Origin of the sequence: Streptosporangium sp. NPDC050284 (assembly GCF_044459525.1) — a bacterium.
GTDB lineage: Bacteria > Actinomycetota > Actinomycetes > Streptosporangiales > Streptosporangiaceae > Streptosporangium.
On the sequence record NZ_JBITIZ010000004.1, the window covers coordinates 352,972 to 410,168 of the forward strand.

The window sequence follows — 57,197 nt, forward strand, 5'->3', positions numbered from 1 at the left end:
CAGGAAGTTGCCGCCCAGGGCGGTCTGCGGCGCGAAGCCGATCGCGTGCACCACCCCGTCCAGGCCGCCGAGGTGCTCGCCGACCCGCTCCGCCAGGGAGTCGAGGTGCTCGGCGTTGGTGACGTCGAGCTCCAGCACCGGAGGCGGCTCCGGCAGGCGCTTCGCGATCCGCTCGACCAGGCTGAGCCGGCCGAACCCGGTGAGCACGATCTGCGCGCCCTCCTCCTGGGCCAGCTTGGCCACCGAGAAGGCGATGGAGGCGTCGGTGAGCACCCCGGTGACGAGAAGCCGCTTGCCTTCGAGAATTCCCACGTCAGTGCCCCATTCCAAGGCCGCCGTCAACGGGGATGACGGCCCCCGTGATGTAGGCGGCGTCCTCGCCGGCCAGGAACCTGACCACGCGCGCTATCTCCTCCGGGGCGGCGTAGCGGCCCAGGGGGATGTTCTTACGGATCTGCTCCTGGTACGCCTCGTCCAGCTCGGCCGTCATGTCGGTCTCCACGAAGCCGGGAGCGACCACGTTGACGGTGATGTTGCGCGAGCCCAGCTCCCTGGCGGCCGACCGGGCGAAGCCGATCATGCCGGCCTTGGAGGCGGCATAGTTGCTCTGCCCCGCCGAGCCCAGCATGGCGACCACCGAGGAGATCAGCACGATGCGCCCGCGCTTGAGCCGCAGCATGCCGCGGGTGGCGCGCTTGGCGACCCGGTAGGCGCCGGTCAGGTTGGCGTCGATGACGTCGGTGAAGGTCTCCTCCTTCATCATCGGCAGCAGCGTGTCCCTGGTGATGCCCGCGTTGGCGACGAGCACCTCGACCGGGCCGTACTCGGCCTCGACCTTCGCGAAGGCGGCGTCCACATCGGCCGTGCTGGTCACGTCGCAGCGCACGCCGAAGAGGCCCTCGGGAGGCTGTCCGGAGCGGTAGGTCACGGCGACGTCGTCGCCTGCCTGAGCGAGTTCGCGGGCGATCGCGAGGCCGATGCCGCGATTGCCGCCGGTTACGAGAACAGATCGAGCCATGGTCAGACGGTATCGGCTACCCGGGGGTAACCCTCTTGTCCGGGAAGGACAAGATCACAGGGTTAGGATCGTTGACATGCGCCAGATCGACTCCGACTTCCTCGCCCTGCCTCTGCGCCGGCTCGCGGACGCGGCCCTGCAGCGCGCCCGGGACCTGGGCGCCGAGCACGCCGACTTCCGGCTGGAGCGCGTCCGCGGGGAGACCCTGCGCCTCTCCGACGCGGCGCTGGAAGGCTCCATCGACGCCGACACCCTCGGCTACGCCGTACGGGTCGTCAAGGACGGCACCTGGGGCTTCGCCGGAGGCATCGAGCTCAGCCCCGAGGCGGCCGTCAGGGTCGCCGAGCAGGCGGTGGAGGTGGCGGTCGTCTCGGCGGCGGTCAACCGCGAGCCCGTCGAGCTGGCGCCGGAGGCGGTCCACTCCGACGTCACCTGGGTCTCCTCCTACGAGGTCGACCCGTTCGAGGTGCCGATGCGCGACAAGGCGGCGCTGCTCGCCGACTGGTCGGGCGCCCTGCTGCGAGATCCCGGGGTGGACCACGTCCAGGCGTCGCTGACGCAGGTCAAGGAGCAGAAGTTCTACGCCGACACGGCCGGGACCTCCACGACGCAGCAGCGGGTGCGCGTCCATCCCCAGCTGAGGGCGACGCGGGTGCTGGACGGCCGCTTCGACTCGATGCGGACGCTCGCCCCGCCCGTCGGCCGGGGGTACGAATACCTCACCGGCACCGGCTGGGACTTCCCCAAGGAGCTGGCGCGCATCCCCGAGTTGCTGGAGGAGAAGCTTCGGGCGCCCTCCGTCGAGGCGGGGCCCTACGACCTGGTGATCGACCCGTCGAACCTGTGGCTGACGATCCACGAGTCGGTCGGGCACGCCACCGAGCTCGACCGCGCCCTCGGCTACGAGGCGGCGTACGCGGGGACGAGTTTCGCCACCTTCGACCAGCTCGGCACGCTGGTGTACGGCTCTGAGCTGATGAACGTGACCGGTGACCGCACCGTCGAGCACGGCCTGTCCACGATCGGCTACGACGACGAGGGGGTGGCGACCAGGGAGTTCGACATCGTCTCCGGCGGCATCCTGGTCGGCTACCAGCTCGACCGGAGGATGGCGCTGCTGAAGGGGCTGGGCGCTTCCAACGGCTGCGCCTTCGCCGCCTCCCCCGGCCACACCCCGATCCAGCGGATGGCCAACGTGTCGTTGCGGCCGGCGCCCGACGGCCCCACCACCGAGGAGCTGATCTCCGGCGTCGACCGGGGCATCTACGTGGTGGGCGACAAGAGCTGGTCCATCGACATGCAGCGCTACAACTTCCAGTTCACGGGTGAGCGGTTCTATCTGATCGAGAACGGCAGGCTCGCCGGGCAGTTGCGCGACGTCGCCTACCAGGCGACGACGACCGACTTCTGGCGCTCGATGGCGGCGGTCGGCGGGCCGCAGACGTACGTGCTTGGCGGGGCGTTCAACTGCGGCAAGGGGCAGCCGGGCCAGGTCGCCCCGGTCAGCCACGGCTGCCCGTCCGCGCTCTTCCGCGGCGTGCGCGTCCTCAACACCGTCCAGGAGAGTGGCAGTTGAGCACGGGCGAGCGGGCGGAAGACGGTGTCGGCCGTGCGGTCCGGCAGGAGAGGAGCGGAATGACTCCCCAGGAGATGATCGAGAGGGTTCTTGAGCTCTCCACGGCCGACGACAACGTCGTGATCGTGGAGGAGGGGTCGAGTGCCAACCTGCGCTTCGCGGGCAACACCCTCACCACCAACGGTGTGTCCCGTTCCTCGCAGCTGACCGTGATCTCCATCGTGGGCCGCGGTGTGGGCGTGGTGTCGCGGGCGGCGGTCCGCCCCGACGGGCTCGACGAGGTCGTGGCCGCCGCCGACCACGCCGCGGAGGACGCGCGGCCGTCCGAGGACGCCCGGCCGTTGCTGGAGGGCACCCGCTCCGCCGACTGGGAGGCCCCCGCCGAGCCGACCTCGATCGGGGTGTTCGGCGCCTTCGCCCCCGCCCTGGGCGAGGCCTTCGCCACGGCCGAGGCGGGCGGGCGCAGGCTGTACGGATTCGCCGAGCACACCGTCACGACGACCTTCGTGGGCACCTCGACCGGCGCCCGGCTGCGGCACACCCAGCCCACCGGCCGCCTGGAGCTCAACGCCAAGTCCTCCGACATGCGACGCTCGGCGTGGACCGGTGTGTCCACCCGCGATTTCTCCGACGTCGACGTGGCGGCCCTGGACGCCTCACTGGCCCAGCGCCTGGAGTGGGCGAAGAATCGCGTCGAGTTGCCCGCGGGCCGGTACGAGACGCTGCTGCCTCCGACGGCCGTCGCCGACCTGATGACCTACCTGTACTGGACGGCCGGAGCGCGCGACGCGATGGAGGGACGTACGGTCTTCTCCAGGCCCGGTGGCGGCACCCGCGTCGGCGACGTCCTCTCCGCGTCGCCGATGTCGCCGATCCGCCTGTACAGCGACCCGTCGGCGCCGGGCGTCGAGTGCTCGCCGTTCGTGGTGGCGCACGCCTCCGGCCGGGAGAACTCGGTGTTCGACAACGGGCTGCCGCTCGCCGCCACCGACTGGATCTCCGGTGGCAGGCTGGCCAACCTGCTGCAGACCCGGCACTCGGCCGAGCTGACCGGTCTGCCGGTGACCCCGGTCGTCGACAACCTGATCATGCGGGGCCCCGAGGGCGGGCGGTCGCTGGAGGAGATGATCGCCTCCACCGAGCGCGGCCTGCTGCTCACCTGCCTGTGGTACATCCGCGAGGTCGACCCGCAGACGCTGCTGCTGACCGGCCTGACCCGCGACGGCGTCTACCTGGTGGAGAACGGCGAGGTCGTGGGCGAGGTGAACAACTTCCGCTTCAACGAGAGCCCGGTGGACCTGCTCCGGCGCCTCACCGAGATCGGCGCCTCCGAGCAGACCCTGCCGCGCGAGTGGAGCGACTACTTCAACCGCGCGATCATGCCTCCGATCCGGGTGCCCGACTTCAACATGTCGACGGTGAGTCAGGCCAGCTAGGTCCGGCTCCCCTTCCCCACACCGGACGGGCCGTTCAGCGCTGGACGAGCGGGATGGTGTGCACCGTCTCCCAGCGCCGGCCCGCCACCACGCGGGCGGTGGCGTCGGTGAGGTCGTAGACGACCGACCAGCGGGTGTGGGCCTGGGCCACCTTCCGGAGCAGGCCCATCGCGTCGCGCCAATCGCGGGCGGCGGGCAGTCCCTCGGCGAGCGCACGGTAGCGGGGGTCGGCCCGGCGCTGGGCGGTGGAGGTGCCGGTCATGCCGAAGTTGGTGAGCATGCGGTCGTCGATCACGTTGAGCCTGCCCCCGGCGTACTCCACGACGGCCGATCTGCCCGCCGCGTCGGCGATGAGGTAGTGGACCTGCGGCCCGATCGTGAAGTCGACGTCGTAACGGCGCATGATCGCCAGTGCCTCGTCCACGGTCGCCGCCTTGTCGAGCATGATCCTGATGACGCGCACGCTGCCGACGTCGGGGCGGCCGGGAGAAGGAGGAGGTAGCCCGCCCTCGGGCGACGTGGCCATACCGATGGCCAGGCCCTTCTCGTTCACCCCGTCGAAGGGGGCGAGCACCGCGTGGGCCATCCTGCGGCGGGCGGGCGCGGCGGACAGATCCGGCGGGGTGGAGCCTCCGATCAGATGGAACAGGTCGACGACGGAGACCGAGGCGTAGCCGTCGGGCGGGTCGGCGTGCACGATCAGCGCCGGGTTGGGGTCCCAGTCGAAGTTTCTGCCGAACAGCGGCCGGTCGCCGCCGAGGGCGAACAGGGAGCAGGCCCAGCCGTCGGCGCGTCCCGCCAACTCCTCCTCCCCGAGGGGGGCCTCGCGGTCGTACGAGCCGTGGAAGGTCATCTCGTACAGCGGTAGATCGTCGATCCTGCGGAGACTGCCTATCGTCCGCGCGACGTCGGTGGTGCTCTGGCGCAGCGGTGATTCCCCTTCCGCCTCGGCCCTCGGCCCGGCGTCGGTGGCGGCGGGGGTGCCCGGTGAGACGGCCCCGGTGGCGGCGGGCGCGCCGCCCGCCGGGGTGGCGCAGCCGGCCGGGAGGATCAGCCCGGTGGCCAGCGCGGCACGTACCGTTATTCCCGCCGCGCCGCGCGGTCTTCTCGTCCGTGCGGCCCGAGTCTCTTCCATTCAGGCAGTCTGCGTCACCGGGCGGCCGCCGTACAGGCTCAGTCGTCCTCCAGGCGGAATCCGATCTTCATGCCGACCTGGAAGTGGGCGATCTCTCCCTCCTCGATGTGCCCCCTGATCTCGGTCACCTCGAACCAGTCAAGGTGCCGCAGGGTCTGGGAGGCCCGGCGGACCCCATTGCGTACGGCGGCCTCGATGCTCTCCCCCGAAGTGCCGACTATCTCGGTCACCCGGTACGTTCGATCTGTCATCCTCTGCTTCTTCCCGGAAAGCCATGGTTACATGACCGTTCGCACCCAGCCGATATGAGGCCTAGATTGGGAATCGTGAAGGGATGGCGCAGGCGTCCGGTGGTTCATCAGGTGACGGACGCCCAACCCTCGTTGAGCGCCGACATCGGCAAGCGCGAGAAGAGTTACTTCATCAAGATGGGGATCCGGCTGATCTGCCTGGTCCTCGCCTTCACGGTGCCCGCTCCGATGCCCGTCCGGCTGCTGCTCTTCGCCGGGGCGATCTTTTTACCATACATTGCCGTGATCGGGGCCAACGGGCCGCCGCGCGGGGTCCCGCATGCCCCTGACGTGGAAGATTCCGGGCAAAACCAGATTCCACGCCACCGACGCGAGATCGGGTCGTGACTAAGTCTTGACGCACTCCAAGGGTAGTAGGTGTACGCTTTAGCCAAGTGCCCTGGTCCCCCGTCGGGGCACTGTTGCCGGCGTTCCGGGCCCCCGTCGGAACGCCGATGAAGCGACGCCGGGTGGTTTGCCCCCGTAACCACCCGGCGTCGCCCTTTTCCCGGACTTTAACAACAAAGCGCCTTTTCTTTGGCGCTATTTGTCGCCCAGCGTCTCAGTGGTCGCCTGCTCCCAGTTGCGCGCCAGCGCGGTCAGCCTCTCCACGATGTCCGGCGGCGCCGTACCCGCCCCCTGGGCCACCCCGAGCAGATAGGCCGTGAGCGGCGCGGCCGGCCGGGCCACCCCGTGGGCGACCTCCCTGGTCAGGTCCAGCACCTCGTCACGGTCCACCGTCGCGGGATCGATGCCCAGCTCCCGGCAGACCAGCGCGGTCCATTCCTTCATCACGTTCAACTCTCGCTCCTCGTCCGCGGTCGCGTCCGTCCCGTGCCGTCGCCGCTCTCGCGCCCGTCGCCGGAATCCGCGCCTCCGCCGGGGCCCGGCTTCACTGCCCGGGCCCGCTGTAGATCGTCCATGGTGTCGCAATCGAACCACGGCTGCCCGGTGAGGTGAACCGTGACCGGGCGGAGCGGGGCGAGCAGCCCGTGCAACGACCGCCCCTCGTAGCGGTCGAGCGCCCGCGCCAGGCTCCGCGTGTGCCACACCCCGGCGAGCCACTGCTCGCGCCCGCCGTCGTCGACGAGCACGGCTCCCGGCCCGCTCGTCCCCGCCCCCGCGGCGTCCAGCAGCATCTGCACGTGCTCGCCGGTCAGGAACGGGAGATCGGCGGCGAGCAGCACCACCCATGGCGCGTTCACCTCGACCAGGCCGGCCCGCAGCGCCGGCACCGGGCCGCCACCGAGCGGGTCCTCACGCCGGAAGATCGCGTGTGGCAGTCCGGGGCGGGGCGGTCCGACGACGATCAGCCGTCCCGCGCCGGGCACGGCGGCGGCCACCGACTCGACCAGCGGGCGGCCGAAGACGCGCAGGCCCGGCTTGTCCCGGCCGCCGAGCCTTCGCGCGAGACCGCCCGCCAGGATGCAGGCGTCGTGACGGGCGGTCATCGGACACCTCCGGGTCTTCTGGCGGGGACGTCAGCCACCGATGGCGGACATCGGGCGGGACGGCTGCAGGAAGGTCGGATCGTCGATGCCGTGACCGGCCTTCTTGATCCGGACCGCGGATCGCCAGCGCTCGGCGATCTCGTCGTCACCGGCGCCCGCGCGCATCGCGGCCCTCAGATCGGACTCGTCGGTGGCGAACAGGCAGTTGCGGATCTGACCGTCGGCGGTGAGCCGCACACGGTCGCACGCCCCGCAGAACGGACGGGTGACCGAGCCGATCACCCCTACTCTGGCCGGGCCGCCCTCGACGAGGAACAGCTCGGCCGGGGCGCTGCCGCGCTCCGCCGAGTCGGCGTCGGTGAGGTCGACATCGGCCTTGAGCGTGGCGAGGATCTCGTCAGCCGTGATCATGTTCTCCCTGCGCCAGCCGTGCTGGGCGTCCAGCGGCATCTGCTCGATGAACCGGAGCTCGTAGCCCCGCTCCAGGCAGTAGCGCAGCAGCGGCACGGCCTCGTGGTCGTTGATCCCGCGCATCAGCACCGCGTTCACCTTGACCGGTCGCAGCCCGGCGGCGTCGGCCGCCTCCAGCCCTTCGAGGACGTCGGACAGGCGGTCGCGGTGGGCGAGCCTCTTGAAGGTCTCGCGGTCGAGGGTGTCGAGGGAGACGTTGACCCGGTGCAGACCCGCGCCGGCCAAGGAGGCCGCCAGCCGGCTCAGCCCGATCCCGTTGGTGGTGAGCGAGACCTGCGGGGCGGGGTCGAGTGCGGTGGTGCGGGCCACGATGTCGACCAGCTCGCGGCGGAGCAGGGGCTCACCACCGGTGTAGCGGACCTCGGTGATGCCGAGTCGCTCCACCCCGATGGTGACGAGCCGGACGATCTCGTCGGCGGTCAGCAGGTCGGGTTTCTGCAGCCATTCGAGGCCCTCGGGTGGCATGCAGTAGGAGCAGCGCAGGTTGCAGCGGTCGGTGAGGGACACCCGCAGATCGGTCGCCACACGCCCGAAGGAATCCTGCAACACCGGACGCCACCTCCCAGTTGCTCACTTGTCTGGAACAGAGGGCCAGCCTACGGCCGCCCTCCTTCCGCCCTTCAATGGGCCTCGTTGTCCCAACATCATCGTGTGACGGTTGATTCCTGACGTCTAAACGATCATGACCTACAGCGCCCGGTAAAATGAGTGGGATCTCACGAGGAACGTGGGCAGACTGGATCTCGCAACCAAGGAGATCATGATGCCGAACCAGCCCGCACCGAACCTGGTGTCGTGGGCCAGCGAGATCGACGAAGGTACGATCATGCAGGCCGCGCGCGCCGCCCGCCTGCCGATCGTCTCCGGACACGTCGCCCTCATGCCCGACGCGCACGTCGGCATCGGCGCGACGGTCGGATCGGTCATCCCCACCGAAGGAGCGATCATCCCGGCCGCCGTCGGCGTCGACATCGGCTGCGGCATGGTCGCGACCGAGACCACGCTCACCGCCGCCGACCTGCCCGACACCCTCGACGCCCTGATGCCGCTGGTGGAGCGGCGAATTCCCGCCGGTGTCGGCAAGGGACACGACGACCCGTCCATGGACCGCGCGCTCGGCGACCTCGGCCGCCCGCACACCGACCTCACCCCCCAGCAGGAGAAGAAGGTGTCCCTGCAGTTCGGCACCCTCGGGTCCGGCAACCACTTCGTCGAGGTCTGCCTCGACGAACGTGACCGGGTCTGGACGGTGCTGCACTCGGGCTCACGCGGCATCGGCAACCTGCTCGCGACCAAGCACATCGTCGACGCCAAGAAGCTGATGAGGAAGCAGGCGGTCGGCCTGGAGGATCCGGACCTGGCCTACCTGGTGCAGAACACGCCGGAGTTCACCGCCTACATCGAGGACATGCTGTGGTCGCAGCGCTACGCCATGGCCTCGCGTGCCCGGATGGACAAGGTGCTGGGCGACGCCCTGTTCCGGGTCGTCGGCAAGGGCAGGCGGCTTCGGACGATCAACTGCCACCACAACTTCACGCAGCGGGAGACGCACGAGGGCAAGGACCTGTGGATCACCCGTAAGGGAGCCATCAAGGCCGACACCGGCGACGAGGGCGTGATCCCGGGCTCCATGGGGACGCGCTCGTACATCGTGCGCGGACTCGGCAACCCGATGTCCTACAATTCCTGCTCCCACGGAGCCGGCCGCAGGATGTCACGCAGCCGGGCGAAGCGTGAGCTGACGGCCTCCTCCCTGACCGAGGCGATGCGCGGCCGCACCTGGAACGCGGACCGCGCCGCCGCCCTGGTGGACGAGCACCCGCAGGCGTACAAGTCGATCGACCAGGTGATGGCCGACCAGAAGGATCTGGTGGCGGTCCAGCACACTCTGCGCCAGGTGTTCAACTACAAGGGCTGATCCCGCACCTTCGAAGCTCCGTCGCCGACCGCGGGCGGCGGAGCTCCGCGTTCGCCGCCCGCTCGGCCGCGCCCACCTCAAAAAAGCGATCACTTGTCGACCGGCGATGGCGCGCTGACCCGCTAGGAGCCGTTCGAAGCCCGGGTCGTACGGTCGAGATTCCGAGCCGGTCCTGCCGGCGCTCCTTCGAGCGCGACGCGGTAGACCGCGAGCGTCTCGTCGGCCGCTCTGCTCCAGCTCAGGCTCTCCCTGACGAACCTCTCTCCCCGGACGCCGAGCGTGCGGCGCAACTCCGGGTCCGTCATGATCTCGACCACGACGCGGGCGATGTCGCCGGGGTCGGCGCTCCGTACGAAACGGACGGCGGGCCGGTCGGGGTCACCGAGGAAGACTCGGGAGAACCCGTCGCCGAGGATCGTGGGTTTGGCCAGTGCCATCGCCTCGGTGGCCACCAGGCCGAACGGTTCGAAGAGCGAGGGGAAGACACAGGCGTCGGCCATCTCGTAGAACTCCAGGAGTGCCTTGCCGTCGACGAACCCGCCGGACGTCAGGACACGCCCTTCCAGGCCCGTTTCCGCGACGATCCGTGTCACACCCACGTCGTCCCCCTCCCCCACGATCACCAGGCGCAGGCCGGGGACCGCGGGCGCGATCTTCCGCATGGCCTCCAGCAGCGGATAGACGCCCTTCTGCCGTTCGATACGGCCGACGAACAACAGCACCGGGTCCTCGGCGGCGATGCCGAGCCGGGTCCGCAGGGCGGCGGCTCCCGCACGAAGCCCGTCGCGGTCGAAAGCGGGGTCGGCGAGCACCCGTTCGTACGTGCCCCCCAGGTGCACGACATCGATCGGCGCTCGGTTCCACCCCGCGGCGGTCAGTTCCGCGCGCACCTCCGGGGTGGCGACGACGACCCGCCGGGAGATCCGCGCCAGCCACCGCTCGATGGCGGCGAACACGTTCAGCGGGTCGGTGATGGTGCGCTGCGCCGCGACGCCGTACTCGGTGGTGTGCACATGGAAGACGACCGGCAGACGCAGCACGTAGTGGCAGAGCAGTCCGCACAGGAAGTTCGTCGAGTCGTGCACGGCGACCAGATCGGGCCGCTCATCCCGGCCCGCACGGCGCAACCGCAGGAAGTACCGCCAGTTGCTCACCACGACGTTCAGCGCGAGCAGGGCGAACTCGGCGCCCCGGGTGCGGTTGAGCCGCCGGCGGCGGCCGATCGCGCCGAGGAGGCGGCCGAGCGGACGGTAGACGGTGACGCCCTCACCCCGTTCGTGCACGGACTGGTGGCCGTCGTTGAGCGTGAAGACGGCCAGCCGGTGGTCGCGGGCCAGGTACGGCGTGATCAGCTCGACGTAACGGCCGAGCCCGGCGGTGATGTTCGGTGGATACTGGTTGACGATGTAGGCGATCCTCATCGATCGGCCTCCTCTGTGGATGGGGTGACCGCCACCGGGCCGTCCGGCCGGTACACCCGGCCGGCCGCGGTCGCCACGACGGCCACCAGGATGAGATTGCTGAAGGCGAACGCCGCCAGCCCTCCGATCAGCCCCCACCAGGCGATGCACACCGCCTGGCAGGCGAGCGCGGCGGGCGTCCCTGCGGCGAGGCAGGCGATGAACACCTTGGCACCCCGCACCCCGTCCATCGACAGGGCGAGGAAGTAGAGGTTGAAGACGGTGTGCGCGCCGATGCCCACGGCCGCCAGTGCCATCAGCCCGACCGAGTACGGATACTCCTCGCCCATCACGAGAAAGAACACCAGGCTGGCCGCGAAGGAGAGGACCGCCGCGGCTCCCGCGACGGCCGGCGCGAGCCGCGCGATCCTGCGCATCAGAGCGGGCTTGGCCGCCGTGGCCAGCATCGGCAGCAGTACCAGGCCGATCCCGTCGATGAACACCACGCCGAGCAGCCGCTTGGGGAAACCGTTGTACAGGGAGTACACCCCGACGTCGGCCTGCCCTGCCCAGTGGTTGAGGAAGATCACATCGACGCCGAAGAGCACGGCGGTGAATGCGGCGATGACGGTCACGTACGCACCGTGCCGGTAGAGCGACCTCGCGAGGGCCGGCGACCAGGAGCGCGGCGCCACCTCGGACCCGGCCACTGCCACGACGGCGAAGACGAGGTTCGTCACGATGAGCGCGCCCAGGTACACCTCGGCGTCCCCGATCCCGAGCACGAGCAGGCAGTACGCGGAACCGGCCAGGTAGGCCACGGCGACGGCCAGCTTGAGCGCGGCCACGAGCCTGAACCTCTTCAGCCCGCGAAGAAAGCTCTCGGTGAGCTGGTTCACGGTCATCGACAGCGCCAGTGCCAGGCCGAAGGCGAACGTACGGGTGTCGACACCGAGCGCCGCGGTCAGCAGCGGCGCGGCCAGCATCCCGGCGGCGAGCAGGACCGCCCCGAGCACCAGCGTCGAGAAGAGCGCCGTCGTCACCAGGGCCGGCCGGTCCGCCGGTTCGGCGCGCGGCAACTCCTGGAACATGACGTAGTTGAGGCTGGTGAGCATGGCGACGGTGGCGATCAGCGCGATCGACAGGACGACGGTGAAGTGGCCGAACGCGGCGGCGCCGATCCCCCTCGCGATGACCAGCGTGGTGGCCGCAGCGGTGCCGCTGGCCAGGGTGCTCACGATCGTGGGCCCGGCCGCCCAGCGGTGGCCGTCGACGACCCGCGCGAAGCGGGCGCGCAGGTCTTCGGCCGGTCGCAGGCGTGTCACCGGGCCAGCTCGGCGTACGCCGCCAAGGTGAGTTCGGCCGTCCGTGCCCACATGTACCGCTCGCGGACATGGGCGGCGCCGCGCTCACCGAGCCGGGACGCGAACCGCCGGTCGTCCAAGCACCGCAGCAGCGCGTCGGCCAGTTCCTCCGGCGAGTCGTGCCCGCACCGGACCGCTCCGTCCCCCACCACCTCCGGGGAGTAGCCGGGGCCGACGACCACGGGCCGGGCCAGCGCCATCGCCTCGATCGCGACCAGGCCGAACGGCTCGTACGTGGACGGGAACGCGCACACGTCGGCGGCCAGGAAATGGGCGAACACCTCGGCGGAGCCGAGGAAACGGTACCCGGCGACCACGTGGCGGCCGACGCCCGTATCGTCGATCAGCCGTGCCACCTCCGCGTTCTCGTCGGTGCGTGGAGCCTGCGCGCCGATGAGCACGATCCGCACGTCGTCGCGTTTCCCGACGATCGGCGAAGCCGCCCGGACGAGTGTGCGGACGCCCTTGTGCGGCGAGAGCCGACCGGCGAACACCACGAGCCGTCCCTTGCCACCGGGCAGGTAACGGCGCCGAACCGCCATGCGGAGCCGGTCGCGCTCGTCGCCGGTGAGAGCGGCCAGCCGCAACAGCTCGGGGTCTTCGAAGCCGTGCGGGATGACCCGCAGCCGGTCGGGTGGCCATCCGCACGCCACGAGATCGTCGCGCATCCCGACGCTCGGCACCACGATCAGGTGCGCCAGCCGTGCCTGGACGGTCTCCAGCGCGGCGATGCCCGCCGCCACCACGGACCGGCGCTGGGAAGAGCCGGCGTTGAGCTCACGAGTGTGGACGTGGAACACCACCGGGGTGCGCGCGAGGACCCGGCACAGGATCCCGGCGACGCAGCCCATCCAGTCGTGCACGGCGACGACCGACCCCGACGACCTGGCACCGGCCCTGAGGATGCGGACCGTGACACGCACGTTGAACACGAGTATCCCGATCATCCGGGCAACGTGCAGGACGGCCGCCGGTGTCCGGGAGGTGCCTCCTGCCCGGCCACCGCCGAGTGTGCGCACCCGGTGCAGGGTGACGTCGCCGATCCGCTCCGTTCGCGGCGCCCCGTGCCGCGCGGTGGCTCCGAACACCTCGACGGACGTGCCGAGATGCCGCATGGCGGCCATCATCCGCTCGGCGTACCGCCCGAGCCCGCCGACGACATCCGGCGGCACCTCGGCGCAGACGACGTAGACGGGGCGTAGCCGGGCGGTCATCTCGCGCATCGGCCGCCGGCCTCCGTGTCCCGCAGGTATACCCGCCGGGCGAAGTCGAGATCGGCCTGGGTGTTGATGCCGCGCGCCTCGCCGGGGTCGTCCACCGGCACCACGGTCAGCGGCCGGTCGGCGACCTGCGACAGGTAGGGAAGGAACGGCAGGAAGTTGACCTCGCCGGTGACGGCGCCCGGGGCGGCGTCACGCAGATAGCGCGTCCACTCCTCCCGCAGCCCGTCCGTGCCGAGACAGAACACGCCGACGTCGCTGAGCCCGCCGGGGCGGCACTCGTCGCCCTCGCGCGACTGCCGCACTCGTACGAGCGCGGAACCGGCGACCTCGTACTCGACGTACGGATCCGCCATCGGCACCAGTGGAATCGTGAGCCCGCCCTCTCGATGGGCGGCCACGACGCGACGGACGGTCGCCGAGGACAGGTTCGCCTGGTCACCCCAGACCACGAGGATCGCGCCGTACGGCTCCCAGTGCGGGGCGGCGCCGAAGATGGCCCCTCCCATGCCGGTCGGCTCGTCCTGAACGCTCACCGAGACGGCACCGCTCCCGATCTCCTCGGCCGCGAGGTCCCGGAACGGGGCCTCGCCTTCGGGGGAGACGACGACGTGGACGTGCTCGGTCCGGGACCGTAGCCGCCGGTGGAGCAGGTGCCAGACGGTGACGCCGCCGGCGATCTCGACCATGATCTTCGGGATGCCGAATCCGAGCCGGACACCACGCCCGGCCGCCGGGATCACCGCGCAGACGCGCTCGCTCACCGCTACTCCTGGTGGAAGATGGACACGATCTCGTCAAGGTCCGATACGGCGATCGCCCCCGCCGCGGGCTCGGCGGCGTGGACCTGGAGCGTCACCAGCCCGGCGCCGACCGCGGACGCCACCCCGTGCGCGGAGTCCTCCACGGCCACGGCGTCGGCCGGGTCGACGGCCCAGCGACGGCAGGCGTACGCGTAGAACCACGGATCGGGCTTGCTCACCGTGACGTCGTCGCCGGTGAGGACGGCCCGGAAGTAGCCGTCCAGGGAGCAGGCCGCCAGGACCCGCTCGACCGACCCGCGGCTGCCGCTGGTGACCAGGTACGCCGTGCGGCCGTCCTCCGTGAGGCGTCCGAGGAGACGGCGGGCACCGGGCAGCACGGTGACCATTCCCGCCTCGACGTACTCGTGGTAGAGCCGCTGCTTGCGCCGGGTCAGTCGCTCGGCCGCGCCCGTGTCGCCGGGGACGAGCCGTGACGCCACCTCGGCGGTGCTCGCACCGGTGTGGTCGGCGTACCTGAACGAGGCGAGCGCGCCGGGCGCGATCTCCGTGATCGCCTGAAGGAACGCGGCCTCGTGCGCCGGGCAGGAGTCCACGATCGTGCCGTCAAGGTCGCACAACCACGTCCGGCGGCCGGCCACCACGCCGGCCTGCGAGGGGGTCACTCGGCTCCCGCCAGCGCCGCCTCGCCGCAGATGGCCATCAGGGCGTCGACCGTGCTGCGGCCGCCGTGCACCCCCGGACGTCCGAGATCCTCCAGGTCGGCCGTGACCCACCGCGCCCCGGCCCATTCACCGCGGTCGATCACGGCTCGCGGCGCCGGGGGCATGGGCGGCAGGCCGTCTGACGGTGTGCCGGGGGTGGGGCACAGGACATGGGTGACGGTGCCCCGCTCGTTACGGGGGTCACCGAGATAGGACAGGGTGAGGTCGACCAGATCGGGCGCGGTCAGCCCCTGGATGTCGTGGTCGTCCCGGATGTTGACGACGAACACCTTGGCCACGGCCCGGCTCGCCGCGATCGCGTCCGTGACGCCCGGCGTCAGGTAGCTCGGCAGGAGCGACGAGTGCGGGGTGCCCGGCCCGTACACGAGGAGGTCGGTGTCCCTGATCGCGTCCAGCGCTTCCTGGCTCGGCGTGACGTCGGCGCGATGGGGTGCCAGGACCTCCCGCACCCGTGCGGCGGGCAGCCCCTCCAACTCGGCCCGGAACCGGCGGCCGATCGGCTGACGAAGCAGGAACAGGTCGGTGATCGCCTCGCCGTCCTGCGGCGCGACGATGTCGGCCTCGTCGGCCAGGAGGCGGCCGTTTCGCTTGAGCGCGGCGAGGAAGGCGTTCTCACCGCCGGTCACGTTCAGCAGCCGGACCGGGGAGCCGAACGTGTGGGCGCAGGAGCGGACGGCGGCGTTGAAGTCCTCCCCCGCGCGCAGATACGCACCGGCGAACACGAGGTTGCCGAGCGCGCAGTCGCCCAGGTCGATCCCGTACGGTTCCGCGCCGAGCCGGCGCGCGAACAGGCGCAGGTCCCGCGTGATCTCCTCTCGCGCCTCCGGCCGCAGCGCGTCGAACGGCGTGCCGGAGACCGAGCCGGCCGGCGGACGACCCGCGCGCCGCCCGGACGAGGCGATCTCGTCGATGAGGTCCCCGAGACGCTCCGGCGTGATCCCGGCCGGCAGGCGATGTTCGAGGACGGACATCAGCGCGGCCTGATGCGCATCGCCGCGGTCGAGGTGGAGCAGGCAGTTCTTCCGGAAGTCGGACGGCCCGAGCATCCCCGGGAGATAACGCCGCAGCGCGCCGGTGGACAGTCCGTTGTCGTACCCGTTGATCACCAGGGACAGGGTGAGCCCGGGGACGCTCAGCAGCCGGCGCGCGATGCTGGCCCCGCCGCGCCCGCCGCTGAACATGGTGACCGCGCTCAGAGGGTGTGGAGGAGCGCTCATCGGGTCTCCTCCGTCACACGGGCTGCCGCCGGCCGTGGCGGTGCCGCGGACGGGCCTGGTGCGCGCAGGACGCCCCGGCGCAGCAGCCAGTTGCGGTATCCCACGTAGCCCACGAACAGCGCACGGTCCCACGCTCCCTTCCAGAACCGCCAGCCGCGACTGCCGCCACCGCGCTGCCGGTGCTCGATGGGGAGTTCCATCCAGGTATGACCCAGTTCGGCGACTCTCGCCGTGATCTCCGTCGAGCAGTTCATCCCACCGGACTCCAGCGGCAGGGCGCGAAACAGCGGGCCGCTGACCACCTTGAAGATCGAATTGAAGTCACGGTAGCGGGTGCGGAGCAGGGCGTTGCTGACCGCGCCGCTGGCCGCCGACCCCCACCGGTAGGGCAGGCCGTCGGCCTTCCTGATCCGGGCACCGGAGAAGGCGAGCGCCTCACCGGCCTGGATGCGCGGGATGAACGCGTCGAGATTGGCGATCGGGAACTGGCCGTCCGAGTCGAGCAGCACGACCCAGTCCAGCCGGGTGTGGGCGATCGCGGCGGCGATCGCGGCGCCCGCGCCCCGATTGCGGTCGAACGAGACGACGACGAGCTCGGGGCAGTCGGCTCGCAGTGCCGCGAGGATGGCTCCGGTCGCGTCGCTGCTCCCGTCGTCGCATACGACGATCTCCCACGCGCCGACCGCCGGGTGCCGCTCAAGGTAGTCGCGCCACTCCGTCACCGCCGCTGCGATGTTGTCCGCCTCGTTGTACGCGGGTGCCGCCACCGAGATGTCGACGCTGCGGGCCCCGACATGCGTGTTCGGCAAATCTCACCTCCCGGAAGGGCTTCAGATACGGGCATGACGGCCATGACGAGATGGATCCGCCGGAGCCGGTTACCGGACCGGCGCGAGTTCCCCGGCCCCCAGCAGGCGGGCGATCCAGCGATCCAGGGGAAGCAGCTGGATCCCGATGGCGATCGGAACGTGCGCGAGGGCGAACAGGATGGTCGCGCCGTACGAGATCGGACCGCCGGTGAACAGGTTGATGTGGGGGGCGTCGATGACCTCGGGGATCGCCACCGGGTTGACGACGAACCACATGAGGTCGAGAAACCCCGAGAACAGGATGACGACGCCGGTCGCCATGATTTTCAGGCAGCGGCCCGGACTACCGCCCCCGATCCGGTAGGCGGCGGCGACCGTGAGGACGATCGCCGGATAGAGCAGCAGATAGAGGTGCGTATAGAAACTGTCACCCTGCGCGCGTGCGACGTCGCCATAGTAGAACCAGCTGATCCGCGGGATCATGTAGCCGGTGAAGAAGACGAACGGGATGTAGACCAGCCACTGCAGGCGCGGCGACACCCACGGGAAGAACGCGATGGCCACACACAGGCAGGCGAACGCGAGCAGCTTGGCCACGAGCTCCCATGCCGTCTGGATCTCCCGCGCGTGCGGGGTCGCCAGCCAGACGAACGCGGCACCGGCCGCCCCGGCGACCAGAGACAGCCACCATATGTGCCGGGCCCATCGACGCCGCCCGCCAAGGACGACGTCGGAGACGGGCTCGGGTCGACTCGTGGTGACGTTCCCGTCCAGGAGCGACCGGGATGACGGGCTTTCGTCACGTGCCGTCATGAAGAATCGGCACCTTTCTTCCAGACGAAGGGCGATCCGGGATGGTTCACGTGCTCCGGGCACAGGCCGCGGGAGCGCTCCCACACAGTATGGCAGCACCTTCTCCAATGGCGCTAAATATACGAAAATGTGATCTTTTTGCCCGCCGCCCTCGAAAACAGGTTTGGAGACGCACACGAATGCCCAGGTGAACCCTTATACAAAATTCAACTTCCGAACATACTTCTAGACGGAGGCGCCGTCATACGCCCCCTCCCAAATAGCGGTTCCGCAACTCGACTTTCGGACAATTCGTCGCGCGCCCCGTAAGGGGGTTCGTCTCTCCGCCCCAGGCGCCATTCCGTCGTCACTCTGAGCGATCAGGCATGGGCTTCACCTCACGAGTCGCCCGCCGCCTTCCACCGGCCGCCCCCTGGAAATGCGGAGGACGTCATAGGCGGTAGTCCTCAGCAGGTCGTCGACGAGGCCGCGGACATGGTCGAGTTCGGCCCCGAGCACGGCCCGCTGGTACTCCGACTCCACCAGGAAGACCCGGGGCAGGAACCTCCCCCCTCGGTCAGATCGGCCTCCAGCTCCGACAGCCGCGCCCGCAGAAAGGCCAGGCGCTCCTCGAGCGCGGCACGGACCTCGTCGGGCGGCAGCACGAGCATGAAGGCGAGCGCGGCGGGAAACTCGCGGGCCCGCTCGGAGAGCATCGTCCGCCCCTGGACATCCGGCGTGCCGCTCTTGTGACGGGCGTACCACTGGTCGACGAAGAAGCAGTCGGACCCGTAAGACTTGACATCGCCCACATCGCCCACATCGCCCTCACCGCGCCCCACGACGACCTAGGCGTGCCCGGCGCCCCCGGTGGCGTCACGGAAGTCGACCAGCTCCACCTTACTTTCACCACACTTGCTCAACGGCAACGAGGTGACCACTCGCGGCCAGAACAATGGCATCGGCAAAAATACCGGTGTATTACGTCCCGTCGCGGTCACGTGTTCCCTGCGGGTCCGGGGGGACCGAAAGGACTGCGGGTCAGGCTCCGGTGAACCATCTGGGTGAGCGTCACGATGTCGAAGACCGGCATGCCGAGCTGCGCCTGGATCTCGTGCGCGTAAGGCACCACGTCGGTGCATTCGATGACGAGCGCCCCCATGTCCGGGTTCTCCTTCGCCAGCCGTTCGGTCTGGCCCAGCACCTCGCGGCCCAAACGGTCGACGTCGAGTTCGGCGCGCCGCCCTTCGAGCATCACCTCGCGAAACTCCGGCTGGTCCTCCAGGCCCACGACGCAGACCGGGATGTGCTCGGCACCGACCGCCTCCAGGTGACGCCGGGTGAGAGAGGGCTTCTTCGCGACCAGCAGCCCGACCTTCCGGTCCGAACGGATCATGCGGTGGACCATGGGCAGCTGGATCAGGCTTGAGGCGTAGAGCGGCACGTTGACCGCGTCGGCCAGCTTCCTCTGGAAGATGGCGAGGAAGCCGCAGGCGCCGGTGATGGCCGCCGCGCCCCGCGCTTCGAGTTCCTGTGCGGCGTGAATGAACGGGTCGAGCAGACCGGGGTCGGCCTGGGTCACCACGCGTTCCGCCGTCGCGCCGTCCACGACCCGGTAGATGACGGGAAAGTCGAAGGTGGTCCGGTTGCGAATGTGTCCTGGGATCTTGGTGAAGTCGGTGTCGCAGCAAAGGACGCCGACCGTGACGTCGCGCGTCGTGTCCATCTTGGCTGCCATGAGGGTTCTCTCCCGTCGGAGGGGGGGTGGTCAACGCCATGAGTACGGGTGTGGGCCCGGGGGGCTTCGCTGTGACAGCAGCCGCGCCGGGGCCGGCTTCTGTCATGTCGTGAGTACGGGTGTGGGCGTGGTCCCCGTGTCAGGGCCGGCGCCGGATACGGCCTCCGTAGCGATCGGGGCGCAGGGGCGCGAGATCCGTCTCGGGCCGTTCTCCGGTGACGATCTGGGCGATCAGCCTGCCGCTGACCGGCGCGAGACCCATGCCGATGTGGCCGTGGCCGCACGCGACGGAGAGGTTGCGGTAGGGGGTGACACGTCCCAGATAGGGAAGGCCGTCGGGGCTGCAGGGGCGGAAGCCGCTCCAGGTTTCGAGGATCTCGGTGCTCTCCAGTCTCGGAAGGTAGGTGTGGACGGTTCGCAGGACGCCGTCCACGCGGCGGCGGGAGATCGTGGCGTCCAGACCCGCCAGTTCCAGGGTTCCGCCGAAGCGGAGGCGGTCGCCGAGGGGTACGAGCGCGACCTTCCCCTCCCCCAGAAGAACCGGCAGCCGAGGCGCGTTGGCCGGTGCCTTGACCGTGACGGAGTACCCCTTGGCGGGCTGGAGCCTGAGCCCGAGGTTCAGGTCGCGGGCGCATTCCGCCGACCACGTCCCGGCGGCGACGACCGTCTCGCGAGGGCCGAGATCCCCTCGCGTGGTCCTGACCCGCCGGATCCCGCGGCCCGCGACCTCGAAGCCGACGACCTCGGTCCGCTCGTGGATCTCGACGCCCATGCCTTCGAGCATCCGGGCGAAAGCGGTGACGAACTCGGGAACCCGCAGGTAGGCCCCCTCCTCGTTGTACAGGGCCCCGCGGATGTCGAACTCGGCGTCCGGTTCGAGCGCGCCCAGCTCCCCTGGTTCGAGGACGCGCAACGGCACGCCGCTCGCGACCGTAGCGGGCACCGACAGGCACGCCTTCTCGAACCCCTGCGGTGTCCTGTACGCGAGGAGCATGCCCTGGGCGGTGAAGGTGGAGGCGAGGTCGCCCGACGCGCACAGCTCGCGCAGGATGCCGAGGCTTCGCTTCTTCATGTCGACCAGCACGCGGAAACCGGCTTTCGCGTCCCGTTCGTTGCAGGCGCGGCGAAAGTGCCAGAGCCAGGACAGCAGCTCGGGGTCGAGCCGCGGTCTGATGGAGAAAGGGCTTTCCGGATCGAGGAGCCAGCGCAACCCCTGGGCCATCACGCCGGGCTCGGCGAGAGGAAGGGCACCCTGCGTGCCGACGAAGCCGGTGTTGCCGTACGAGCAGGACTGGGGACCGCCGACCGGCCCGCGTTCCACGACGGTCACGCCGTGACCCGCGCGACGTAGATAGTAGGCGCAGAACAGGCCGACGACGCCGCCGCCGATGACGAGGACGTCGGGATCGCTCCGGATGGGCGCCGGGCTCGGCGAGTGTGGCGGCGGTGCTGTCGGCATCTGTCGTCCTCTACGGGGTCACGGGCCCGGGCTCGCGGCGTTCGTGGGATCACGCTCCCGGGGTCGCACTCACGGGAGTCGCGGTCACAGGGTCACGATGAAGAAGTTGGTCATGAGGTTGATCACGACCCGCTCGTAGATCTCGGCCATGAGCGCGATGCCGGGCTCGGCGAAGGTACCCGGGGGCGGCTCGGCGAAGCGGATCACCGAACGACCGGCGTCGAACAGCTGGGCGCCGTGCCCGAAGTCCCCGACGATGGCGGTTCCCGGGTCGACAAGGCGCGTACGCACGATGAAAACGCCGTTCTGCTCCAGGTCGTCCATCAGACGGCCCTGTCCCATGAACCGGTAGTAGTCGACGGGGTTGATGATGAGGCCGTCGGCCGTACCTCCCATCTGCTCCGCCTCGTTGCAGGCCGCGAGGATCGTCGAGGTGAACGGCCCCTTCGACGTCATGCGTATGACGTCCGGGATGTTCAGCAACCCGCCCTTTCCGCGAATGATGGTGTGGTTCTCGGCCGTACCGAGGCGAACGATCAACCGGTAGTTGATGAAGGACTCGAAGGTCTCGGGGTCCTCCCACAGGCCGGGCGGTACCTGCACCCACGCGGTGGTGGGATACAGCTCCGGGATCGGCGACTTGTGGAAGCGGTTCGCCGCCTCGCGCCTCAGGTCGGCCTCGTCGACCACGGGGTCCTCCGGCCGGGGCGGGCTCTCCTGCCAGTAGTACCGCCGGGGGTCCCTGGAGAGGTCGACGACCTTGAGCATGTTGCGTGCCGGATAGCGCGGCTTGCGCCGCGAGCTCGTCAGCGAGTCGGTGATCGTCACGTCGTACTCGACGGAGGCCTCGAGTCCTTTGTCCATACAGGCCTCGACGAACATCCGGCCCGGCGACATCTGCTTCTTCCGCTCGGCGACGACCTCGGCCATCGTCCGTTTCATGCCTTCGGTACGCTGCATGGCTTCCTCGCTCGTGGTGGTTCCGCGCTCATCGTGGTCTGGGACTGATGGTGGGTCGGTGTCCGTGGCGGTTCGGCGCTACGACGTGGTGGTGCCGGGCTTTCTGGCGACGAACATCCCCCAGCCGAACTCACCGTCGTCGATGGCGACCTGGATCTCCGCGCAGGACTCGGCGAAGGCCAGCATCCAGTCGCGGGCCGCGGCGTCCTGCGTCGCCCCGGCGCGCTCCGTGGCCGTCCTGCCCAGTACGCGGTAGGTCTGCCTGATGTGACTCTCCAGGTTGCGCGCGAGCAGGATCTCGAACCCGGCCTCCTGCAGAACGGTCTGGTAGCCGACGAACGAGTAGCCGCTGTTCCATCTCACCCGGTCATAGACGTGCTTGCGGGCGCGCTCACCGATCTCCTCCTTGGGCTGGAGAAAGTCGGAGAAGGCGAAGATGCCCCCGGGTCTGAGAACACGGTGGATCTCGCGGTGACTGCCGGGCTTGTCAGGTACGAGGCAGAGCGCGTCCTGGCTGACGACGTGGCTGAAGGTGTCGGCCTCGTAGGGCATCTGTATGACCGAGCCCTCGCGGAACGCGATGTCGAGCCCGGCCTCGGCGGCGAGGGCCTCCCGCGCGAACTTCACGCGCTCCACGCTCAGGTCGAGCCCTTCTCCCCGGCAGCCGAACCGTCTGGCGAGATGAATGAGGAAGTTGCCGCAGCCGCAACCGACGTCGAGGACGAAGGACGAGCCGCCGATCATGGCGTCCGCGGCCAGGATGTCGGAGGTCCGCTCGGCGGCGGCACGGTAGTCGTCGTCGGTGTCGTCCGAGAAGTAACCGGTGTGCAGGACACCGTCGCCGTCCCAGAAACTCAGATAGGTGCTGAGTGTCTGGTCGAAGAAGTCACGGACGTCCGTCTCGGTGTAGGGGTGGCTGGTCTTCGACATCACGGATGCCTTCCTTGTCTTACGGAACCCTGTCTTGGGAAACCTGTCTCGAGTCCTGTCATCCGGACCTCCCGCCGGGACCCCCCGGCCGCCACGCGCCCCTCATGTGAAGGTGTCCCTGCTCGCCAAGGTGAGGTGGGCCGGCTCCGGTCCCACCACGCTGGCGCCACCGTCGATCAGGTGGAGCCCGCCGGTGACGAACGAGGCCCGCTCCCCGGCGAGGAAAGCCGCCACGGCGGCGAACTCGGCCGGATCGGCGAGGCGGCCCAGGGCGTTGTGCCCGCCCATGACGCGCAGCTGGGCTTCGACGTCGCCGTCCGCGGCCAGTTTCGCCGCCGCCCGTTCCACCGGCGGTGTACGGGTCGCGCCGGGCGCCAGCACGTTGACGGTGATACCGTCGCGGCCGAGCTCCGAGGCGAGCGACTGGGCGAACCGCACGATGGCTGCGCGGGTCACCCCGGACAGCGCCAGCTGCGCGATGGGGACGCTCGCCGTCTCCGAGGCCACGAAGAGCAGCCGGCCCCACCGGGCGGCCTTCAGATGCGGCAGCGCCGCGAGAGCGAGGGCGACCGCGGGGAAGAGCACCTTGTCGACGGCCGCCTGATAGTCGGCCGGGGCGAACCGTGAGGCCGTGCCGATCGGCGGACTGCCACCGCTGACGAGGACGATGTGGAGCGCGCCGAAACCGGCGGCGACCTCGTCGACCCAGCGGCGCGCCGCGTCCCCGTCGGTGACGTCGACACTCGTGGCGTGCACGCGCCCGCGTGCCACCGCCTTCACACTCCGTTCCGCCTCCGCGAGCCGGTCGCGGTCGCGTGCGCCGATCGCGACGTGCGCGCCCTCCCTCGCCAGTTCCATGGCGGTCGCCAGGCCGAGGCCACTGGAGCCACCGGCGACGAGCGCGACCCTGTTCTCAAGCCCCAGGTCCAACCGTCCTCCTCCCTCGCCGTTCTTGCCGTTCTCGCCGGTGCCCGGGACATCCGTCCTACGGGTCCCCCGGTGCACGCGGTCCGCCGCCGTCCAGGTCCTAACGCTCACCGGCCGCCCGTGGCGGACCGGCACCGCGCCGCCACGGGCGGCCGGTGAGCGGTGTGCCGCCGTAGCCGTAGCGCCGAAAGAGCGGCCATGACAGCGTCGTCGCGGTCAGCCGGGCGGGCATGGAGAGGCCGGTTCTCCAGGAGTCGTCCCGGTTCCGGATGACGGTGGTGCCGGTGTTGAAGCGGTCCGGGTTGCCGGTCACCGTGTGGTTGGTGTGGAGCTCGATCGTCTGGCCCCGCATCGGGTTGGTCTCGGGGTCGGCACCGCAGAACCGCAGCAGCGCGTCGATCGTCCCGGCCGGGTCGGCGATGAACTCCTCGTAGCGCAGGAACATCGACCGCTCCGGGTGGCGCCGGAGGATCGCCTGTGAGGCCACGTTGAAGCCGTACCAGTAGGCCGTGCTCTTCCTGGACGACATGACGTAGCAGTACTGTTTCTCGCGGCTCCACGACTGGGCGACCGCCCGGGGGTCGCGGACGAGATGGACGTAGTAGGGCGTCACCCCTTCGAGATGCGACAGCAGGGCCGCCTCGCCAGGGATCTTGGTGGTGTCCACGAGCACGCGTGCGCCGGTCAGCGCGGCCACGGCGTGGTAGGTCCGCGTCATCAGGGCGGCGTGCTCGCGGATCTCGGTGGAGCGCAGCCCGCGGCCGAGCACGCGCCAGGTGTGCCGCGTCCGCACGCAGGCCAGCTGGCGGCGAATGACGATCTCTGCGTGGGCCTTCGCCGAGACCCCGGGCGGCCGGTCGAGAGGGAGGATTCTCGACCAGATGTCACACTCGGTCAGTGGCCTGCCACAGCCGCACGAGCTGTTCGCGCCCATGCCCGCGGCGTTCTTCCACAAAAAGTGCATCTCCCCGACGTGGAAGAACTCCGGGACCTCGTTGAGGACGTTGCCGATGATGGTGCTGCCGTTACGGCACCAGCCGGTGACGCAGAGGACCCTGAGCGACGGCGCGCCCGGTGGATCTGATGTGTTGATGGCGTACTCCTGACTCGACGGGCTCAACTCACGGCCGCCGGCCGCGCGTCGGGCCGGCGGACACACAGCGACACGGCCACGGCCGTCGCCGCACAGGCGGCACCGACGACGAACACCGCGGGGTAGCCGAACCCGGCCGCGACCGCTCCGGCCAGCGGCCCCCAGACGGCCAGGCCCAGGTCCCAGAAGGAGGTGTAGGCACCGATCGCGGCTCCCTGCCTCGACGGGTCGGTACGGTTCATCACCATCAGGGCGAGCGACGGGTGCAGCAGGGAGAACCCGACCCCCATGATCACGCTGCCGAGCACGGCGACGGGCAGGTTCGGGGCCAGGGCGATGATCAGCAGGCCGAGGGCCTCACCGGCGCCGGACCAGGTCGCGACCGTGCGCGGCCCGAGCCGGTCCGGCAGGTGACCGATGAACAGGCGAGTGCCGGCGTAGACGGCGCTGAAGGTACTGAGCACGACGACGCCCGACGACACGCCCCGAGCCTGCAGGTGGAGGACGACGAAGGCGGCGATCCCGGCGTATCCCGCGGCGGCGAGCGCGAGTGCGAGTCCCGGCAGCAGCACGGGCCGCGGCAGCAGGGTGCTCCCCCAGTTCCGTCCCGCACCGTCCTGCCCCGCCCGGGGTCGCTCGGTCCCTGACGGCGCGGGGACCGAGCTGATCAGCAGGAGACCGGTGAGCGCGGCGGCGACGCTGAAACCCCACACCGCGCCGTACCCGAAGTTCAGCAGCGCCGCGCCGAGAAAGGTCCCGGCCGAGATCCCGCCCCACATGCTGATGCCGTAGAGCCCGATCAACTGCCCGCGGCGGTGGTGCGGCGCGAGCGACACGACCCAGACGGCACCCGCGGTGAAAAGAGACGCCTCACCGACACCGAGCAGCAGCCGGACGGCGACAAGACCGTCCAGGCCGAGCGGCAGGAAGTAGAGCAGGCCTCCGACGGCGATGACCAGTGCGCCGGCCAGCATGACAAGACGGTGGCCGTAGCGGTCCGCGAGGTGGCCGGATATGGGCCGTACGAGCAGGGCCGTGAGCGCCGTCGCCATGACGACCAGCCCGACGGCGAGGTCACCGGCGCCGAAACTCTCCCTGACGAAGCCGGGCAGTACCGGGATCACGGCGGTGAGACCCAGGTAGCCGCAGAAAAGCCCTCCGAAGACCCCGACGAGAGCGAGGCGCGGGATCGTGCTCCTTTCCGCGGGGGCCTCCATCGCTACTGTCCCACGGGTGCGGGGTCGGCCAGCCCGGCGGCCGGTTTCGCCGAAGGACCTGAGCCCTGACCAGCGGGTGCGTACCCGCGATCGTCGCTCAGGACGGCCCGCGCCGGTTGCGCGTGGCGGCGGTCCGGCGCGACGGCGGCGGCGACCTTGCGGACCGCCCTGATCAGCTGATCGCAGTCCTCCGCCGAGAGACTGGAGGACAGGGGGACGTCGACCGCCTCTTCCAGGTATCTCGTGGTGTTCGGCAGTAGCGCCTTGATCTCCTCGGCGTCCTTGTCACCGAACATGAACCGCCAGTTCCAGAAGACCCGCACGTTGGTGTCCTCGTCGGAACCGAGGTTGCGCGCGTCGACGCCCTCGCGGCAAAGGGCGTTCGCGAACCATTTCGCGTCCACGCCGGGAACGCGGAAGATGAACGCCTCACCGAGGTATGCGCCGGGTTCCACAGGCTGCCGGATCGCGATCCGGGAGAGGCCGGATAGGGCCGAGGCCACGTAGGTGTAGTTGCGGTGGAAACATTCCAGGCGCAGCGGCAGCCGGGCCATCTCCGCGCGCAGCAGGGCCGCCCGGATCTCGTCCATGCGGAAGCTGAGCAGCGGCAGGTCGAGATCGGTGCCGATCGGCGGCTCGCCGTCGGGAAAGTGCCGCCGGAAGCGTCCCTCGTAGGCGCCGGAGAGCACGACCGCGCGGGCGAAGAGCACGCTGTCGTCCGTGGCCAGGAAGCCGCCCTCACCACAGTTGAGCGACTTGTCTGACTGGGTACTGAAAGCACCCGCGAGCCCGAAGGTGCCGAGCTTGCGGCCCTTCAGTTCGGCGCCGAGGGCCGGTACGGCGTCCTCGAACACCGGCACGCCCATCTCCGCGGCGAAGCGTGTCAAAGCCTCCATGTCGGCGGCGAAACCGCGCATGTGGACGACCAGGATGCCTTTGATGTCGGGTGTCCAGCGGCGGCGGAGGTCCTCGATGTCCATATGGAGGTCCTCGTCCACCTCCACCAGGAGGGGGGTACAACCGGCGAGCACGATGGCGCTGGGGGTGGCGACGAAGGTGAAGCCCGGGCAGGCGATCAGGGAACCCCGTGGTATCCCCGCGGCCATGATGGCGAGCGCGATCGCGGTGGTACCGCTCGACACGGCCAGCGCGTGCTTGGTTCCGAAGTAACGGCACAGTTCCTCCTCGAACCGGCCGCACTCGGTGTCGCGCTGGGATCGGTAGTCGTAGCGGAAGTAGAGATGGCTGCGGATGGCTCGGATCGCCGCCTCCTCGTCCTCGGGGTGGACGAAGACGGCCCCCTTGTCGTAGGTGGGCCAGGGTACGCGCCGGACAGGAGCGCCACCGTGTATGGCGAGCCGCGCGTCCTCGGCCTCCTCGCTCTCCGGCAGCGGCCGGACCGGCGCGGGCCCCTCCTTCTTTCTGTTCACCGTCGAGCTCCTTGTTGCTGGCTGGCTGGTTTTCTCGTCGATGGCTTCCGGGCGTGCGTGATCACCACCACCGGCGCGGTCATGGTCACGCGGGGCCGGCGGTGTCGAAGGTGGCGGCGGTGAACTTGCCCGTCGCACTCCCCGCCGCGATCACGGGGCAGGGAGCGGACAGGAAAGAACGCTGACGATCATTCGAGAAACCCCGGAGATCAATTCTTCCGGGGATTACTCAGGCTCGTGGAACAAAATTATCGATCATGGCGGGGACTATGGAAATCTTTAGAATGTTCCCTAAATGCGCCAAGGGTGTCAATGGCCAGAAATGGTATGGCTGAGAAAACGAGCACCCGATCCTCCGTACGCGCCCACGGTCACCCGCAGTCTTCCGGGCACCGGATAATCACCGTCTCCACGGCTCCGGCGGTGCGCGTCGCGATCCGGTGGAGGCCGTGACTCGCGTGCGGCGAGGACGGTCATCGCTTCACGTCCCCCAACAGGAGCCACCCTGACCTGGAAACTCTTTATATGTCGCCCATCTCAGCCGTCGAAGCTCCCGCCATCGGAGGGGTCCGGCGGGATCCGGGGGCGGGACATCGATGACCCGCATCCCAAAAACCCTAAAAACCTATAAATAAAGTCGAAAATCCGGATTCAAAGCATAGCCGGCCAGAACGGCTTGATCTTACCCGACCTCACCCCGTATTTGACATATCAATTTCGGTCGTCGCTTTATTTGTGTTTGCGGAAATACCTCTCAGGTACCACCGAAAGCGCCTTCCCGTTTCCCTTGCGACCGGATCCACATTCACAGCTCATCCGAAATTCCTTCGCGCGACGAGGGCACTCCCGGCGAATTCTCATCCACCGGTTCCGGCACTACATGCGGTAGTCCCAGTCGAGCAGGCCCGCGCGCAGGTCGTCGACGAGGCCGCGGACACAGTCGAGTTCGGCCCCGAGCACGGCCCGCTGGTACTCCGACTCCACCAGGAAGACCCGGGGCAGGAACCTCCCCCCCTCGGTCAGATCGGCCTCCAGCTCCGACAGCCGCGCCCGCAGAAAGGACAGGCGCTCCTCGAGCGCGGCACGGACCTCGTCGGGCGGCAGCACGAGCATGAAGGCGAGCGCGGCGGGAAACTCGGGAAACTCGCGGGCCCGCTCGGAGAGCATCGTCCGCATCCACCGCCGCAGCGTGTCACGGCCCGCGTCGGTGGGCTCGTAGACGGTCCGCTCCGGGCGGTTCTCCTCGCGTGAGGTCTCGCGGACCGCGATGAGCCCGTCGCGCAGCAGCCGGTCGATGGTCTGGTACACGCTGTTGCGCTGCGCGACGTTGACCACGTCGTCCTTGTGCCGCTCCCTGATCAGACGCTGCATCTGGTACGCGTGCATCGGCGCCTCGACGACCAGGGAGAGCAACGCCATGGCCAGGGGAGATCGCCTCGTAGACATGGCGAACATCGTAGGGCTCGCCATCCAATAGTTATTCTATGTATAGTCATTTTATGACTAAGAAAGCACTGATCATCGGCGGGGGCATCGCGGGTCCGGTGACGGCGATGGCCCTGCGGCGTGCCGGGGTGGACTGCGAGGTCTTTGAGGCCTACGACCGCGGATCGGAAGGCGTGGGCGTCTTCCTCACGCTCGCGGTCAACGGGATCGAGGCCCTGCGCCTCCTCGACCTGCACGACCTCGTCCGCGACCTGGGCATGGACTCCTCGCGGATGCTGATGCTCAACGGCCGAGGCAGGCCGCTCGCCTCCACCCGGCAGCCCAGCCGGACGCTGAGGCGCGCCGACCTCTACCTCGCGCTGCGCGACGAGGCCGTACGGCGCGGCGTGCGGATCCACTACGGCAAGCGCCTCACCGACGCCTCGATCACCGCGGACGGGGTGCGGGCGGTCTTCGCCGACGGCGACACGGCCGAGGGCGATCTGCTCGTCGGCGCCGACGGGCTCCGCTCGCGCACACGCACCGTCATCGACCCCGGCGCGCCACGCGCCCGGCACGTCGGACTGCTGAACACGGGCGGCTTCGCCGACGGCGTCGAGGTGCCGGGCGAGCCGGGAACGAACCACTTCATCTTCGGCAGGCGTGCCTTCTTCGGCTACCTTCTCCACCCGGACGGGCAGGTGTGGTGGTTCGCCAACCCTCCGAGCCCCGTCGAGCCCACCCCCGAGGATCTCGCGGCGCTCACCCCCGAGCGCTGGCGCGCCACGCTGACGGAGTTGTTCAAAGACGACACCGGGCCGATGCTCGACATCATCGGCGCGACGGACGACATTCCGGCCGGCTGGAACACCTACGATCTCCCGACCGTGCCGAAGTGGTTCAACGAGCGCATGGTGATCCTGGGCGATGCCGCGCACGCGGCCTCACCCTCGTCGGGCCAGGGGGCGTCCATGGCGATCGAGGACGCGGTGGTGCTGGCCAAGTGCCTGCGTGACATCCCTGCCACCCCTGAGGCGTTCGCCGCCTTCGAGAGACTGCGGCGGGCCAGGGTGGAACGGATCGTGGCGCACGGCAAACGCAACGGAAGCGGTAAGGCACCGGGAGCCGTCGGCGCCTTTCTCCGCGACCTCACGCTCCCCGCCATCATGCGGCAGGTGGACAGGAGGAACGCGCTGGCCTGGATACACGACTACCGGATCTCCTGGGACGGTCCGGTGTCCGCGCCGCCGGCGGCGGCTCGCTGAACCGCGAGGGGGACGATCACACCGGCCGGATCCCTTCGGGAACGGACCAGGATGCGAGCCTGCCGGGAGCCGACGAGCCGGGTACGGGCCGGGTGCGGACCGGTCAGAGTGCGGTGATGGCGGTGCCGCGCGCGAGCAGCAGGACGACGTCGACCGCGGCGACGGCGATCGCCGCGGCGAAGGGAACACGTGAAGAGCCCCGGCCCAGTGCCAGCCCTCCGGCGGTGAAGGCCCCCGCCACGGCCAGGGCGGCCCAGCCGCCCACGCCCGGAGTGCCCGGGGGCCCCAGCACGAGCAGGGCCGTCGCGGCCAGCAGGGGCACCGGGATCAGGACGCGGACGCGAGCGACGCCGAGCCTCTGCGGCCAGCCCCTCACCCCGGCGGCGAGGTCCGCGGAGATGTCGGGAAGCACGTTGGCCAGGTGCGCCCCGCAGCCGAGCAGCGCTGCGGCCGTCACCGCCCACCAGGCGGGCCACGGATGTCCCGGCAGGCCCAGGGTCACGAACCCCGGCAGCGAGCCGAACCCCACCGCGTACGGCAACCAGGACAGCGCGGTCGCCTTGAGCCCGAGGTCGTAGGCCCACGCCGCGGCGACGCCGACCAGGTGGACGGCACCGGCGGCGGGTCCCGAGGCGAGGGAGAGCGGCACGCAGAGCGCCAGCGCCGCGATGGCGGCGACCCACACGGTACGGACGCTCACCGCGCCGGAGGCGACGGGCTTGCCGGTGCGGTGAGCGGCGGCGTCCCGCGCCGCGTCCACCGCGTCGTTGCACCAGCCGATCGAGAGTTGCCCCGTCAACACGGCCGCGGCCACCAGGACGCACCCGGCCGCGTCGCGCCCGCTCGCGACGGCCAGCGCGGTCACCAGGACGGTGACCGCGACGGTCGGCCCCGGGTGACAGGCCAGCGACAATCCCTGTACGGCCCGGAGCAACGGCCGGGTACCCAGGCGCGATGGACCGCTCGTCGTCACCCGTCGATCGTAGGCGGGAACCTCACGGAGCCGGAACGCGACTCCCTGCCGTACCTGGCCGCTTTGAAAAACGGGCACAGAGGACTTCGTAACGCATGCAGTACACGACAGGTGGGCAAGAGGGAGATGTCCGCTGTTCGCGAGCCGGGGGTTGATAGATGACGCGAATCGTCGCTGTCCGCGGCGCACTCCCGCCGAACCGCCACTCCCAGGCAGAGATCACCGACGCGTTCGCGCGAGCGTGCCTTCCCGAGGGGGCCAGCCGACGGCTGCTCGACAGGCTGCACGCCTCCGCGCGGGTGGAGTCACGGCACCTGACGCTGCCGCTCGAACGGTACGCCAAGCTGGACGGCTTCGGTGCGGCCAACGACGCCTTCGTCGAGACGGCCGTGGAACTGGGCGCCGAGGCGGTGGGCGGGGCGCTGGAGGACGCGGGGGCCGCCCCCGAGGACGTGGACATGATTCTCTTCACCTCGGTGACCGGTGTCGCGGCGCCCTCGGTGGACGCCCGGCTGGCCGGACGGCTCGGGCTGCGCCCGGACGTCAAGCGGATACCGGTCTTCGGCCTGGGCTGTGTCGCGGGGGCCGCGGGTGTCGCCCGCCTCCACGACTACCTGCGCGGCTGGCCGGACCACCTGGCGGTGCTGCTCTCGGTCGAGCTGTGCTCCCTCACCCTGCAGCGCGGTGACGACTCCATCGCCAACATGGTCGCGAGCGCCCTGTTCGGCGACGGGGCGACGGCCGTGGTGGCCTGCGGAGACGGGTGGCGGCCACGGCGTGCCGGGCCGTCCGCGACCTCCCGCGCCGCCGGGGCGGGCGGCGCGTCCGCGACGACGCGGCCCGCCGGGCCCGCCGGGTCATCTCCGCCGAACAGCGCACCCGCCCCGCACCACAGGCTCCCCCTGTCCAGCCCTTCCGTCCCGTCGGCGTCCTCGGGATCCGCGAGGTCCTCCCCCGTGACGCACCGGCTGCTCCCCGAACCCGCCGCTTCGTACGGAGTTCCCGAGGCGTCGGTCGCGACGGCGGGACCGACGGTGGTGGCCTCGCGCAGCCACCTGTATCCCGGATCCGAGCACGTGATGGGCTGGCACGTCGGCGACACCGGCTTTCGGGTGGTGCTCGACGCGAGCGTCCCCGAGGTGGTGCGCACCTATCTGGCGGACGACGTGCACGGCTTCCTGCGCGATCACGGCCTGAGGGTCGAGGACGTGACGGCGTGGGTCTGCCACCCGGGCGGCCCGAAGGTCCTGGAGGCGGTGGCGGAGACACTGCGGCTTCCCGAGGACGCGCTGGACCTCACCTGGCGCTCGCTCGCCGCGATCGGGAACCTGTCCTCGTCCTCCGTCCTGCACGTCCTGCGGGATACGCTCACCCTGCGGCCACCGCCGCCGGGTACGCCGGGGCTCCTCCTCGCGATGGGGCCCGGCTTCTGCTCAGAACTCGTACTGCTGCGCTGGTAGGAGCCCGATGTCCTGGCATCTGTCGTCCTGGTATCTACTGCTCGTGCTGCTCGTCGGCCTGGAGCGCGTCGCCGAACTGGTCGTCGCCCGCCGCAACGCGCGCTGGAGCATGGCGCGCGGCGGGGTGATGTCCGGGCAGGGACACTACCCGTGGATGGTCGCCCTGCACACCGGCCTGCTCGCCGGATGCCTGTTGGAGGCGGGCCTCGCCGACCGGCCCTTCGTGCCCGCGCTCGGCTGGCCGATGATCGTCCTGGTGGTCGCGGCGCAGGGCCTGCGCTGGTGGTGCATCACCTCCCTGGGCCCGCAGTGGAACACCCAGGTCATCGTCGTGCCCGGCCTGGCGCTCGTGGAGCGCGGCCCCTACCGGCTGCGGTGGCTGCGCCATCCCAACTACGTCGCGGTCGCCGTCGAGGGGGCCGCGCTGCCACTGGTGCACACCGCGTGGGTCACCGCGCTGGTGTTCACCGTGCTCAACGCCGCGCTGATGGTGGTGCGGATCCGCTGCGAGAACGACGCCCTGGCCTCACTCGCCGCGGCGCCACCCGCCACGACGTCGTCGACCACCGTGGCGTCCACTGTTCCGTCCACCGTGTCGTCCACCGTGGCGGGAACCCGGCCGTCGAAGGACGCGCCGGCCACCGACGCTCCGCCGGGCACCGGCGGGACACCGACGTGATCGACGTCCTGATCGCGGGCGGAGGTCCGGCTGGTCTCGCCACCGCCATCCACGCCGCCATGGCGGGAATGGAGGCGGTCGTCGTCGAACCCCGCGCCGTCCCGGTGGACAAGGCGTGCGGTGAGGGGCTGATGCCCAGCGGGACCGCCGCCCTGGGGGCGCTGGGAGTGCGGGTCGAGGGCAGGCCGCTGCGCGGCATCCGCTACCTGGACCGGCGGCACGAGGTGGAGGCGGCGTTCCGCGACGGGTCCGGCCTGGGCGTGCGGCGGACCGCGTTGCACGCCGCTCTGGCCCTGCGGGCGCGGGAACTGGGCGTGGAGGTCGTGCCCGGCAAGGTGGACGGCGTACGACAGGACGGCGACGGGGTCGAGGCCGCGGGGCTGCGTGCCCGATGGCTGGTGGCCGCGGACGGCCTGCACTCCCCGTTGCGCGCCCTGCTCGGGCTGGAGCTACCGGGACGCGGACCGCGCAGGTACGGGCTGCGGCGGCACTACCCGGTCGTGCCGTGGACGGACTTCGTCGAGGTCCACTGGGCGGCGGACGGCGAGGCGTACGTGACGCCGGTGGGCGAGAACCTGGTGGGCGTCGCCGTGCTGAGCTCGCGGCGGCGCGGCTATCCGGAGCACCTGGCGGACTTTCCCGCACTTCTGGAACGACTGCAGGGACCGGCCGCGACCCCGGTGCGCGGGGCCGGGCCGCTGCGCCAGCGGGTGCGCGCCCGGGTGGCCGGGCGGGTGCTGCTCGTCGGCGACGCGGCCGGCTACGTCGACGCGCTCACCGGGGAAGGGGTGTCGCTCGCGCTGACGTCCGCGCGGTTGCTGGTGGACTGCCTGCGGGCCGGCACCCCCGGATCGTACGAGGCCGCCTGGTTGCGGCTGTCCCGGCGCCACCGGTTGCTCACCGGGGCGCTGGTGGGCACCCGCAGGTACCGGACTGCGGGGCGGCTCATCGTCCCGGCCGCCCGGCGGATGCCCTCCCTGTTCGGCGCGGCGGTGCACGCCCTGGCCTGACCCTCACCGGCGCGGCGCGTACGGGAAACACACCTAGCGCGAGACCTGGTGGACGATGCCCAGCCTCGGGGCGTAGTGGTTCGTGCCCTGGAAGCGGATCCGCCACTCACCACCCGTGCGATCGCCCACGGCCCTGGTGAAATGTCCCCGGGAGTCGGTCGTGGCACCGGCCACCTTCGTCCAGCGGGCCTTCTCCCCCGGCCGGTGCAGGATCTCCACGGGCTGGCCGGGGAAGGGCGCGTAGTCGAGGTCCCCCTGGGGATCGACCCTGTTCAGCACGCCCGTCACCCGTACGCCCGAGCCCTCTCTGACGGCCTCGACCCCGCCGAACCTGGTCAGGCGCTTCAGCAGGAAGCCCGTGTGCCCGGTCACCTCGGCGCCGTCCGCGCCTTTGGCGGTCACCGAGACCGTCCAGGGTCCCGCCGGGTACCAGCGGTTCAGGCTCCTCTCCGGGGCGAACCGCCAGGTCTCCCAGCCCGTCCCCGGGCGGGAGCCGCCCCCTCCGCTCGTCGTCCCGGCCGCGCCGGGGGCGAGTCGGGCGGAGGAGGCCGGGCCGGGCACCGGACCGGGCGCGAGGGCCGGGCCCCGGCCTGGCCCCGGCCGTGCGGGCGTCCCCGAGCGGGACGCGGTGACGGGGAAGGAGGTGTTCGCCGAGGCGGGAGGCGCACCGGGCTCGACCTTGATCCTCACCCCCTCGGGGCCGGTGACCCCCCGGGCCACCACCTCTATCACCATGCGTACGGAGTCGGCGGGCCCGACCACGGGGGTCGCGGGGCGCAGGGTCACCGAGCGGATCGTCAGGTCCTCGACGGCCGCGGCCGGGGCTCCTACCGGTACCGGCAGGGTCGCTGCTCCGGCCGCCAGGGAGGCGAGAAGAACTCTCATCGTCATGATCAGGACGCTAGGAGGCCACCGGTAACAAGCAGGTAGAGGACACACGCCCCGTTGGGCAAAGCGAGGACCGACCGCCGCGACCGCTTTCCGGCAGGGACCCGCGCCCGGGGAGGGAGGGGCCCGGCGCCCGGCGACGGCGGGCGCCGGGCGGCTCGTGGACGGCCCGCGATCAGCTCTCGTACATGCCGTCGATGATCTCCGCGTACCTGGAGTGGATGACGCGGCGCTTGAGCTTCAGGCTCGGGGTGAGTTCCGCGCTCTCGGCCGTCCACTCCACCGGCAGCAGGCGCCAGCGCTTGACCTGCTGGACGCGGGCCAGCTTCTCGTTGGCGGCGGCGATCGCGCCCTCGACGGCCTTGAGGACGTCGGGGTGCTCTGCGAGGTCTGCCAGGGTGGTGAACGAGATGCCGTTGGCCTGCGCCCAGCCGGGGGCCACCTCGCCGTCGAGGGTGAGGATCGCCACCGGGTACGGCCTGCTGTCGCCGTAGGCGAGGGCCTGGCCGATGAGCGGGTGCTCCTTGAGGTGGTTCTCGATGTTGGCCGGGGAGATGTTCTCACCTCCGGAGGTGATGATGAGCTCCTTCTTGCGGTCGACGATGCTGACGAAGCCGTCCTCGTCGATGGAGCCCACGTCTCCGGTGTGCAGCCAGCCGTCCTCGTCGAGGAGTTCGGCGGTGGCCTCGGGGCGCCCGAGGTAGCCGCGGGTGTTGGCCGGGCTGCGGGTGATGATCTCGCCGTCCTCGGCGATCCGGACCTCGACGCCGGGGCCGGCCTGTCCGACCGTGCCGAGTTTGAAGCGGTCGGGGGCGTTCGCGGTGAACGCGCCGGTCGTCTCGGTCATGCCGTACACGTCGAGGATCCGCAGGCCGAGGCCGGCGAAGAAGCGCTGGACCTCCAGCGGCATGGGCGCGGCCGCGGTGGCGAGCCAGCCCGCGTTGTCGAAACCGATCATCGATCGGATGATCGAGAGCAGGGCGGCGTCGGCCTGCTCGTAGGCGGCCAGGACCTCGGGCGAGGGGGTGCGCCCGTACTGGTTGGCCTCGACGTAGGCGAGCCCGGCGGCCATCGCCCTGCGCACGCCCTCCTGCTGCTCCTCCGGCTGGGTCGCCAGCAGTGCCTGCAGGCGGGCCATCATCTTCTCCCACACGCGTGGCACGCCGAAGAACAGCACCGGCTTGACCTGGCCGAGGGTGGCGCCGAGCTGGGTGAGGTCGGTGCAGAAGTGGGTGTGGGAGAACTTGAAGAGCGGCAGGTAGAGGCTGAGCACCCGCTCGGCGATGTGCGCGTAGGTGAGGTAGGAGATCTGGGTGCCGTTGTTGGGCAGGTCGGCCATCCGGGTGGTGGCCACGACCTCGAAGAACACGTTGGAGTGGGTGAGCGGCACGCCCTTGGGGTTGCCGGTGGTGCCGGAGGTGTACAGGACGGTGAGAACGTCGTCGGCGGTCACCGCCCGCCAGCGGGCGTCGACGGCGCCGGGATCGGCGGCGAGCGTCTCGCGGCCGAGGGCCAGGAAGTCGTCCCAGGAGAGGAAGCGGTCGCCGGCCGGGGCGCCCTCCAGCACGATGACCTTGCGCAGCCCGGGGAGTTCGTCCAGGACCGGCTCCCACCTGGCCAGCTCGGCCGGTCCGCCGAGCACCGCGATCCTCGCCCCGACGTCACCGGCCACGAAGGCCACCTGTTCCGGGGCGAAGGTCGAGTAGACCGAGCAGGACACCCCACCGGCGTGCACCGCGCCCAGGTCCGCCAGCACGTGCTCGCTGCGGTTGACCATCATGAGCGCGACCGCCTCGCCGGGCTCCAGTCCGAGGGCGGCGAAACCGGCCGCGATCTCCAGAATCTGCTGCCTGGCCTGGGAGTACGTCAGGGTCGACCAGCCCCCCTCCACCGGGTCGGAGTACGCCGGCGCGTCGGGGTTGCTCTCGGCCGCCTCCTTCAACTGATCGCAGACCGTGCGGTTCGCGATCTCCCGCTCGATCGCCGCACGCTCCTCAAGGACACCGGCCATGACGTGCCTCCTGAAAGTGTTCACTTGCACGAGTGGCATGCATCGCACCACACGCCGTTCCCCTCGGACAACCCCCTGAAAGAAAGAAGAAACGCCCCGTCGCGCAGCCGTCTTTCCCACGCGGACGGGACGCGTACGTAGAGTTAGCCTCTGATCACGCGATGACGTTCGGGGGGACGCATGCCATCGGGGAGACGAGCTCGCGAGAAGACCTTCTTCGGGCACCCGCGCGGCCTCGCCACGCTGTTCGGCACCGAGATGTGGGAGCGCTTCAGCTGGTACGGCCTGCGGGCCATCCTCGCCACCTTCATGGCCACCTCCCCCGCCACGGGTGGCCTCGGGCTGACCCAGCAGACCGCCCAGGCGATCATCGGCATCTACGGCGCCCTCATCTACCTCGTCGCCCTGCCCGGGGGGTGGATCGCCGACCGGATACTCGGCGCCCGCAGGGCGGTGCTGTGGGGCGGCGTCGTCATCATGTTCGGCCACATCAGCATGGCCGTCCCCGTCAGCGGCGGCGTCTTCGTCGCGCTCGGCCTGCTCCTCATCATCGCCGGGACGGGGCTGCTGAAGCCCAACATCTCCACGATGGTCGGCAAGCTCTACCCCCCGAACGACGACGCGCGCAGGGACGCGGGCTTCTCCATCTTCTACCTGGGCATCAACATCGGCGCCTTCGTCGCCCCCATCGTCGTCGGCTGGCTCGCCGCGGGTGACCGCTGGCATCTGGGCTTCGGCGCGGCGGCGGTCGGGATGGCCCTGGGCCTGACCCAGTACGTGCTGGGCGCGCGCCACCTCATGGGCGTGGGCGAGCGGCCCGGCCACCGGTTGACCTCGCGCGAGCGCGGGCACTTCACCCTCGCCCTCGTCGTGGCCGCCCTCGTGGCAGGGGGCGCCCTGGCCGCGTGGGTGGCCTCGGGCACTTTCAGCCTCGACGCCTTCTCCCTGGTGATGACGCTGCTCATCGTGGCCGTGCCTGTCCTCTACTTCGGCTACATCCTGCTGGGCAGCCACAACCTGACCGACGACGAGCGTTCCCGGATGAAGGCCTACGTCTGGCTCTTCGCCGCCGCCGCCGTCTTCTGGATGATCTACGATCTGGCCCCGTCCGTGCTGCTGTTCTTCGCCCAGAACAACACGGACCTGTCGCTCTTCGGCCTGTCGATCACCCCGGCGACCACTCAGGCGTTCAACCCGTTGTTCATCATGATCTTCGTACCGGTCTTCGCGGCGCTCTGGGTCCGGCTGGGAGACCGGGTGACCGCTCCCCACAAGTTCTCCGTGGGACTTTTCATCAACGGCCTGAGCTTCATGATCATGGCTCTCGCCGCCATGCTGGCCCAGACGGGGAGGATCTCGGTGTGGTGGCTGGTGCTGGTCTACCTCGTCCAGGTCTTCGGGGAGCTGGCGCTGAGCCCGGTCGGGCTCTCGGTCACCACCAAGCTCGCCCCCGAGGCGTTCAAGAGCCAGATGCTCGGGCTGTGGTTCCTCTCCTTCTCGGTGGGTGACGCGGTGGGCGGGCAGACGGGACGGCTGAGGAACCACATGTCGGAGCCCGCGTACTTCCTCACCCTCGCCACGATCTCCATCGTGGCGTCGCTGGCGCTGCTCGCGTTCGCCGGCAGGCTGCATGCGATGATGCGCGAGCACCGGACGCCGAGCACGGCTCCGCCACGCTGACGGTCCCTTCGATCCAACGGAAAGCCCATATGTCCGGTCATGGGATGATTTATCTGTGAATATGGTGCTTGATCTCGTCGGGATCTTCGTCTTCGCCCTCTCGGGCGCCCTCGTCGGCGTACGCAGGCGGCTCGACGCGGTGGGCATGGCCGTGCTGGCCGAGATCACCGCGCTGGGCGGCGGGATCCTGCGCGACCTGATCCTGAACGTACGGCCCGCGGCCTTCTCCAGTGTCGGCTACGTGGTCGTTCCCCTGGTGGCCACGGTGATCGTGTTCTTCTGGCATCCGCACGTCGAGCGGGTGATGCCCGCGGTGAACGTCTTCGACGCCGCGGGACTCGGCCTGTTCTGCGCGGTCGGCACCGAGAAGGCGATGTACTTCGGCCTCACCCCGCTGCACGCCGTCCTGCTCGGGGTCACCACCGCGATCGGTGGCGGCATCCTGCGCGACATCCTCGCCGGGCAGATCCCCACCCTGCTGTACGACCGCCAGTTGTACGCGGTGCCCGCCATGCTCGGCTCGGCCCTGATGGCGTTGCTCTACACCCTCGCCCTGCACGGCTGGCCGGCCACGCTGTCCGCCGCGATCCTCGCCTTCGGGTTGCGGATCGCGGCCATGCGGCTGAAACTGCGGGCCCCGCTGGCCAGGGGCGTCACCTCGGACTGAGCCGCGCGCCCCGCCCCTGCCAGAGGACCCCGTCGGCTCACAGAGCCGTTCACGGGGCCGTTCACGGGGCCGTTCACAGGGCCGGCGTGAGGGGCTCGGCGGGCCGGGTGCCGTACGCGCCCCTGATCCTGGCCTCGGCGATGCGCCGCACCGCCTCGACGAGGACCTGGGGCGGATGGGTGAAGGGGAGGCGGAGTCTCCCCTCCAGGGTGCCGTCCACGCCGAACCACTGGCCAGGGGCGAGACGAACCCCCTGGCAGGCGGCCGCGTCGGCGAGCGCGGTGGCCGTGGGGCCGGAGAGCCGCACCCAGATGTAGCCGCCGCCTCCTGGCATCGTGAAGCTCCAGTCGGGCATGCGCGCCGCCAGCTCGGCCGCCAGGACGTCCCTGGAGGCGCCCAGGAGACGGGCCCGCTCGGTCCTGGCCTCCTCGATGTCCTCGAACAGCCTGGCCACCACCAGCTGCTCGAAGAGAGGGGTCGCGATGTCCACGGAGGCGCGGAGCATCGCCAGATGACGGACCGTGGCGGCGGTGGTGCGGATCCAGCCGATCCGCAACCCGCCCCACCACAGCTTGGACGCCGAGCCGATGGTGATCACTCTGCCGTCGGTGTCGAAAGCGGCCAGCGGCGTGACCCCGGGCCCCTCGTCGATCGCGAGCTCGCTCCAGCTCTCGTCGATCACCAGGGTGGTGCCGTACCGCCTCGCCGCGGCGGCCAGGGCCGCCCGCGCGGTGTCGTCCATCAGATGCCCGGTCGGGTTCTGGAAGTCGGGGATGACGTACACGAGGCGGGCGGCCGACTGGCGCATCGCGCAGGTCAGCAGGTCCAGGTCACGCCAACCCTCGTCGGGGACGCCGACCGGGACGATCCTGGCGCCGCGCATCCTCGCCAGGCTGATGACGTGCGGGTAGGTGGGCGACTCCAGCAGCACCGGGTCTCCCGGGGAGAGCAGCATCGCGGTCACCAGGTGGATGGCCTGCTGGGCGCCGGCGGTGACCAGGATCTGCTCGGGCCGGGTGGCCACCCCGCGCGCGGTGTAGCGGGCCGCGATCGCCTGGCGCAGCGGAGCGATCCCGACCGGGTCGTAGCCCATGCCGAGCGTGTAGCGGGGATACTGGCCGCCTGCGGCGGCGATCGCGTCGGGCAGCGACGAGATCGCGCTCGGGGCCGCGGCGTGCAGCGGCAGCAGCCCGTCGTCCACGGCGGCGATCCACGGGTTGTCGGCGCCCAGCGAACCCGCGTCGGGCAGCGCGGTCCAGCTCCCCGCCCCCTGCCTGCTCTCCAGGTATCCCTGCTCGCGGAGCAGGTCGTAGGCCGAGGTCACGGTGGTGCGGCTGACGCCCAGGGCCTCGGCGAGGTGCCGCTCGGCGGGCATGCGCACCCGCACGGGCAGTCGCCCGTCGAGGACCAGCGACCGCACGGTCCTGGCCAGGACCCGGTAGTACGGCCTGGCGGCGGGGTCGATCGCGAGGAGGCGGGCGAGCTGGGTACCGCTGAGATACCGGTCCATGGCGGCCATCATAAAACCACTTCTCGAAATTGGCCCTTTCGATCCGGCCGCGTGGACTGGACGATTAACGCCATCATGAGCGAACTCTCCCTGTCCACCCTCGCCTCCCTTCCCAACCGGCTCACCCGCCTGTACACGGGCCTCGCCCTCTACGGTGTCGGTGTCGGCCTGCAGATCGAGTCGCGGCTGGGCGGCAGCCCCTGGGACGTCTTCCATCAGGGGCTCTCCATTCACATGGGCCTCTCGATCGGCACCTGGATCATCATCGTGGGCGCCCTGGTCATGCTGCTGTGGATCCCGCTGCGGCAGAGACCGGGAGTGGGCACCCTCAGCAACGTCGTCTTCCTCGGGCTGTTCGCCGACGCGGCCATGTGGCTGCTACCGGCCCCGGACGCGCTCGCCGTGCGCTGGATCTACCTTCTGCTCGCCGTCGTGGCCACCGGTGCGGCGACCGGCCTCTACATCGGCGCCGGGCTCGGCCCCGGGCCACGCGACGGCCTGATGACCGGACTGAACCGCCTGGGTCTGTCCATCCGCCTGGCGCGCACCGTCATCGAGGTCACCGTGCTGGTGGCGGGCTGGTTGCTCGGCGGGACCGTGGGGGTGGGAACGCTGGTCTTCGCCCTCGCCATCGGGCCGCTGACCCAGTTCTTCATGCCCAGGACGCGGCCGGGCGCCCGGTTTTTCCGGAGGCCGCCATGGACCGTGCGGAGGCATTAGCGTCAAGGCATGTGGATTGAGGACTACGCTCTCGTCGGCGACATGCAGTCGGCGGCCCTGGTCGGCCGGAACGGCTCCATCGACTGGCTTTGCCTGCCGCGCTTCGACTCGCCCTCCTGCTTCGGGGCGCTGCTCGGCGACAGGGAGAACGGCCAGTGGTGGATCGGTCCCGCGCACGCCGAGCGGCCGCGCGCCACCCGGCGCCGCTACCGGGGCGAGTCCCTCATCCTGGAAAGCGAGTGGGACACCCCGGACGGCACGGTCAGGGTGACCGACTTCATGCCCACCCGGCACACCAACCCCGACCTGGTGAGGATCGTGGAGGGCGTGTCCGGGACGGTACGGATGGCCACCGAGATCCGCGTCCGCTTCGACTACGGCCGCATCGTGCCCTGGGTGCGCCGCAGCGACGGCCTCCTGCAGGCCATCGGCGGGCCCGACTCCGTGTGGCTGCACTCCCCCGTCCCGCTGGAGGGCGGCGACTACGCCCACCGGGCGAAGTTCGAGGTCTCCGAGGGCGACAGCATGGCGTTCGTCTTCACCTGGCACCCCTCGCACGAACCCAGGCCCGTCGAGATCGACCCGTACGAGCAGCTGGCCGAGACCGATTCGCTGTGGGCCGAGTGGGTCGAGGGATGCACCTACCAGGGGCCGTGGCGCGAGGCCGTGGTCCGCTCGCTCATCACGCTCAAGGCGCTCACGTACGCCCCCACCGGCGGCATCGTCGCCGCCCCGACCACCTCGCTGCCCGAGGACCTCGGCGGCGTCCGCAACTGGGACTACCGCTACTGCTGGCTGCGCGACGCCACCATGACCCTGGACGCCCTGATCGGCGCCGGATACCTGGAGGAGGCGGGCGCATGGCGGTCCTGGTTGCTGCGGGCCATAGCGGGCCGCGCCCAGGACCTGCAGATCATGTACGGCGTCGCGGGGGAGCGCAGGCTGACGGAGCAGGAGCTCGACTGGCTGCCCGGCTACGAGAACTCCCGGCCGGTCAGGATCGGCAACGGCGCGGTCGACCAGCTCCAGCTGGACGTCTACGGCGAGGTGATGAACTCCCTGCACCTGTCCCGCGTCTCGGGCCTTGAGGCGGACCATCGGGCGTGGACCCTCCAGTACGAGCTGATCTCCTACGTCGAGAAGCACTGGGAGGACGCGGACGAGGGGCTGTGGGAGGTCCGCGGCCCGCGCAGGCACTTCGTCCACTCCAAGGTCATGTGCTGGGTCGCCGTCGACAGGGCGATCAGGCAGGTGGAGTCCTTCGGCAAGTCCGCCCCGCTGGCGCGCTGGAAGGAGCTGCGCGACCGCATCCACGCCGAGATCTGCGACAAGGGCTTCGACCCGGGGCGTCGCACCTTCACCCAGTCGTACGGCTCGCAGGAGCTGGACGCGTCCCTGCTGCTCATCCCGATCGTCGGCTTCCTGCCCCCGGAGGACCCCCGCGTGGTCGGGACGGTGGAGGCGATCCAGCGCGAGCTGATGGTCGACGGCTTCGTGCTGCGCTACCCGGTCTCCCCCGACAACGACGTGGACGGCCTGCCCGGCGGTGAGGGCGCGTTCCTGGCGTGCAGCTTCTGGCTGGCCGAGGCCCTCGCGATGATCGGCCGCAAGGACGAGGCCGTCGAGTTGTTCGAGCGCCTGCTGGCCCTGCGCAACGACGTCGGCCTGCTCGCCGAGGAGTACGACCCCCGATACGGCCGGATGGTCGGCAACTTCCCGCAGGCGTTCAGCCACGTTCCACTGATCCACGCCGCCCGCGCGCTCAGCTGAGCCGACGACACCCAGACTCTTTCATCCCACTTCATCCCTCTTAGTCCGAATAAGTCATGACAGGCAGCCGACTTTTCGGAAATTTGCTAAGAAATCTGGGATCTGGCTGCAACAATCCGGTGCGATCGTGACTCTCACCCGATGTAACACCACCGGAAAGGAACGAACCAATGAGCGATTTCGACGTGACCACCACTGATCTGGTCGACTACGACGGCGACGGGAGCACCGACGCCCAGCTGATCGACGTCGACGGTGACGGTCTCGCCGACGAGGAGCGCTACGACATCGACGGTGACGGCGTCACCGATGTCGTCTACCTCGACCACGACGGCGACGGCTACATCGACGAGACCCGCGTCGACCTGAACGGCGACGGAGTCGCCGACTACACCGAGACCGTGGGGCCCTTCCCGACCGTCTGACCGAAAGAGAACGGCACGAGCCCGTGTGATCTCACCGCGAGGGGACCCGGATCCGGGTCACACGGGCGGGCCGACGAGGAAGGCTTGCGATGAGGACGCGACCCGCGGTCCTTCCCCCGTTCCCGGTTCGGGCGACGCCCGCCGAGAGCGGGAACACGCCGGGCGGCCGGGACGGTGAGGTGTGAACACCGGACCCGCGGACCTGCTGCGCCGCCTGTGCGACACCACCTCGGCCAGGCTTTCCGGCGCCGAGCTGCGCGAGCGGGTGGGGCAGGTGCGCGCCGGCCTCGACGCCCCGCTGCGGGTCGCGGTGGCGGGCGCGGTGAGCAGCGGCAAGTCGACGCTGGTGAACGCCCTGCTCGGACTGCCCGTCGCCCCGGTGGACGCGGGCGAGTGCACCTTCGTGGTGACCCAGTACGAGTACGGCGAGGACGACGGCCACATCACGATCGAGCTCACCGACGGCGGGGTGGCCCACTCCCGGCTGCTGCCGGGGCATCGGCTCCCCTCCGAGTTCGGCGTCGACGTGGCCGGGATCCGACGCCTGCGGGTCACCCTGAATCTGCCGTCGCTGCGCACGATCACCATCGTCGACACCCCCGGCATGAACACGGTGACGGCCGCCAACGAGCGGGCGGCCAGAAGCATGCTGTTCGGCTCGGGAGACGAGGACGACCGCGCGCAGGCGATGATCTACGTGCTGCGTTACGTCCAGAAGTTCGACGACACCACCCTCGCCGAGTTCCGCGGGCTCACCGACGCCTGCGGCATGAGCTGCGTCAACACCCTCGCCGTGCTCGGCCAGATCGACCGGCGCGGCGACGAGGGCGACCCGTGGCCGACCGCGAGGCGGCTGGCCGCCAAGGGGTACGCGGACCTGCGCACCTCCGTCTTCGACGTGGTCCCGGTGATCGGCCTGCTCGCCGAGACCGCGCGGGCCCACCCGCTGGACACCGAGGAGGCCGAGGCCCTCACGGCGCTGGCCGGGCTCGACGAGGACGACCTGGAGGACTACCTCCTGGACCTGGACGACTTCCGCTCGGCGCCCGAGCTGCCCGTACCGGCCGAGGTGCGGCACCGGCTGGTGGAACGGCTGCACCGCTACGGCATCACCAGCGCGGTGGACGCGGTGCGCGCGACCGGCACCGCCGACCCCGAGGCGCTCTCCGCCCACCTGCTGGAGCGCTCGGGTTACTCCTCCGCCGGCCGGGCCGCGACCGGCTCGGTGGCCGCGGGCATCACCCACTTCGCCCGCCGCGCCGACCAGCTGAAGGCACTCGACGCGCTCACCCGGCTTCGCGCGATCGCCCGCACACCCGCGATGGGGGCCGACCGCGCCACCTTGGACGCGCTGGCGGCCCAGCTCGACGAGAACCGGCCGATCGCGACCTCCCTGGGCGGCCTGCGGATCTTCACCGCCGCCGAGGCGCTCGGCCGCGGCACGCTCGTGCTGGACGAGGAGATGACCGCCGAGCTCCTGCGTCTCGCCCGCCACGACGACCCCGCGGAGCAGCTGGGCCTGCCCGCGGGAGCCCCGGCCGCGGAGATCGCCGCCGCGGCCACGGCGGCGGCGATGCGCTGGCGCACCCTCGCCATGATGAGCGAGGGCAGGACCGGCGGGCACCGGGCCAGGGACGTGCTGACCGTCCTGGAGGACCTCGTCTCGGCGGCGCTGGACGAGGTGGCTCTGGAGGAGGCGGCTCCAAAGGAGGCGTCGAGCGGGTCCGCGCGGGACGGGCGGGCGTCCTCCGCGGGTGCCGGGGGCGGCGAACCGCTCCCGGTGGTCCGCGTGGACCCCGCCGCGATCGAGGCGCTGCGGGCCTCCCCCATGGTCCCCGCCGACGACCGGCGGGCACTGGAACTCCTTCTTTCCGGATCCGAGCTGGCCACCCAGCTCGGGGCGCCGCCCGGGGCACCGCGCGCCGAGGTCGCGGGGTACGCCGCCGCCCTCAGTGCCCGGTTCCGTACCCTCACCCACCGGCCGCTCTCCCTGCGGCAGCGACGGGCGGCCGAGACGCTGTGCGAGGCGTACGAGACCATCTGGTCACACTACGGCGACGGTTCCTGAGTACGGCTCCGGCCCATCCCCCGCGACCCCCGACCATCCTCGACAGGAGAGACCGACCATGACGACCCCCGACCCGGCAGGCCCCGTGGCCAGGCTGCTGCGCTACGCCAACGAGGTCCACGCGCTGGCCGGGCAGTGCGGCAGGAAGGACCTCGCGGAGGTGCTGGCCGCGTGCGCGGGCCGATGGAAGGACGAGTGCACCGACATCGTGGTCGCCGGGGCACAGAAGCGCGGCAAGAGCCGGCTGCTCAACACGCTGGTGTCCCACCCCGACCTGCTGCCCGTCGACGCCGATGTCGCCACCAACTGCTTCCTGTCGCTGCGGCGCGGCCCCCGGCTCGCCGCCGTCGTGCACCGCGGCACCGACGCGGGGCCGGTCCAGATGCCGATCACCATCGAGTCGATCCCCGACTACGCCTCGATGCGCGGCGACGCGGGCAAGCGCCGCGACGTCGTCAGCGTCGACATCACCCTCGACAACCCGCTGCTCGACGGCCTGCGGCTGCTCGACACCCCCGGCGTGGACAGCCTGACGGTGGGCCACCGGCAGGTGACGGTGGCCATGCTGCAACGGGCCGACGCGCTGTTGTTCACGCTCAGCGCGCAGGACCAGCCGGTGCTCAGGCACGAGCTGGAGTTCCTCGCCGAGGCCGCCGAACGGGTTCAGGCCATCGCGTTCGTCCTGACGAAGGTGGAGGACTCGGCCAACTGGCGCGCTCTGCAGGAGGAGAACAAGGCGCGCCTCGCGACCTTCGTCACCGAGGCGATCGCGGCGAACCCCCGCAGGGCGGCGACGCTCGCCCCACTCCTGGAGGCGCCGTGGATCCCGGTGAGCGCCAAGCTCGCCGAGGCCGCGGAGGCCAAGCGGCGTGAGGGACGCACCGAGCGCGCCGACACGCTGCGGGCGCGCAGTGGCATGGACGTGCTGGAGCGGTACCTGCGCGGCTTCGCCGAGGGCAGGGACTCCGCGCGGGGCGCCACGGTGGTCGCCGCCGCGCTGTCGGTGCTGGCCTCGCTCGCGACCGGCGCGAAGGACGACGTCGCCGCGGGCTCCGACGACGAGGGCGACGTCACGGCCCGGCTCGCCGAGGTGGACGCCGGCCTGGCGGAGCTCGCCGAGCTGGCGGGGCGCCGCAGAGCGGGCGCGGTGGCCAACACCTTCCTCGGGCGCGAGGTGGCGGGCATCGTGGCGGCGCGGGTGTCCGAGATCCGCCAGCCGTACGAGAACACGATCGCCACGCTGAAAAAGCAGGCCCAGATCGACCAGTACATGGCGGAACTACCGGAAAGCGTGCAGCGCTCGCTGGAGGCGGCGTGGTCGCAGATCGTCTACGACGTGGAGAAGCTGTCCAGGACCACGCTGGACGCCTTCGCCCGCGATCTCGGCCTCGACCCGGTCGATTTGGCCACCGACGGGCGCGCGATGCCCAGCCTGTCGCAGGTCCAGGTCAGGGGCGACCTCGCCGCGGACGACCCCGGCAGCGTGGATCTGGTCCGTGACGTGCTGCCCTCGGCCTCGATCGGGTTGTCCCTGGGCGGATTCGCCACGGCCCTGCTCGGCCCGGTGGGCTTCATCCTCGTCGCCCCGGCCATCGGGGCGGCCATCTTCATGGGGCGGCGCTCGATGGAGAAGGTGCAGCGCAGCCAGGCGGCGATCAGGGGAGCGCTGCGCGACCAGTTCTCGGTGGTCGCCAGGGAGATGACGCTCGACCTGGAGCGGATGGTGGCGACCTGGCGGGTGGGCGTCGAGCAGACCGCGGACGAGAGCCTGGCACGGCGCCGCAGGGAGCTGGAGACCAGGCGGGCCGAGCTGAAGTCCGCCTCCGCCCGCTCGGCCGCCGAGCGTCTCAAGGCTCGCAAGTCGGGCGAGGATCGCATCGCCGCGATCGGCACCCTCACCAAGCGCGGCGAAGAGCTCCGCAGGGAACTGGCCACCGCGGTGGCCGCCCTGGGCGCGGAACGGCCGGTGCCCGCCGCGACCTGACCGGTCATCTCCCGGTCGCGCGATCGCGGCCGGGGCCTGTCCCGCCGTCCGGCGGCCGCCGGAACGACGACGCCGCAGCGGTCTTCGTCCCGTCCGGCAGAGGGCCGCGAACGATCAGAGCGGCAGGTGCACCAGGGTGGCGGGCTGGTCGCGGGTGGCGCCGGTCGCGTCGGCGGGGCGGTGCAGGCAGAGCAGGCCGGTGGGAACCCGGGCGACCGGCTCGAGCACCCCCGGCGTGCGGTGCACCTCCCGCGCCCCCGCCGGGGTGATGTGCAGCAGCCTGCTGCGCCCCGCGTCCAGCATGGTCATCCACATCGAGTCGCCGTCGGCGACGAACCTGGGGCGCTCCCAGCGATGCCGCGAGGTGAGGTGACCGGCCAGGGTCGCCGACTGCTTGCCCATCAGGAACTCCAGCGTCTGGGAGCGTTGGTCGAAGATCCCGACCGACCAGCCCCTCGCGGGGCTCACCTGGTCGGTGCCGACCGCGTAGATCTGATCGCCCGCGGGGAACCAGCGCAGCGCGCCGCCCCGGGGCCGCGGCATGATCAGCCTGGTCCTGCCGTCGGCGGTGTCGGCCTCCAGCCCCGCCGAGCCGGAGGTGAACCACCTGCCTCGATGCAGGACCACTTGATGCAGCCAGCTCCGCCCCGGCTCGCGCACCGTCGGGCGTACGACGCCGCCGGGGTCGACCAGGCACAACACCTGCCACGGCCTGAAGTCCTGGTGCCGGTTCTGGAACATCGGCTTGTTGCTGCTGAACTGCCCGAGCACCACGGTGCAGCCCGGCGCGCCCACCGAGGGCGACGGCTCGCTGCCGCTGGGAGCCTCCTGGTCGAGCAGCCGGCGCAGCCTGTTGTCCTCGTTGAGGAACCACTGGGCGTACGGGCCCAGCTCGCGCGGCTGGGGGGCCTGGAACGCGAAGGTCCCGCCCAGGTCGAGCTCGATCACGGCCAGGCTCCCGGTCTCCCCCCAGGGCAGGCCCATCGTGGCGTCGACCGGGACGGGCTGCCGGGAGTGGAAGAAGACCCACGCCGTACGGCCGTGAACGATCACGGTCGGGTCGTCCCACATCTGTGCCGGGTGGGTGGCGCGAACGGCCAGGTCGGGGGTGAGGGTACGGACCAGCACCTGCGCGGGCCCCACCTGTTCCACGGCCACGACGCCCTCACCGGACGCGGCCCACTCCACGAGCCTGCCGAAGCGGAACTCCCTGTCGTGACGACCCCCGGCACCGTCGAGCCTGCGCAGCAGGTGGCCGCTGTCGAATGCCTGGTGGACGAAGACCCTGCCCGCCTCCGCCCTCGCATCGAGCACGGCGTCCATGACCTTCTCGATCCCCTGGACGGTGGGCCCGCCCAGCGTGCCCCCCGCACCCGCACCCGCGGCCGAGCCGGTGACGGCCCGGTGGCCGCCGGTGGCGCTGCCCTCGGGGCCGGCGAGCACCCGATGGTCCCCGGTGGCACCGCTCGCCGGGCCGGTGAAGGCCCGCTGCGCCGCGGCCGGGACGGCGACCGACGCCTCGGAAGGCCGGTGGCCACCCGCCCCGAGGGCAGCGCCACCCGCGAGGACCGGGGAATCCGCCACCGGGCCGGGGAAGGACCGCTGCCCCGTACCGGAGAGCCGCCCGGCGCCGGGAGGAACCGGATGACCGCCGGTGACGGGAGCGGAGCCCTTGCCCGGCTCACGGTGTTCGACCTTGAGCTTCCAGGCCAGCTGCGCGGCGCCGTACGCGACCACGATCTTCGGGTCGTCGTAGGTCCTGACCCGCTCGCCGAAGCGCTCACGCACGGCCTGCTGGACCAGCGGCATCCTGCTGGGCCCGCCGGTCATGAACACCGCGGCCAACTCGTCCATCTCGACCCCCGCGCCGCGGATCGTCTCGTCGAGGATGTCCACCGTCCTGCGGATGTCCTCGCCGATGAGATCCTCCAGGTCGGCCCTGGTGATGTGCACGTCCTCGTTGATGCCCACCACGTAGTGGGAGGAGGTGTCGAACTTCGACAGCGTCTCCTTCGCCTCCCTCGCCATCTTGAGCAGGTCGGCGGCGTAGCTGACGTAGCGACGCTCGGGGTTGGTCGTCACCTGCTGCCACCAGTCGGCGTCGATCCGCTCGATCTGGGCGCCGAGGAACGCGAAGACCTGCTCGTCGAAACCCTCGCCGCCGATCTCGTCGCTGCCTCCCGGCTCGCCGACGACCGCGAAGTCACCGCCGTCCACGGTCAGGACGGCCGCGTCGAACGTGCCGCCGCCCAGGTCGTAGACGGCGAGCCGTGACCCGCCGACCGCCCGCCCCGCGGACGCGAAGTATCGGGCCGAGGCCACGGGCTCGTCGATGAGCGCGATCCGCACCCCGCTCACGACCTTCCTCGCCGCCGCCAGCAGCACCGCCTTGCGGTCGACGCCCCAGGCCACCGGGTGGGTGAGCGCGATGCAGTCGGGGTCGGCGCCGTCGAACCGCCGACGCCCCTCACTGACGAACGGTTCGAGCAGCGCCGCGAGGGCGTCGGCCACGTCCACCGGGACGCCTCCGAGCAACATCCGCTTCCGGCCGACATAGCGCTTCGGGTTGCGCTCGACACGCTCGGGATTGGTCGCGATGCCCCGCTGGGCGACCCTGCCCGCCACGAGCGTCCCCCGCTCGTCCAGCATGACCGCGGAGGGAATGCGCCGCTCTCCCTCGACCTCCAGGACGTCGAAGCGCCCTTCCGCCGCCATCACCCCGGCGGAGAAACTCGTCCCCAGATCGACACCGAGGCACCACTGCGCCATGTCCACTCCTTTTGAACTTCTCCCCGGCCGGATCGACCGGAGACTCTCCCCTCACGTCGCGGTCAAGCGGCGCGAGGGGGTTCACGCCTCGCAGACCGGACGCCCCCGGGGTCTCCACGTCCTGACACCGGCGTTCCGACGGCGTTCGTAGATCCGGGTCCCATCATTCCGCATCCGGCGACAACGGTCGGAGCACGAAAGGAAACGTTCGGGGACCGGAAAGGCGGGGCGGTCGCGTCCCCATCCTCTCGCGACCGCGCCGGTTCCGTCTCCTGCACGGTTCGCCGCGGCGCGAGGGGACCTCGGGACGCGAAGGGCCGGGCGCGGGTGACCGTCTTCGCGGGAATCAGCCGCCGATGCCGCCGTCGGGGCGGACGGCCAGGGCGGCGATGACGCGGGCGAAGTCCGGCGGGGGCGCGACCACCAGCCGGGTCTGCCCGCCCTGACTGACCAGGTCGGCTCTGATCAGGGAGAGGCGGCCACCGTGCCACCAGTAGACCTGGGGGCTGAGCGCCCCGGCGCGCATGTCGAACTCCCGCTGGGCGAACAGCCGGAGCCGCTCGATCGCGCGGACCACGCCGATGCCCTCGACCGGGTGGACCACGAGCGTCGCCGGGTCGGGCAGGGCGACGAGGACCCCGTCGGAGGGAACCGGCAGGTAGTCGCCCAGCCTGCGCAGGTGGGCGGCGGCGCCCTCGGTGGGACCGGTGAGCCTGCGCACGGCCACCCCGCCGAGATCACCCTCGGTGACCGAGAGCCGCTCGTCCCCGCGCGCGTTGTCCAGGGCCAGGTCGAGGGCCTGGGCCGCGGTGATCGGCCAGCAGCCGACCTCCTCGGGGCGGACCGGGCGCCCGGCGTCGCCGTCACCGACGGTGAGCACCTCGACCAGGTCGGCGGTGAGGTGACGCCCGACCACGCGGGCCGGATCGAGGTCGTCGTCGAGCTGGATGCGGGTGCGCAGCAGCGGGCGTACCTGCTCCAGGTCGCAGGCGTCGAACGGCTCGTCCACCGTGGCCAGGGTGTGGGACAGGTACGCGGAGACGATCACGGGCCAGTCCTCGCGGGAGCGTCTGAGAGCCTCGGCGCGCAGCCCGGCCAGGCGCACCACGACCCGGCGCGGGCCGGTGAGCGTGAGGGTCCCGCCGCCGGGATCGAAGGAGCAGGTGTAGCCGAGATTGTCCGCGACCAGGGCGAGCAGGGAGTCGAGATCGACCTCTTCGACCGGACGCCTCGGCGTCTCGGTCCGCCGGTCACGGTGCCGCCGGAACAATCTCACGCGTGCGCCCCCTCTGCCGGTTTCCTCCTAGGTTCGCACCTAGAGTGCCTTGCCGACGCCCCCTGTTGAGTAGGCCAGAGAGCACGATTTTGCATCAATAGCACCAAGTGTCCCGAGCAATACAGAAAACTGTGGCTCTCCATGCCCGATCGGGAGCCCTGCGATAACGGGCACCCCGAGCGGTGCGAGCAGCTCCTCCAGCACCGGGTAGGGATCGCCACAGCCGACCCAGGACCCCAGGACGAACCCGGCGGCCCCGTCGAGTGCCCCGGTCTGCAGCAGCTGGACGAGCATCCTGTCGATCCGGTACGGCGCCTCGGCGACGTCCTCCAGCAGGACGATCCGGCCCCGCGCCGACAGCGCGTACGGAGTCCCGCAGAGCGCGGCCAGCAGGCTGAGGTTGCCGCCGGTGACCGGCGCCGTGACGTCGCCGGGAACGATCACCCGGTCGCCGGTGATCGTCGGCGGGGCTCCGGCGAGCGCTGCCGTGAAGTTCTCGAAGGTGCGCGGCTCGGGCCCCTCGGGGTCGCTGATCGTGGAGCAGGCCGGCATCGGCCCGAACCAGGAGGCGACGCCCAGTTCCACGGCGAACGCGCTGTGCAGGGCGGTGATGTCGCTGGAGCCGACGAGCGCCTTGGGACCGGCTGCCCGCATGGCGTCCCAGTCGAGGTGGCCGAGAAGACGGGTCGCGCCGTAACCACCGCGGGCGCAGAACACCGCGCTCACCGCGGGATCGCACCAGGCGTCCAGCAGATCGGAGGCGCGGGCGGCGTCGGAACCCGCCAGGTAGCGGTCCCTGTCGAGAGTGTGGGCGCCGACGACGACCTTCAGCCCGAGCCCCTCCAGGACGCGAACGCCGCGCGCCAGCCGCTCGAAATCGGGAGGTCCGGACGGGGCCACCACCGCCACCGTGTCGCCGGGACGCGGCAGAGGCGGGACCGGTATCCCGGCAGCCGGTTCGTTCACTCCGCAAACGGTGCCACACTGGGCTTTCATATGCGACCTCCGCCCCACATCCTGGTGGTCAACGGCATCAAGGTCCGCAGGCCGGTATTCGTGCTCGCCGCCCCGCACTCCGGCGCGGATCTGCTGGCCCGCGCCCTGAAACGCTCCCCCGGGTTCCACGTCACCATGGGGCGGGCGGCGGTGGCGCACGTCGTCTACGCCTTCGCCCGGCGGCCCTCGATCGCGGGACGGGGCATGGGCGCGACCCGCGTGCTCCGCGACGCCCTGGCCGAGTCCTGGCAGATCGTCCCCGGCGCCTGCGGGGAGTGCCCGCCCACCTGCCGGGAGGCGGGCGGCGTGACCGGGGCGGGCCCCTGCGCGGCCCCGGGTTCCGTGGTCCGCTTCGGAGACGCGAGCCCCGACCTGCTCTACAGCGCCTCGGTGCTGCTGCAGGCCTTCCCCGACGCCCGCTTCGTCCAGCTCATCAGGGACGGCCGCGACGTGGCCGCCGACATGCTGGCCGACCCCGAGTCCCTGAGGTGGTTCAAGCCGGCCCTGCTCAGCGACGAGACGGAGTTTCCCAACCCCTTCCTCGGCGTCAACTCCGGCGAGCACCGCGAGCGCTGGAAGGCGATGCCCACGGCGGGCAAGTGCGCGCTGCGCTGGCGCAGCGCGGTACGGCTGTCGGCCTCGCTCCACCAGGAGCTGCCCCGAGAGCAGCTGCTCACCCTGCGCTACGAGGATTTGGTCTCCTCCCCCGCCGAATCCCTCGACGGGCTCTGCCACTTCCTGGAGACGCGGGTCCCGAAGATCGCCCTGCTGGGCAGGAGCGTGCCGAAGGTCGGTATCTGGCGCACCCGCCTGCGCGGCCAGGACGCCGAACTGGTGTCCAAGGTCGCCCGTGAGGAGCTCACCCGCCTGGGCTACGCGTCGTCCTGACGCCGACCCTGATCGAGGACGCCTTCGGCTCGCCGGCCGGGTGGGCCGGAGGCGTCGTGCGAACTCCGACGGCGCCCTCTCCTGCCGCCGACCGGGCACGACCGCACCCTGCCGTCGCTGCCGTCGCTGCCGTCGCCGTCGTCCGGCCGGTCAGCACGTCCCTGGGGGCGCGTGTCACCAGTTCGGGATCTCGAATGTCGCGCCGGGCCGGATGTCCCCCGGCCGGCGCCCGGCGACCGCGACGGCCGTGGAACAGGTGCCGGACGTTGGAGCACCCTCGCAGGCCCCCCCGCCGGTCCGCAGCGTGTCCAGGATCGTCTCCCAGGTGCCGTCCACCGACCACCGGCGGTACCGGTTGTAGACGGTCTTCCAGTTGCCGTAGGCCTCCGGCAGCTTGCGCCAGGGACAGCCGGTCCTGCTACGGAAGAACACCCCGTCGATGATCGTGCGGTGATCGGCCCACCGGTTTCCCCGCCGGGCGTGAGCGGGCAGCAACGGCGTCAGCCGTGCCCACTCGTCGTCGGTCAGGTCATCGCGTTTCAACCGGTCGTCCACGTTCTTATGATCTAACACCATCTGTACCGGAAGATCCACTCGGCGGCGCGCCGCCGGACATCAGGAGGCCTGGCTGAACTGGGTCCGGTAGAGCTCGGCGTAGACCGCTCCCCTGGCCAGAAGCTCCTCGTGGCGGCCCCGCTCGACCACCTGGCCGTCCTGGACCACCAGGATCTGGTCGGCCTCACGGATCGTGGACAGGCGGTGGGCGATGACCAGCGAGGTGCGTCCGGCCAGCGCGATCTTCAGCGCCTGCTGGACCGCGGCCTCGGACTCGGAGTCGAGGTGCGCGGTGGCCTCGTCGAGGACGACCACGCTGGGCGCCTTGAGCAGCAGCCTCGCCAGGGCCAGCCGCTGCTTCTCACCGCCGGACAGCCGATGGCCACGGTCGCCGACCACGGTCTCCAGGCCGTCGGGGAGGTCAAGGACCAGGTCGGATATCTGGGCGGCGCGCAGGGCGTCCCAGATCTCCTTGTCGGTCGCCTCCGGCCTGGCGTAGCGGAGGTTGGCCCCGATGGTGTCGTGGAACAGGTGGGCGTCCTGCGTGACGACCCCCACGGTGTCGTGCAGGGAGGCCAGGGTGGCGTCGCGCACGTCCAGGCCGTTGACGCGGACCGCGCCCTCGCCGACGTCGTAGAGGCGCGAGACCAGACCCGTGATGGTGGTCTTTCCCGCGCCCGAGGGACCGACCAGGGCGACCATCTCGCCGGGGTGGGCGGTGAAGGTGACTCCGCGCAGCACCTCCTGACCCGGCCCGGTGTCGGGGCGGGCCACCGCCTCCAGCGAGGCGAGCGACACCTCCGAGGCCGACGGGTATCCGAACCGGACGCCGTCGAACTCCACGGAGGCCGGGCCGCCGGGAACGGGCCGGGCGTCGGGACTCTCGGCGATCATCGGCTTCAGGTCGAGGACCTCGAAGACCCGGTCGAAGCTCACCAGCGCGGTCATCACGTCCACGTGCACGTTCGACAGGCTCGTCAGGGGGCCGTACAGGCGCATCAGGAGGGCGGCGAGCGCCACCAGGGTGCCGATCTCGAAGACGTCGGAGACGGCCAGCACGCCTCCCACGCCGTAGACCAGGGCGGTGGCCAGCGCCGCGACCAGGCCGAGCGCGACGCGGAAGACCGTCCCGTACATGCCGACGGTGACGCCGACGTCACGCACCCGCCCCGCCCTGCCCGCGAAGGCGGCGGCCTCGTCGGCCGGGCGGCCGTACAGCTTGGCGACCATGGCCCCGGCGACGTTGAACCGCTCGGTCATCATGGTGCTCATCTCCGCGTCGAGCTCCATCTGCTCGCGGGTGAGCCCGGACATCTTCCTGCCGACCCACTTCGCGGGGAAGATGAAGATCGGTAGCAGCACGAGGGCGACGACGGTGATCTGCCATGAGAGCACCAGCATCGCGCCGAGGACCAGCACCAGCATGACCACGTTGGACACGACCGACGACAGGGTGCTGGTCAGCGCGCGCTGGGCGCCGATGACATCGGTGTTGAGCCGGGAGACGAGGGCACCGGTCTGGGTGCGGGTGAAGAAGGCCACGGGCATGCGCTGGACGTGGTCGAAGACCTCGGTGCGCAGGTTGTAGATGAGGCCCTCGCCGATTCGTGCGGAGAACCAGCGCTGGGCCAGGGTGAGCGCGCCGTCGGCGACCGCCAGGCCCGCGATGACCAGTGCGAGGGCGATCACCACCCCCTCGCGCTTGGGGATGATGCCGTCGTCGATGATCGCCTTCATCAGCAGCGGGTTGGCGATCACGATCACCGAGCCGACCACCACCAGCGCGAGGAAGGCGGAGATGTGCCGCGAGAAGGGTCGCGCGTAGCGGGCGATGCGTCTGACCGTGCCCGGCGCCAGACGCTGCTTGGTCACCGACCTGTCACGCCGGAACGAGAACATCGCCTGGGGACCGAGTCCCCCACCCATCATCGCCATACGGCCTCCTCTGCCGATGCGAGCACCGGGAGAAGCGCGATCATTCCCCTGTCAGCTCGGGGCGAACACCGTCGTCCTGTGGCGGGCGCTCCGACGTGGGACGGGCGCGGCGAGCCGAAGACGGGCACCACAGGTTCGGGACAGGCGCCGCGGGCCCCAGGACGAGCACCGTCGGCCCGAGGCGGGCACCCTCGGCCCGAGAGGGGCACCGCCGGTCTGGCGGGGAACCCTCGTGGGACGGACGCCGCGGTCAGCGCCCCGCGGACGGGACGGCCTACCCGAAGAGCGCCTTGACCCGCTTGGCCTGCTCGCGCGCCTCGGCCGCGCTCTGCTCGGCCAGCGTGCGCCCCGAAGCACCCTGAAGCAGCCGCTTGGTCGCCGTCGCGGCGTCGCGGTCGGTCGCCAGCAGCGCGTCGGTCAGGTCGCGCACGGCCTGTGTCAGGTCGCCGGGCGCGACGACCAGCTCCGCCAGGCCGATCCTGGCCGCCTCCCGCGCCCCCACGACGCGGGCGGTCAGACAGATCTCGATGGCCCTGGACAGGCCCACCAGGTCGACCAGCGGCTTGGTGCCGGTCAGGTCGGGAACCAGCCCGAGGGCGGGCTCCTTCATGCACAGTTTGGCGTCGTCCGCCAGGACCCGCAGGTCACAGGCGAGCGCGAGCTGGAATCCCGCACCGATCGCGTGGCCGTGAACGGCCGCCACGGAGACGATGTCGGGACGCCTCAGCCAGAGGAAACCCCGTTGGGCCAACGCCACCCGCTCGGCGAAGGAAGCCTCGTCGAGTGTCGCGGAGGACGCGAACGACCCCTGCCCGGGAACTCCCTCCGGTGTGAACATCCTCAGATCGATCCCCGCGGAGAAGGACGGCCCCTCACCTCTGATCACGACGACCCTCACCTGCTGCG

51 protein-coding genes (2 of these 51 only partly in view) are annotated in these 57,197 nt (G+C 70.8%); 16 read left to right on the forward strand and 35 right to left on the reverse strand.

The annotated features are described in order from the left end of the window. Both fabI and ACIBH4_RS12580 read right to left on the reverse strand, forming a co-directional pair. On the reverse strand, positions 1-312 hold the 5' end (the start) of the coding sequence (gene fabI / locus ACIBH4_RS12575) for an enoyl-ACP reductase FabI (protein WP_362514242.1). It extends 453 nt beyond the left edge of the window; only the first 312 of its 765 coding nucleotides appear in the window; its start codon is at positions 310-312; its stop codon lies beyond the left edge, outside the window. Between the two features lies 1 nt (position 313). Beyond that, positions 314-1,018 (reverse strand): beta-ketoacyl-ACP reductase, encoded by a 705-nt coding sequence (locus ACIBH4_RS12580; protein ID WP_362514239.1) that lies wholly within the window; start codon positions 1,016-1,018, stop codon positions 314-316. A gap of 76 nt (positions 1,019-1,094) precedes the next feature. Here ACIBH4_RS12580 and ACIBH4_RS12585 point away from each other — a divergent pair, with 76 nt between their 5' ends. After that, the gene (locus ACIBH4_RS12585) at positions 1,095-2,594 is read left to right on the forward strand and encodes a TldD/PmbA family protein (protein ID WP_362514236.1); all 1,500 of its coding nucleotides are present in this window, start codon (positions 1,095-1,097) and stop codon (positions 2,592-2,594) included. Between the two features lie 59 nt (positions 2,595-2,653). Continuing rightward, positions 2,654-4,030: a metallopeptidase TldD-related protein gene (locus tag ACIBH4_RS12590; RefSeq protein ID WP_362514233.1), complete on the forward strand. Its 1,377-nt coding sequence runs from the start codon at positions 2,654-2,656 to the stop codon at positions 4,028-4,030. A 34-nt stretch (positions 4,031-4,064) separates the two neighbouring features. Here the strand turns inward: ACIBH4_RS12590 and ACIBH4_RS12595 are convergent, their stop codons facing one another. Together ACIBH4_RS12595 and ACIBH4_RS12600 are read right to left on the reverse strand one after the other, a co-directional pair. Next, a complete protein-coding gene (locus ACIBH4_RS12595; protein WP_362765084.1) occupies positions 4,065-5,165 on the reverse strand; it encodes a linear amide C-N hydrolase in 1,101 nt (366 codons plus the stop codon). A gap of 38 nt (positions 5,166-5,203) precedes the next feature. Next, positions 5,204-5,416: a dodecin gene (locus tag ACIBH4_RS12600; RefSeq protein WP_362514225.1), complete on the reverse strand. Its 213-nt coding sequence runs from the start codon at positions 5,414-5,416 to the stop codon at positions 5,204-5,206. A gap of 75 nt (positions 5,417-5,491) precedes the next feature. On the opposite strand from ACIBH4_RS12600, the gene ACIBH4_RS12605 reads away from it, so the two are divergent. Continuing rightward, entirely contained in the window at positions 5,492-5,803 is a 312-nt protein-coding gene (locus ACIBH4_RS12605) for a DUF3099 domain-containing protein (protein WP_362514220.1), read from the forward strand. A gap of 195 nt (positions 5,804-5,998) precedes the next feature. Here ACIBH4_RS12605 and ACIBH4_RS12610 read toward each other — a convergent pair whose 3' ends face one another. Genes ACIBH4_RS12610 through moaA form a run of 3 tightly spaced genes read right to left on the reverse strand, consistent with a single transcriptional unit; the run spans position 5,999 to position 7,926 of the window. Then, complete coding sequence (locus ACIBH4_RS12610; RefSeq protein WP_362514389.1) at positions 5,999-6,247, reverse strand: DUF6457 domain-containing protein; 249 nt, start codon at positions 6,245-6,247, stop codon at positions 5,999-6,001. A 5-nt stretch (positions 6,248-6,252) separates the two neighbouring features. Then, positions 6,253-6,906: a molybdenum cofactor guanylyltransferase gene (locus tag ACIBH4_RS12615; RefSeq protein WP_362514218.1), complete on the reverse strand. Its 654-nt coding sequence runs from the start codon at positions 6,904-6,906 to the stop codon at positions 6,253-6,255. A gap of 30 nt (positions 6,907-6,936) precedes the next feature. Next, positions 6,937-7,926 (reverse strand): GTP 3',8-cyclase MoaA, encoded by a 990-nt coding sequence (gene moaA, locus ACIBH4_RS12620; protein ID WP_362514215.1) that lies wholly within the window; start codon positions 7,924-7,926, stop codon positions 6,937-6,939. 214 nt (positions 7,927-8,140) lie between these two features. Here moaA and ACIBH4_RS12625 point away from each other — a divergent pair, with 214 nt between their 5' ends. Further along, positions 8,141-9,295, forward strand: a complete 1,155-nt coding sequence (locus ACIBH4_RS12625) for an RtcB family protein (RefSeq protein ID WP_362514212.1) — start codon at positions 8,141-8,143, stop codon at positions 9,293-9,295. Between the two features lie 122 nt (positions 9,296-9,417). Here ACIBH4_RS12625 and ACIBH4_RS12630 read toward each other — a convergent pair whose 3' ends face one another. The 18 genes from ACIBH4_RS12630 to ACIBH4_RS12715 form a co-directional block, all read right to left on the reverse strand. After that, positions 9,418-10,716, reverse strand: a complete 1,299-nt coding sequence (locus tag ACIBH4_RS12630; protein ID WP_362514209.1) for a glycosyltransferase family 4 protein — start codon at positions 10,714-10,716, stop codon at positions 9,418-9,420. After that, positions 10,713-12,020, reverse strand: a complete 1,308-nt coding sequence (locus ACIBH4_RS12635; RefSeq protein ID WP_362514206.1) for an oligosaccharide flippase family protein — start codon at positions 12,018-12,020, stop codon at positions 10,713-10,715. The genes ACIBH4_RS12630 and ACIBH4_RS12635 overlap by 4 nt, the downstream gene beginning before the upstream one ends. Then, positions 12,017-13,282, reverse strand: a complete 1,266-nt coding sequence (locus tag ACIBH4_RS12640) for a glycosyltransferase family 4 protein (RefSeq protein ID WP_362765081.1) — start codon at positions 13,280-13,282, stop codon at positions 12,017-12,019. The genes ACIBH4_RS12635 and ACIBH4_RS12640 overlap by 4 nt, the downstream gene beginning before the upstream one ends. Beyond that, positions 13,270-14,043, reverse strand: coding sequence for an NTP transferase domain-containing protein (locus ACIBH4_RS12645; RefSeq protein ID WP_362765078.1), 774 nt, complete (start codon positions 14,041-14,043; stop codon positions 13,270-13,272). Before ACIBH4_RS12645 ends, ACIBH4_RS12640 begins: the two co-directional genes overlap by 13 nt. 2 nt (positions 14,044-14,045) lie before the next feature. Beyond that, positions 14,046-14,705 (reverse strand): HAD family phosphatase, encoded by a 660-nt coding sequence (locus tag ACIBH4_RS12650; RefSeq protein WP_362514196.1) that lies wholly within the window; start codon positions 14,703-14,705, stop codon positions 14,046-14,048. Further along, positions 14,702-15,982: a 2-phospho-L-lactate transferase CofD family protein gene (locus ACIBH4_RS12655; protein WP_362765076.1), complete on the reverse strand. Its 1,281-nt coding sequence runs from the start codon at positions 15,980-15,982 to the stop codon at positions 14,702-14,704. Before ACIBH4_RS12655 ends, ACIBH4_RS12650 begins: the two co-directional genes overlap by 4 nt. Beyond that, positions 15,979-16,791, reverse strand: a complete 813-nt coding sequence (locus tag ACIBH4_RS12660) for a glycosyltransferase family 2 protein (RefSeq protein WP_362514190.1) — start codon at positions 16,789-16,791, stop codon at positions 15,979-15,981. Before ACIBH4_RS12660 ends, ACIBH4_RS12655 begins: the two co-directional genes overlap by 4 nt. A gap of 69 nt (positions 16,792-16,860) precedes the next feature. After that, positions 16,861-17,604: a hypothetical protein gene (locus ACIBH4_RS12665; RefSeq protein WP_362514187.1), complete on the reverse strand. Its 744-nt coding sequence runs from the start codon at positions 17,602-17,604 to the stop codon at positions 16,861-16,863. Between the two features lie 446 nt (positions 17,605-18,050). After that, the gene (locus ACIBH4_RS12670) at positions 18,051-18,395 is read right to left on the reverse strand and encodes a hypothetical protein (RefSeq protein ID WP_362514184.1); all 345 of its coding nucleotides are present in this window, start codon (positions 18,393-18,395) and stop codon (positions 18,051-18,053) included. A gap of 185 nt (positions 18,396-18,580) precedes the next feature. Beyond that, entirely contained in the window at positions 18,581-19,321 is a 741-nt protein-coding gene (locus ACIBH4_RS12675; protein ID WP_362514181.1) for an aspartate/glutamate racemase family protein, read from the reverse strand. Positions 19,322-19,460: 139 nt separating this feature from the next. After that, on the reverse strand, positions 19,461-20,780 hold the full coding sequence (locus ACIBH4_RS12680) for an FAD-dependent oxidoreductase (RefSeq protein ID WP_362765074.1): 1,320 nt from the start codon (positions 20,778-20,780) through the stop codon (positions 19,461-19,463). An 84-nt stretch (positions 20,781-20,864) separates the two neighbouring features. Further along, positions 20,865-21,740 carry a family 3 encapsulin nanocompartment shell protein gene (locus tag ACIBH4_RS12685; protein ID WP_362514175.1) on the reverse strand — a complete coding sequence of 292 codons (876 nt, stop codon included), beginning with the start codon at positions 21,738-21,740 and terminating at the stop codon, positions 20,865-20,867. A 78-nt stretch (positions 21,741-21,818) separates the two neighbouring features. Beyond that, positions 21,819-22,670, reverse strand: a complete 852-nt coding sequence (locus ACIBH4_RS12690; RefSeq protein ID WP_362514172.1) for a methyltransferase domain-containing protein — start codon at positions 22,668-22,670, stop codon at positions 21,819-21,821. 102 nt (positions 22,671-22,772) lie between these two features. Next, positions 22,773-23,600: an SDR family oxidoreductase gene (locus tag ACIBH4_RS12695; protein WP_362514169.1), complete on the reverse strand. Its 828-nt coding sequence runs from the start codon at positions 23,598-23,600 to the stop codon at positions 22,773-22,775. 97 nt (positions 23,601-23,697) lie between these two features. Further along, positions 23,698-24,717 carry a sulfotransferase gene (locus ACIBH4_RS12700; protein WP_362514166.1) on the reverse strand — a complete coding sequence of 340 codons (1,020 nt, stop codon included), beginning with the start codon at positions 24,715-24,717 and terminating at the stop codon, positions 23,698-23,700. Then, on the reverse strand, positions 24,714-25,907 hold the full coding sequence (locus tag ACIBH4_RS12705) for an MFS transporter (RefSeq protein WP_362765071.1): 1,194 nt from the start codon (positions 25,905-25,907) through the stop codon (positions 24,714-24,716). Before ACIBH4_RS12705 ends, ACIBH4_RS12700 begins: the two co-directional genes overlap by 4 nt. A 2-nt stretch (positions 25,908-25,909) precedes the next feature. Beyond that, positions 25,910-27,337, reverse strand: coding sequence for an aminotransferase class I/II-fold pyridoxal phosphate-dependent enzyme (locus ACIBH4_RS12710; protein ID WP_362514160.1), 1,428 nt, complete (start codon positions 27,335-27,337; stop codon positions 25,910-25,912). An 876-nt stretch (positions 27,338-28,213) separates the two neighbouring features. Then, positions 28,214-28,783, reverse strand: coding sequence for a PadR family transcriptional regulator (locus ACIBH4_RS12715; RefSeq protein WP_362514157.1), 570 nt, complete (start codon positions 28,781-28,783; stop codon positions 28,214-28,216). 53 nt (positions 28,784-28,836) lie between these two features. Between ACIBH4_RS12715 and ACIBH4_RS12720 the strand changes: the two genes are divergently transcribed. Then, the gene (locus ACIBH4_RS12720; protein WP_362514154.1) at positions 28,837-30,027 is read left to right on the forward strand and encodes an FAD-dependent monooxygenase; all 1,191 of its coding nucleotides are present in this window, start codon (positions 28,837-28,839) and stop codon (positions 30,025-30,027) included. A 103-nt stretch (positions 30,028-30,130) separates the two neighbouring features. On the opposite strand, the gene ACIBH4_RS12725 is transcribed toward ACIBH4_RS12720, so the two are convergent. Further along, entirely contained in the window at positions 30,131-31,000 is an 870-nt protein-coding gene (locus ACIBH4_RS12725; RefSeq protein ID WP_362765068.1) for a UbiA family prenyltransferase, read from the reverse strand. Between the two features lie 158 nt (positions 31,001-31,158). Between ACIBH4_RS12725 and ACIBH4_RS12730 the strand changes: the two genes are divergently transcribed. From ACIBH4_RS12730 to ACIBH4_RS12740, 3 genes are read left to right on the forward strand one after another with little or no spacing between them, the layout of a single operon-like run. Then, positions 31,159-32,460 carry a 3-oxoacyl-[acyl-carrier-protein] synthase III C-terminal domain-containing protein gene (locus tag ACIBH4_RS12730; protein ID WP_362765065.1) on the forward strand — a complete coding sequence of 434 codons (1,302 nt, stop codon included), beginning with the start codon at positions 31,159-31,161 and terminating at the stop codon, positions 32,458-32,460. 7 nt (positions 32,461-32,467) lie between these two features. After that, positions 32,468-33,139, forward strand: coding sequence for an isoprenylcysteine carboxylmethyltransferase family protein (locus ACIBH4_RS12735; RefSeq protein WP_362765063.1), 672 nt, complete (start codon positions 32,468-32,470; stop codon positions 33,137-33,139). Beyond that, the gene (locus ACIBH4_RS12740) at positions 33,136-34,149 is read left to right on the forward strand and encodes an NAD(P)/FAD-dependent oxidoreductase (RefSeq protein WP_362514141.1); all 1,014 of its coding nucleotides are present in this window, start codon (positions 33,136-33,138) and stop codon (positions 34,147-34,149) included. Before ACIBH4_RS12735 ends, ACIBH4_RS12740 begins: the two co-directional genes overlap by 4 nt. Before the next feature lie 33 nt (positions 34,150-34,182). On the opposite strand, the gene ACIBH4_RS12745 is transcribed toward ACIBH4_RS12740, so the two are convergent. Together ACIBH4_RS12745 and ACIBH4_RS12750 are read right to left on the reverse strand one after the other, a co-directional pair. Further along, a complete protein-coding gene (locus ACIBH4_RS12745; RefSeq protein ID WP_362514138.1) occupies positions 34,183-35,040 on the reverse strand; it encodes a hypothetical protein in 858 nt (285 codons plus the stop codon). A 172-nt stretch (positions 35,041-35,212) separates the two neighbouring features. Next, complete coding sequence (locus tag ACIBH4_RS12750; RefSeq protein ID WP_362514135.1) at positions 35,213-37,048, reverse strand: AMP-dependent synthetase/ligase; 1,836 nt, start codon at positions 37,046-37,048, stop codon at positions 35,213-35,215. A 180-nt stretch (positions 37,049-37,228) separates the two neighbouring features. Here ACIBH4_RS12750 and ACIBH4_RS12755 point away from each other — a divergent pair, with 180 nt between their 5' ends. Then, the gene (locus ACIBH4_RS12755) at positions 37,229-38,728 is read left to right on the forward strand and encodes a peptide MFS transporter (RefSeq protein WP_362765060.1); all 1,500 of its coding nucleotides are present in this window, start codon (positions 37,229-37,231) and stop codon (positions 38,726-38,728) included. Positions 38,729-38,789: 61 nt separating this feature from the next. Further along, positions 38,790-39,395, forward strand: coding sequence for a trimeric intracellular cation channel family protein (locus tag ACIBH4_RS12760; RefSeq protein WP_362514384.1), 606 nt, complete (start codon positions 38,790-38,792; stop codon positions 39,393-39,395). 73 nt (positions 39,396-39,468) lie between these two features. Here the strand turns inward: ACIBH4_RS12760 and ACIBH4_RS12765 are convergent, their stop codons facing one another. Beyond that, positions 39,469-40,905: a PLP-dependent aminotransferase family protein gene (locus ACIBH4_RS12765; RefSeq protein ID WP_362765057.1), complete on the reverse strand. Its 1,437-nt coding sequence runs from the start codon at positions 40,903-40,905 to the stop codon at positions 39,469-39,471. 75 nt (positions 40,906-40,980) lie between these two features. On the opposite strand from ACIBH4_RS12765, the gene ACIBH4_RS12770 reads away from it, so the two are divergent. The 5 genes from ACIBH4_RS12770 to ACIBH4_RS12790 all read left to right on the forward strand — a co-directional run bounded on the left by ACIBH4_RS12770 (position 40,981) and on the right by ACIBH4_RS12790 (position 47,872). Next, positions 40,981-41,625: a hypothetical protein gene (locus ACIBH4_RS12770; RefSeq protein WP_362514379.1), complete on the forward strand. Its 645-nt coding sequence runs from the start codon at positions 40,981-40,983 to the stop codon at positions 41,623-41,625. Positions 41,626-41,634: 9 nt separating this feature from the next. Continuing rightward, the gene (locus ACIBH4_RS12775; protein ID WP_362765055.1) at positions 41,635-43,395 is read left to right on the forward strand and encodes a glycoside hydrolase family 15 protein; all 1,761 of its coding nucleotides are present in this window, start codon (positions 41,635-41,637) and stop codon (positions 43,393-43,395) included. Positions 43,396-43,565: 170 nt separating this feature from the next. Beyond that, positions 43,566-43,820, forward strand: a complete 255-nt coding sequence (locus ACIBH4_RS12780) for a hypothetical protein (RefSeq protein ID WP_362514121.1) — start codon at positions 43,566-43,568, stop codon at positions 43,818-43,820. 181 nt (positions 43,821-44,001) lie between these two features. After that, entirely contained in the window at positions 44,002-45,888 is a 1,887-nt protein-coding gene (locus tag ACIBH4_RS12785) for a dynamin family protein (RefSeq protein WP_362765051.1), read from the forward strand. Positions 45,889-45,946: 58 nt separating this feature from the next. Continuing rightward, on the forward strand, positions 45,947-47,872 hold the full coding sequence (locus tag ACIBH4_RS12790; RefSeq protein WP_362514116.1) for a dynamin family protein: 1,926 nt from the start codon (positions 45,947-45,949) through the stop codon (positions 47,870-47,872). A gap of 114 nt (positions 47,873-47,986) precedes the next feature. Here ACIBH4_RS12790 and ACIBH4_RS12795 read toward each other — a convergent pair whose 3' ends face one another. The 3 genes from ACIBH4_RS12795 to ACIBH4_RS12805 form a co-directional block, all read right to left on the reverse strand. Then, entirely contained in the window at positions 47,987-50,641 is a 2,655-nt protein-coding gene (locus ACIBH4_RS12795; protein ID WP_362514111.1) for an Hsp70 family protein, read from the reverse strand. Between the two features lie 346 nt (positions 50,642-50,987). Next, positions 50,988-51,917 carry a hypothetical protein gene (locus ACIBH4_RS12800; RefSeq protein WP_362514108.1) on the reverse strand — a complete coding sequence of 310 codons (930 nt, stop codon included), beginning with the start codon at positions 51,915-51,917 and terminating at the stop codon, positions 50,988-50,990. A 39-nt stretch (positions 51,918-51,956) separates the two neighbouring features. Beyond that, a complete protein-coding gene (locus ACIBH4_RS12805; protein WP_362514105.1) occupies positions 51,957-52,883 on the reverse strand; it encodes an LD-carboxypeptidase in 927 nt (308 codons plus the stop codon). Positions 52,884-52,913: 30 nt separating this feature from the next. Here ACIBH4_RS12805 and ACIBH4_RS12810 point away from each other — a divergent pair, with 30 nt between their 5' ends. Beyond that, entirely contained in the window at positions 52,914-53,801 is an 888-nt protein-coding gene (locus ACIBH4_RS12810) for a sulfotransferase (protein WP_362514102.1), read from the forward strand. Positions 53,802-53,975: 174 nt separating this feature from the next. Here ACIBH4_RS12810 and ACIBH4_RS12815 read toward each other — a convergent pair whose 3' ends face one another. From ACIBH4_RS12815 to ACIBH4_RS12825, 3 genes are all read right to left on the reverse strand, one after another. Continuing rightward, positions 53,976-54,356: a transposase gene (locus ACIBH4_RS12815; protein ID WP_362765048.1), complete on the reverse strand. Its 381-nt coding sequence runs from the start codon at positions 54,354-54,356 to the stop codon at positions 53,976-53,978. A 60-nt stretch (positions 54,357-54,416) separates the two neighbouring features. Further along, positions 54,417-56,291, reverse strand: a complete 1,875-nt coding sequence (locus ACIBH4_RS12820; protein ID WP_362514095.1) for an ABC transporter ATP-binding protein — start codon at positions 56,289-56,291, stop codon at positions 54,417-54,419. 274 nt (positions 56,292-56,565) lie between these two features. Continuing rightward, on the reverse strand, positions 56,566-57,197 hold the 3' portion of the coding sequence (locus ACIBH4_RS12825; RefSeq protein ID WP_362514092.1) for an enoyl-CoA hydratase/isomerase family protein. 172 nt of this gene lie beyond the right edge of the window; the window shows 632 of its 804 coding nt (coding positions 173-804); its start codon lies off the right edge, out of view; the stop codon is at positions 56,566-56,568.

Coding starts and splice junctions, on each gene's coding strand:
- ACIBH4_RS12580 (WP_362514239.1), bottom strand. CDS start 1,018: ATGGCTCGATCTGTTCTCGTAACCGGCGGCAATCGCGGCATCGGCCTC.
- ACIBH4_RS12585 (WP_362514236.1), top strand. CDS start 1,095: ATGCGCCAGATCGACTCCGACTTCCTCGCCCTGCCTCTGCGCCGGCTC.
- ACIBH4_RS12590 (WP_362514233.1), top strand. CDS start 2,654: ATGACTCCCCAGGAGATGATCGAGAGGGTTCTTGAGCTCTCCACGGCC.
- ACIBH4_RS12595 (WP_362765084.1), bottom strand. CDS start 5,165: ATGGAAGAGACTCGGGCCGCACGGACGAGAAGACCGCGCGGCGCGGCG.
- ACIBH4_RS12600 (WP_362514225.1), bottom strand. CDS start 5,416: ATGACAGATCGAACGTACCGGGTGACCGAGATAGTCGGCACTTCGGGG.
- ACIBH4_RS12610 (WP_362514389.1), bottom strand. CDS start 6,247: ATGAAGGAATGGACCGCGCTGGTCTGCCGGGAGCTGGGCATCGATCCC.
- ACIBH4_RS12615 (WP_362514218.1), bottom strand. CDS start 6,906: ATGACCGCCCGTCACGACGCCTGCATCCTGGCGGGCGGTCTCGCGCGA.
- ACIBH4_RS12625 (WP_362514212.1), top strand. CDS start 8,141: ATGCCGAACCAGCCCGCACCGAACCTGGTGTCGTGGGCCAGCGAGATC.
- ACIBH4_RS12630 (WP_362514209.1), bottom strand. CDS start 10,716: ATGAGGATCGCCTACATCGTCAACCAGTATCCACCGAACATCACCGCC.
- ACIBH4_RS12640 (WP_362765081.1), bottom strand. CDS start 13,282: ATGCGCGAGATGACCGCCCGGCTACGCCCCGTCTACGTCGTCTGCGCC.
- ACIBH4_RS12655 (WP_362765076.1), bottom strand. CDS start 15,982: ATGAGCGCTCCTCCACACCCTCTGAGCGCGGTCACCATGTTCAGCGGC.
- ACIBH4_RS12665 (WP_362514187.1), bottom strand. CDS start 17,604: ATGACGGCACGTGACGAAAGCCCGTCATCCCGGTCGCTCCTGGACGGG.
- ACIBH4_RS12675 (WP_362514181.1), bottom strand. CDS start 19,321: ATGGCAGCCAAGATGGACACGACGCGCGACGTCACGGTCGGCGTCCTT.
- ACIBH4_RS12680 (WP_362765074.1), bottom strand. CDS start 20,780: ATGCCGACAGCACCGCCGCCACACTCGCCGAGCCCGGCGCCCATCCGG.
- ACIBH4_RS12685 (WP_362514175.1), bottom strand. CDS start 21,740: ATGCAGCGTACCGAAGGCATGAAACGGACGATGGCCGAGGTCGTCGCC.
- ACIBH4_RS12690 (WP_362514172.1), bottom strand. CDS start 22,670: ATGTCGAAGACCAGCCACCCCTACACCGAGACGGACGTCCGTGACTTC.
- ACIBH4_RS12705 (WP_362765071.1), bottom strand. CDS start 25,907: ATGGAGGCCCCCGCGGAAAGGAGCACGATCCCGCGCCTCGCTCTCGTC.
- ACIBH4_RS12715 (WP_362514157.1), bottom strand. CDS start 28,783: ATGTCTACGAGGCGATCTCCCCTGGCCATGGCGTTGCTCTCCCTGGTC.
- ACIBH4_RS12720 (WP_362514154.1), top strand. CDS start 28,837: ATGACTAAGAAAGCACTGATCATCGGCGGGGGCATCGCGGGTCCGGTG.
- ACIBH4_RS12730 (WP_362765065.1), top strand. CDS start 31,159: ATGACGCGAATCGTCGCTGTCCGCGGCGCACTCCCGCCGAACCGCCAC.
- ACIBH4_RS12735 (WP_362765063.1), top strand. CDS start 32,468: ATGTCCTGGCATCTGTCGTCCTGGTATCTACTGCTCGTGCTGCTCGTC.
- ACIBH4_RS12745 (WP_362514138.1), bottom strand. CDS start 35,040: ATGACGATGAGAGTTCTTCTCGCCTCCCTGGCGGCCGGAGCAGCGACC.
- ACIBH4_RS12750 (WP_362514135.1), bottom strand. CDS start 37,048: ATGGCCGGTGTCCTTGAGGAGCGTGCGGCGATCGAGCGGGAGATCGCG.
- ACIBH4_RS12755 (WP_362765060.1), top strand. CDS start 37,229: ATGCCATCGGGGAGACGAGCTCGCGAGAAGACCTTCTTCGGGCACCCG.
- ACIBH4_RS12760 (WP_362514384.1), top strand. CDS start 38,790: ATGGTGCTTGATCTCGTCGGGATCTTCGTCTTCGCCCTCTCGGGCGCC.
- ACIBH4_RS12765 (WP_362765057.1), bottom strand. CDS start 40,905: ATGGACCGGTATCTCAGCGGTACCCAGCTCGCCCGCCTCCTCGCGATC.
- ACIBH4_RS12770 (WP_362514379.1), top strand. CDS start 40,981: ATGAGCGAACTCTCCCTGTCCACCCTCGCCTCCCTTCCCAACCGGCTC.
- ACIBH4_RS12775 (WP_362765055.1), top strand. CDS start 41,635: ATGTGGATTGAGGACTACGCTCTCGTCGGCGACATGCAGTCGGCGGCC.
- ACIBH4_RS12780 (WP_362514121.1), top strand. CDS start 43,566: ATGAGCGATTTCGACGTGACCACCACTGATCTGGTCGACTACGACGGC.
- ACIBH4_RS12790 (WP_362514116.1), top strand. CDS start 45,947: ATGACGACCCCCGACCCGGCAGGCCCCGTGGCCAGGCTGCTGCGCTAC.
- ACIBH4_RS12795 (WP_362514111.1), bottom strand. CDS start 50,641: ATGGCGCAGTGGTGCCTCGGTGTCGATCTGGGGACGAGTTTCTCCGCC.
- ACIBH4_RS12810 (WP_362514102.1), top strand. CDS start 52,914: ATGCGACCTCCGCCCCACATCCTGGTGGTCAACGGCATCAAGGTCCGC.
- ACIBH4_RS12820 (WP_362514095.1), bottom strand. CDS start 56,291: ATGGCGATGATGGGTGGGGGACTCGGTCCCCAGGCGATGTTCTCGTTC.